At 59.2% G+C, this 57671-nt stretch carries 51 protein-coding genes and 1 other RNA gene (2 of these 52 cut by a window edge); 29 read left to right on the top strand and 23 right to left on the bottom strand.

What is annotated here, in order from left to right; all coding sequences use genetic code 11:
- Positions 1-728: the 5' portion of a GlxA family transcriptional regulator gene (locus ACA043_RS09825; protein WP_489878683.1), read on the bottom strand. The gene continues 244 nt to the left of window position 1, outside the view; only the first 728 of its 972 coding nucleotides appear in the window; the start codon lies at positions 726-728; its stop codon lies beyond the left edge, outside the window.
- Positions 729-817: 89 nt separating this feature from the next.
- Between ACA043_RS09825 and inhA the strand changes: the two genes are divergently transcribed.
- From inhA to ACA043_RS09805, 4 genes are all read left to right on the top strand, one after another.
- The gene (inhA, locus tag ACA043_RS09820; RefSeq protein WP_497659075.1) at positions 818-1504 is read left to right on the top strand and encodes an isonitrile hydratase; all 687 of its coding nucleotides are present in this window, start codon (positions 818-820) and stop codon (positions 1502-1504) included.
- A 217-nt stretch (positions 1505-1721) separates the two neighbouring features.
- The gene (locus ACA043_RS09815; protein WP_497659074.1) at positions 1722-2513 is read left to right on the top strand and encodes a CPBP family glutamic-type intramembrane protease; all 792 of its coding nucleotides are present in this window, start codon (positions 1722-1724) and stop codon (positions 2511-2513) included.
- A gap of 102 nt (positions 2514-2615) precedes the next feature.
- Entirely contained in the window at positions 2616-4181 is a 1566-nt protein-coding gene (locus ACA043_RS09810) for a methyl-accepting chemotaxis protein (protein WP_497659073.1), read from the top strand.
- Positions 4182-4420: 239 nt separating this feature from the next.
- Positions 4421-4894 carry a hypothetical protein gene (locus tag ACA043_RS09805; RefSeq protein ID WP_497659072.1) on the top strand — a complete coding sequence of 158 codons (474 nt, stop codon included), beginning with the start codon at positions 4421-4423 and terminating at the stop codon, positions 4892-4894.
- 67 nt (positions 4895-4961) lie between these two features.
- On the opposite strand, the gene ACA043_RS09800 is transcribed toward ACA043_RS09805, so the two are convergent.
- The 3 genes from ACA043_RS09800 to ACA043_RS09790 all read right to left on the bottom strand — a co-directional run bounded on the left by ACA043_RS09800 (position 4962) and on the right by ACA043_RS09790 (position 7902).
- Entirely contained in the window at positions 4962-5327 is a 366-nt protein-coding gene (locus tag ACA043_RS09800; RefSeq protein ID WP_497659071.1) for a DUF6124 family protein, read from the bottom strand.
- Between the two features lie 538 nt (positions 5328-5865).
- Positions 5866-6231 carry a DUF6124 family protein gene (locus ACA043_RS09795; RefSeq protein WP_497659070.1) on the bottom strand — a complete coding sequence of 122 codons (366 nt, stop codon included), beginning with the start codon at positions 6229-6231 and terminating at the stop codon, positions 5866-5868.
- A gap of 990 nt (positions 6232-7221) precedes the next feature.
- Positions 7222-7902, bottom strand: a complete 681-nt coding sequence (locus tag ACA043_RS09790; protein WP_401265543.1) for an alpha/beta family hydrolase — start codon at positions 7900-7902, stop codon at positions 7222-7224.
- 95 nt (positions 7903-7997) lie between these two features.
- Here ACA043_RS09790 and ccoN (ACA043_RS09785) point away from each other — a divergent pair, with 95 nt between their 5' ends.
- The 10 genes from ccoN (ACA043_RS09785) (at position 7998) to ACA043_RS09740 (ending at position 16092) form a co-directional block, all read left to right on the top strand.
- The gene (ccoN, locus tag ACA043_RS09785; protein WP_489878679.1) at positions 7998-9422 is read left to right on the top strand and encodes a cytochrome-c oxidase, cbb3-type subunit I; all 1425 of its coding nucleotides are present in this window, start codon (positions 7998-8000) and stop codon (positions 9420-9422) included.
- Positions 9423-9432: 10 nt separating this feature from the next.
- Positions 9433-10041 (top strand): cytochrome-c oxidase, cbb3-type subunit II, encoded by a 609-nt coding sequence (ccoO, locus tag ACA043_RS09780; protein WP_497659069.1) that lies wholly within the window; start codon positions 9433-9435, stop codon positions 10039-10041.
- A gap of 3 nt (positions 10042-10044) precedes the next feature.
- The gene (locus tag ACA043_RS09775; protein WP_187681079.1) at positions 10045-10242 is read left to right on the top strand and encodes a cbb3-type cytochrome oxidase subunit 3; all 198 of its coding nucleotides are present in this window, start codon (positions 10045-10047) and stop codon (positions 10240-10242) included.
- On the top strand, positions 10239-11192 hold the full coding sequence (gene ccoP, locus ACA043_RS09770) for a cytochrome-c oxidase, cbb3-type subunit III (RefSeq protein ID WP_497659068.1): 954 nt from the start codon (positions 10239-10241) through the stop codon (positions 11190-11192). Before ACA043_RS09775 ends, ccoP (ACA043_RS09770) begins: the two co-directional genes overlap by 4 nt.
- A 482-nt stretch (positions 11193-11674) precedes the next feature.
- Positions 11675-13117, top strand: a complete 1443-nt coding sequence (ccoN, locus tag ACA043_RS09765; protein ID WP_497659067.1) for a cytochrome-c oxidase, cbb3-type subunit I — start codon at positions 11675-11677, stop codon at positions 13115-13117.
- Complete coding sequence (ccoO, locus tag ACA043_RS09760; RefSeq protein WP_095047713.1) at positions 13117-13725, top strand: cytochrome-c oxidase, cbb3-type subunit II; 609 nt, start codon at positions 13117-13119, stop codon at positions 13723-13725. Before ccoN (ACA043_RS09765) ends, ccoO (ACA043_RS09760) begins: the two co-directional genes overlap by 1 nt.
- Before the next feature lie 5 nt (positions 13726-13730).
- Positions 13731-13916, top strand: a complete 186-nt coding sequence (locus ACA043_RS09755) for a CcoQ/FixQ family Cbb3-type cytochrome c oxidase assembly chaperone (protein WP_003175465.1) — start codon at positions 13731-13733, stop codon at positions 13914-13916.
- Positions 13913-14896, top strand: coding sequence for a cytochrome-c oxidase, cbb3-type subunit III (gene ccoP / locus ACA043_RS09750; protein WP_187681076.1), 984 nt, complete (start codon positions 13913-13915; stop codon positions 14894-14896). The genes ACA043_RS09755 and ccoP (ACA043_RS09750) overlap by 4 nt, the downstream gene beginning before the upstream one ends.
- Positions 14897-15418: 522 nt before the next feature.
- Positions 15419-15673, top strand: a complete 255-nt coding sequence (locus ACA043_RS09745; protein WP_187681087.1) for a type II toxin-antitoxin system Phd/YefM family antitoxin — start codon at positions 15419-15421, stop codon at positions 15671-15673.
- Positions 15673-16092: a type II toxin-antitoxin system VapC family toxin gene (locus ACA043_RS09740; RefSeq protein WP_497659066.1), complete on the top strand. Its 420-nt coding sequence runs from the start codon at positions 15673-15675 to the stop codon at positions 16090-16092. The genes ACA043_RS09745 and ACA043_RS09740 overlap by 1 nt, the downstream gene beginning before the upstream one ends.
- A 44-nt stretch (positions 16093-16136) precedes the next feature.
- Here the strand turns inward: ACA043_RS09740 and ACA043_RS09735 are convergent, their stop codons facing one another.
- Complete coding sequence (locus tag ACA043_RS09735) at positions 16137-17141, bottom strand: metallophosphoesterase family protein (RefSeq protein ID WP_489878676.1); 1005 nt, start codon at positions 17139-17141, stop codon at positions 16137-16139.
- 447 nt (positions 17142-17588) lie between these two features.
- Here ACA043_RS09735 and ccoG point away from each other — a divergent pair, with 447 nt between their 5' ends.
- The 6 genes from ccoG (at position 17589) to hemN (ending at position 24769) form a co-directional block, all read left to right on the top strand.
- A complete protein-coding gene (ccoG, locus tag ACA043_RS09730) occupies positions 17589-19004 on the top strand; it encodes a cytochrome c oxidase accessory protein CcoG (RefSeq protein ID WP_187681073.1) in 1416 nt (471 codons plus the stop codon).
- Between the two features lie 11 nt (positions 19005-19015).
- Positions 19016-19555, top strand: a complete 540-nt coding sequence (locus ACA043_RS09725; RefSeq protein WP_401269614.1) for a FixH family protein — start codon at positions 19016-19018, stop codon at positions 19553-19555.
- Positions 19556-19768: 213 nt separating this feature from the next.
- Positions 19769-22219 (top strand): heavy metal translocating P-type ATPase, encoded by a 2451-nt coding sequence (locus ACA043_RS09720; RefSeq protein WP_497659065.1) that lies wholly within the window; start codon positions 19769-19771, stop codon positions 22217-22219.
- A 22-nt stretch (positions 22220-22241) separates the two neighbouring features.
- The gene (gene ccoS / locus ACA043_RS09715; protein ID WP_187681070.1) at positions 22242-22454 is read left to right on the top strand and encodes a cbb3-type cytochrome oxidase assembly protein CcoS; all 213 of its coding nucleotides are present in this window, start codon (positions 22242-22244) and stop codon (positions 22452-22454) included.
- Entirely contained in the window at positions 22447-23130 is a 684-nt protein-coding gene (locus ACA043_RS09710) for a sulfite exporter TauE/SafE family protein (protein ID WP_187681069.1), read from the top strand. The genes ccoS and ACA043_RS09710 overlap by 8 nt, the downstream gene beginning before the upstream one ends.
- Before the next feature lie 256 nt (positions 23131-23386).
- Positions 23387-24769 (top strand): oxygen-independent coproporphyrinogen III oxidase, encoded by a 1383-nt coding sequence (gene hemN / locus ACA043_RS09705; RefSeq protein ID WP_497659064.1) that lies wholly within the window; start codon positions 23387-23389, stop codon positions 24767-24769.
- On the opposite strand, the gene ACA043_RS09700 is transcribed toward hemN, so the two are convergent.
- Positions 24766-25248 carry a hypothetical protein gene (locus tag ACA043_RS09700; protein WP_497659063.1) on the bottom strand — a complete coding sequence of 161 codons (483 nt, stop codon included), beginning with the start codon at positions 25246-25248 and terminating at the stop codon, positions 24766-24768. The two genes, hemN and ACA043_RS09700, sit on opposite strands and share 4 nt — an antisense overlap.
- A gap of 155 nt (positions 25249-25403) precedes the next feature.
- Between ACA043_RS09700 and fnr the strand changes: the two genes are divergently transcribed.
- Positions 25404-26138, top strand: coding sequence for a fumarate/nitrate reduction transcriptional regulator Fnr (fnr, locus tag ACA043_RS09695; RefSeq protein ID WP_187681067.1), 735 nt, complete (start codon positions 25404-25406; stop codon positions 26136-26138).
- Positions 26139-26216: 78 nt separating this feature from the next.
- Entirely contained in the window at positions 26217-26765 is a 549-nt protein-coding gene (locus tag ACA043_RS09690; protein ID WP_187681066.1) for an adenine phosphoribosyltransferase, read from the top strand.
- A gap of 119 nt (positions 26766-26884) precedes the next feature.
- Here ACA043_RS09690 and ACA043_RS09685 read toward each other — a convergent pair whose 3' ends face one another.
- The 5 genes from ACA043_RS09685 to dnaX all read right to left on the bottom strand — a co-directional run bounded on the left by ACA043_RS09685 (position 26885) and on the right by dnaX (position 32588).
- A complete protein-coding gene (locus ACA043_RS09685) occupies positions 26885-28033 on the bottom strand; it encodes an acyl-CoA dehydrogenase family protein (RefSeq protein ID WP_497659062.1) in 1149 nt (382 codons plus the stop codon).
- Between the two features lie 193 nt (positions 28034-28226).
- Positions 28227-28829: a recombination mediator RecR gene (gene recR, locus ACA043_RS09680; protein WP_187681064.1), complete on the bottom strand. Its 603-nt coding sequence runs from the start codon at positions 28827-28829 to the stop codon at positions 28227-28229.
- A gap of 66 nt (positions 28830-28895) precedes the next feature.
- Positions 28896-29930: an NADPH-dependent curcumin/dihydrocurcumin reductase gene (gene curA, locus ACA043_RS09675; RefSeq protein ID WP_497659061.1), complete on the bottom strand. Its 1035-nt coding sequence runs from the start codon at positions 29928-29930 to the stop codon at positions 28896-28898.
- 170 nt (positions 29931-30100) lie between these two features.
- Entirely contained in the window at positions 30101-30439 is a 339-nt protein-coding gene (locus ACA043_RS09670; RefSeq protein WP_042558527.1) for a YbaB/EbfC family nucleoid-associated protein, read from the bottom strand.
- Between the two features lie 67 nt (positions 30440-30506).
- Positions 30507-32588 (bottom strand): DNA polymerase III subunit gamma/tau, encoded by a 2082-nt coding sequence (dnaX, locus tag ACA043_RS09665; RefSeq protein ID WP_497659060.1) that lies wholly within the window; start codon positions 32586-32588, stop codon positions 30507-30509.
- A 145-nt stretch (positions 32589-32733) separates the two neighbouring features.
- On the opposite strand from dnaX, the gene ACA043_RS09660 reads away from it, so the two are divergent.
- On the top strand, positions 32734-33483 hold the full coding sequence (locus tag ACA043_RS09660) for a substrate-binding periplasmic protein (RefSeq protein WP_497659059.1): 750 nt from the start codon (positions 32734-32736) through the stop codon (positions 33481-33483).
- 58 nt (positions 33484-33541) lie between these two features.
- Here the strand turns inward: ACA043_RS09660 and ACA043_RS09655 are convergent, their stop codons facing one another.
- The 9 genes from ACA043_RS09655 to ACA043_RS09615 all read right to left on the bottom strand — a co-directional run bounded on the left by ACA043_RS09655 (position 33542) and on the right by ACA043_RS09615 (position 45550).
- Positions 33542-34030, bottom strand: a complete 489-nt coding sequence (locus ACA043_RS09655) for an OB-fold protein (protein ID WP_497659058.1) — start codon at positions 34028-34030, stop codon at positions 33542-33544.
- Positions 34031-34182: 152 nt separating this feature from the next.
- A complete protein-coding gene (locus tag ACA043_RS09650) occupies positions 34183-34566 on the bottom strand; it encodes a hypothetical protein (RefSeq protein WP_497659057.1) in 384 nt (127 codons plus the stop codon).
- 16 nt (positions 34567-34582) lie between these two features.
- Entirely contained in the window at positions 34583-35725 is a 1143-nt protein-coding gene (locus ACA043_RS09645) for a polymorphic toxin type 44 domain-containing protein (RefSeq protein WP_497659056.1), read from the bottom strand.
- 438 nt (positions 35726-36163) lie between these two features.
- Positions 36164-36260, bottom strand: an RNA gene (gene ffs / locus ACA043_RS09640) — signal recognition particle sRNA small type.
- Between the two features lie 146 nt (positions 36261-36406).
- Complete coding sequence (locus ACA043_RS09635; RefSeq protein ID WP_497659055.1) at positions 36407-37570, bottom strand: zinc-binding metallopeptidase family protein; 1164 nt, start codon at positions 37568-37570, stop codon at positions 36407-36409.
- Between the two features lie 261 nt (positions 37571-37831).
- On the bottom strand, positions 37832-40189 hold the full coding sequence (ligA, locus tag ACA043_RS09630; protein ID WP_489878666.1) for an NAD-dependent DNA ligase LigA: 2358 nt from the start codon (positions 40187-40189) through the stop codon (positions 37832-37834).
- An 87-nt stretch (positions 40190-40276) separates the two neighbouring features.
- Positions 40277-41140 (bottom strand): cell division protein ZipA, encoded by an 864-nt coding sequence (gene zipA / locus ACA043_RS09625; protein WP_489878665.1) that lies wholly within the window; start codon positions 41138-41140, stop codon positions 40277-40279.
- 259 nt (positions 41141-41399) lie between these two features.
- Entirely contained in the window at positions 41400-44888 is a 3489-nt protein-coding gene (smc, locus tag ACA043_RS09620) for a chromosome segregation protein SMC (RefSeq protein ID WP_497659054.1), read from the bottom strand.
- Positions 44889-44890: 2 nt separating this feature from the next.
- Complete coding sequence (locus ACA043_RS09615; protein WP_187680666.1) at positions 44891-45550, bottom strand: GntR family transcriptional regulator; 660 nt, start codon at positions 45548-45550, stop codon at positions 44891-44893.
- 290 nt (positions 45551-45840) lie between these two features.
- Here ACA043_RS09615 and xdhA point away from each other — a divergent pair, with 290 nt between their 5' ends.
- The 4 genes from xdhA to guaD all read left to right on the top strand — a co-directional run bounded on the left by xdhA (position 45841) and on the right by guaD (position 51984).
- Positions 45841-47295, top strand: a complete 1455-nt coding sequence (gene xdhA, locus ACA043_RS09610; RefSeq protein WP_187680665.1) for a xanthine dehydrogenase small subunit — start codon at positions 45841-45843, stop codon at positions 47293-47295.
- Positions 47288-49684: a xanthine dehydrogenase molybdopterin binding subunit gene (xdhB, locus tag ACA043_RS09605; protein WP_497659053.1), complete on the top strand. Its 2397-nt coding sequence runs from the start codon at positions 47288-47290 to the stop codon at positions 49682-49684. Before xdhA ends, xdhB begins: the two co-directional genes overlap by 8 nt.
- Before the next feature lie 124 nt (positions 49685-49808).
- Positions 49809-50666 (top strand): xanthine dehydrogenase accessory protein XdhC, encoded by an 858-nt coding sequence (gene xdhC / locus ACA043_RS09600; protein WP_497659052.1) that lies wholly within the window; start codon positions 49809-49811, stop codon positions 50664-50666.
- 13 nt (positions 50667-50679) lie between these two features.
- Positions 50680-51984 (top strand): guanine deaminase, encoded by a 1305-nt coding sequence (gene guaD, locus ACA043_RS09595; protein ID WP_401269675.1) that lies wholly within the window; start codon positions 50680-50682, stop codon positions 51982-51984.
- Between the two features lie 156 nt (positions 51985-52140).
- On the opposite strand, the gene ACA043_RS09590 is transcribed toward guaD, so the two are convergent.
- Entirely contained in the window at positions 52141-52905 is a 765-nt protein-coding gene (locus ACA043_RS09590; RefSeq protein WP_007961054.1) for a GntR family transcriptional regulator, read from the bottom strand.
- A gap of 354 nt (positions 52906-53259) precedes the next feature.
- Here ACA043_RS09590 and ACA043_RS09585 point away from each other — a divergent pair, with 354 nt between their 5' ends.
- Entirely contained in the window at positions 53260-54450 is a 1191-nt protein-coding gene (locus ACA043_RS09585; protein WP_401269678.1) for a benzoate/H(+) symporter BenE family transporter, read from the top strand.
- A gap of 51 nt (positions 54451-54501) precedes the next feature.
- On the opposite strand, the gene ACA043_RS09580 is transcribed toward ACA043_RS09585, so the two are convergent.
- On the bottom strand, positions 54502-54846 hold the full coding sequence (locus ACA043_RS09580; protein ID WP_187680660.1) for a YggL family protein: 345 nt from the start codon (positions 54844-54846) through the stop codon (positions 54502-54504).
- A gap of 234 nt (positions 54847-55080) precedes the next feature.
- On the opposite strand from ACA043_RS09580, the gene dacB reads away from it, so the two are divergent.
- On the top strand, positions 55081-56541 hold the full coding sequence (gene dacB / locus ACA043_RS09575) for a D-alanyl-D-alanine carboxypeptidase/D-alanyl-D-alanine endopeptidase (RefSeq protein WP_497659051.1): 1461 nt from the start codon (positions 55081-55083) through the stop codon (positions 56539-56541).
- 136 nt (positions 56542-56677) lie between these two features.
- Here the strand turns inward: dacB and ACA043_RS09570 are convergent, their stop codons facing one another.
- Positions 56678-57671, bottom strand: partial view of a sensor domain-containing diguanylate cyclase gene (locus ACA043_RS09570; RefSeq protein WP_187680658.1) — the end only. Its footprint extends 1388 nt past the window's final position; the window shows 994 of its 2382 coding nt (coding positions 1389-2382); the start codon falls outside the window, past its right edge; the stop codon is at positions 56678-56680.

The following is a 57671-nucleotide window of genomic DNA, read 5'->3' as shown; positions in this document are numbered from 1 at the left end:
CTCATTCCGGCCTGTTCGGCGAGGGTGGGAACACCGAGATCGCAGGTCAGGTTTTCGGCGATCCAGGCATGCAAGTCATCGAAACGATTGCCCTGATTCTGCAGCGACAACGTCACGCTGAACTGTGACTGCCCGCCCGGGCGTTTGAGGAACACCACCAGATGTCGGGCAACATCCAGCGCGATGTCGCGGCCGAGGTCTTCCTCGACCATGGCCAGCGCCAGATCGATGCCGGCGGTGACGCCTGCCGAGGTCCAGACCGGGCCGTCGTTGATGAAGATCGGATTGGCCTCGACTTGCAAGTTAGGGTGCTGCTGCGCCAGTTGCTCGCAACGGGTCCAGTGGGTGACGACGCGACGACCGTCGAGCCAGCCACTGGCCGCGAGCAAAAATGCCCCGGTGCACACCGAGGCCACGCGCCGGCATTTCGCCGCGTGTTCCCGCACCCAGTCCACGAGTGACACATCTTCAGCGGCGGAATAAATCCCCCAGCCGCCCGCGATGATCAGCGTATCGCTCGGCTCCACCGGTAACGGTTCGGCCAGCACCGCCAACCCCGCCGACGACATCACCGCCCCGCCCTCGCTGGCAATCACTGACGGCGCATAAGGAACCGGCAAGCCGCGCTGACGGGCGAGATCATTGGCCGAGGCGAATACCTGCAAGGGACCTGTGACATCGAGGATCTGCATGTTGGCAAACGCGAGTACGTGGATGGCTTTGGGCATTTGGCGTAATTCGTGGGGTAATTGGCGTATGCGCCAAAACCTACGCGCCTACAGTGAAGCCGTCCACCCCTTTTAATGGAGCAAGAACGATGACGCTGCAGATCGGTTTTCTGTTGTTTCCGCAGGTTCAGCAATTGGATCTGACCGGGCCATACGACGTGCTCGCTTCGCTGCCGGGCGTGCAGGTGCATCTGATCTGGAAGGATCTGATGCCGGTCACCGCCAGCACCGGGCTGCTGCTCAAGCCGACCACCACATTCGAGGACTGTCCGGATCTGGATGTGATCTGTGTGCCCGGTGGCGGTGGCGTCGGGCCGCTGATGGAAGATGAGCAGACGCTGAGCTTCATCAAACGTCAGGCGGCGCAGGCGCGTTACGTGACGTCGGTGTGTACGGGTTCGCTGGTGCTTGGCGCGGCGGGCCTGCTGCAAGGCAAACGCGCAACCACGCACTGGGCGTATCACGATCTGCTGCCGACACTGGGCGCGATTGCGGTGAAGGATCGGGTGGTGCGTGACGGCAATCTGTTTACCGGTGGCGGGATTACTGCCGGGATCGATTTTGCGCTGGTGCTGGCGGCTGAACTGGTTGATGCCGATACGGCGCAACTGGTGCAGTTGCAACTTGAGTACGCGCCGGCACCGCCGTTTAATGCCGGCAGCCCCGATACAGCGCCGAGCGCAATCGTCGATGAAGCCCGGCTGCGTGCGGCGCAATCGTTGAAACTGCGCACGGAAATCACCGGGCGCGCGGCGGCGAAACTCAACTTGCGCTGATCCTCAGCCATCCACAAAACCCTGTGGGAGCTGCCGAAGGCTGCGATCTTTTGACTTTGGCTTTTTCAAGATCAAGATCAAAAGATCGCAGCCTTCGGCAGCTCCTACAGGTCGGCTGTCACTGGCTTCAGCCCCTGCTTTGCTCTTCACCTTCACTTGTCCCCCGCCGCCCGTCCGTGTAGAAAGCCCTTCCACAAAATCTGCACAAGGACCCTCCATGAAGTCTCTGCCATGGCTTTATCTGGCACTTCTCGGTATCGGCTACGGATTGGCGCTGAGTTACGGCCAACTCGGCTGGCTCGCGCTGATTTCTGTCGGGCTTCTGCTCTTCGCCGGTTTTGCCGTACGTCAGCAACACGTGCCGGTCGCGCGCTATCTCGGTCACGGTCTGTTCGTCGTTCTGGCGTTGGCGCTGGCGTTGCATTGGTTGCCCGGTTTCTACAACGGTCGCGCCATCGACCCGCAACGCTTCACCGACAACGCCGTACCGTTCTCGATGTACCTGAATCAGGACAAACCGCTGATCGGCCTCTGGCTGTTGCTGGTCTGCCCATGGATTGTCGCGCGGCGTTCATTGCGCCTGACGGTGTACGCCAGCGCTCTCGCCCTGACCTTGAGCGCGATCCTCGCCCTCGGCGGGGCTGTGTTGCTGGGCGTGATCGCCTGGGCGCCGAAGTGGCCGGATCAGGCGTGGCTGTGGGTGCTGAATAATCTGCTGCTGGTGACGCTGGTCGAGGAAGCGCTGTTTCGCGGCTATATACAGGGCGGCCTGAGCCGACGCTTCAAGCACCTGCCATACGGCGAAAATCTCGCCCTGCTGCTGGCTTCATCATTGTTCGCACTGGCGCATATCGGCGCTGGCTGGACATGGGTGTTGCTGGCGGGTCTGGCAGGTGTCGGCTATGGTCTGGCCTACCGTTTTGGCGGACTCGGCGCGGCGATCGCCACGCATTTCGGGCTGAACCTGCTGCATTTCGGCTTGTTCACCTATCCGATGCTCGCGGGCTGAAGCAAGGCCGGTTTTGCGACGCCGTACATAAATCTGAAAAAAAATTTCAATAAAAAGCTGACACCGCCGACAACCTTTCAAAGCCTTGCGGATTGAAAAACCATGCGTAATAACCAGCCCATCACACAACGCGAACGGACTTTCCCGGCTCAGCAACGGTTGATTTCCACAACCGACGCCAAGGGCATGATCACCTACTGCAACGACGCTTTCGTCGAGATCAGCGGGTTTTCGCGTGAGGAACTGATCCGTGCGCCGCACAACCTGGTTCGTCACCCCGACGTCCCGGCGGCGGTGTTTTCGCACATGTGGGGCACACTGAAACAAGGCTTGCCATGGATGGGCATTGTCAAGAATCGCTGCAAGTCCGGGGACCACTACTGGGTTAACGCCTACGTGACACCGGTGTTTGAAGGCAATCAAGTGGTCGGTTACGAGTCGGTGCGGATCAAACCCACCGCCGAACAGATCCGCCGTGCCGAAGCGCTCTACCAACGCATCAACCAGGGCAAGTCGGCAATCCCTTCCAGCGATAAATGGCTGCCGGTGCTGCAAGACTGGCTGCCGTTCATTCTGGTCAGTCAGCTGGGTTTCGTGATCGGCGCGACACTCAACTCGCACTGGGGCTTTGCTTTGGCGGCCGGTCTGTCGGTGCCGCTGGGCCTGATGGGTTTGCAATGGCAACAACGCGGGCTCAAACGCCTGCTGCGTCTGGCCGGGCAGACCACGTCCGACCCGTTGATCGCGCAGATGTACACCGACAGCCGTGGCGCCCAGGCACGTCTGGAAATGTCGATCCTCAGCCAGGAAGCACGCCTGAAAACCTGCCTGACCCGTCTGCAGGACACCGCCGAACACCTGACCGATCAGGCCAAACAGTCCGACCGACTGGCGCACAGCAGCTCTACCGGCCTGGAACGTCAGCGCGTGGAAACCGAACAGGTCGCCACCGCCGTCAACCAGATGGCCGCCACCACTCAGGAAGTCGCCAGCCACGTGCAGCGCACGGCTGATGCCACTCAAGAGGCCAATCGCCTGACCGGTCGCGGCCGCGACATCGCCGGCGAAACCCGCGAAGCCATTCAGCGCTTGTCGGTGGTTGTGGGTGAAACCGGCCTGACCGTGACCCAACTGGCCAAGGACAGCGACGAAATCGGCGGCGTGGTCGACGTGATCAAAGGCATCGCCGACCAGACCAACCTGCTCGCCCTCAACGCCGCCATCGAAGCGGCCCGTGCCGGCGAGATGGGCCGTGGGTTTGCCGTGGTGGCTGACGAAGTTCGCCAACTGGCGCAACGTACCAGCGAATCGACCGGGCAGATTCACGCCTTGATCGCCAAGTTGCAACAGACTGCTTCGAGTGCGGTACAAACCATGGAAGCCGGGCATCGCCAGGCTGAAGAAGGTGTAGCGCGAGTCCTGGAAGCGGATCAGGCACTGGTCGGCATCAGCGAAGCGGTGGCCAACATCACCGACATGACCACCCAGATCGCCGCCGCGACCGAAGAGCAAAGTGCCGTGGCTGAAGAAATCAGCCGCAACATCAGCAATATTTCGGAACTGGCGGATCAGACCTCGGAACAGGCGCACAACTCGGCATTGCTGAGTGAAGAGCTGACGAAGACGGCCAATACGCAGTATTCGTTGGTGGAGCGGTTTAACCGCTGACTGAACTGGCGATAACAAAAACCCGGACAGCGAAAGCTTCCGGGTTTTTTATTGCAGGTCGGAAATGGATGGCGCCAGAGCCGGAATTCGCTGACTACCTTGGTTTGCCTACGCATCCACACTTGCCCGACGCTGTCTAGCTGTCAGGTTTTACAGTAGACGCGCGTTCATTAAAGAACCTTCAATGGCATCCAGGTGTTCTCACCTGTCTTTGTTCATACACGGAGAAGGATTTCATCATGAGCGCGAAGTGCATTTTCATCACGAAGCAAAACAGTTTCCAGCCCGACACCAATGATTTTCACTGGAGTTTCGGGGCTGAGCCCATCAACGCTCAACACAGCTCGTTCGCCTATAGCGTCTTCGCGCCTACCGGCGAAGAAAGTTGGGTCTTTGCCGGTTCGACCGGATCGTTGGACGAAGAAAACTACTTTAGCTTTCTTCTGAGCGTGCCTTATCTCGATGAAGATTTGATGGAGTACACCTACAAACTGAATGACGGCAAAGGGTTGCATGTTGCCCATATCCATTCGATACCTGCCCCACCGGGTTTCACGGGATTCGCAACTGTCGATGCCGATGACGCGGAACTTACAATCAGACTGGACCGGACAACAGGCACCGTCACCGGTGACTTCACCGCAACGTTCAAATCCGAAGGTTATCGTTTGTGGCCGAACGGAACGTTCAAACTGACAAGAACCGATCAATGAATCAGCATTAGGCGGTACGGCTTCTGTGCGATGAGCGGGGCAAACGCCCCACTCATCGGCTTCGCAACTATTGCGGCAAACGGAGTTTATCCAATAGTCGATTGACCAACAGCTCGTTCAGCATGATCACCTGTTGCAGCGCCAGCAGCGGTTTGCGCTCCGGGCCACCCACCGAGTTGGCGATATTACCGGCCATAGCATGGGCGTATGACAGCGACTCACAGGCTTCGACGAGCAGGGTTTCGTCATCCAGCGTGGGGTCAACGAGAAACACGGGGCGAAACTTGGGCGATTTTGGCGGAGCCGCCAGGTCTTCGGGTTTGAGGTAGTAATCGAGGGCGCGATCGGTTGCCTCTTTTACCTTTTGCGGGTCAAGCGCAGGGTCGTGGGGGATCGGATCGGTGTGCGGTGGGTTTGGCGTGATTTTGAACATGGATGAAGTCTCGTATCGAAATTAATAAGAGCCATCACCCTCGCTACCAAACGATGGGTGGCGGCCATGCGCGGGTTGGTAGACCGGTCGATACGGAAACCCGGCGCTCACGAATGAGCCCCACGCATGTCCACCATAAAAACGCAGCCGCAAAAAGAGGCTGAATAAGGTGGCGCCATACGGCGGTACCGAAGCGGGCTACCAAACCCGATCACTGTTTTTCAGTGACAGGGAAACGATATAGCCCACTGCATAGCCGTGTAAGCCGGCGGATTCTGGCGTACGCGTAGGTAACGGCGCAAGGTGTTGTAGCCCTTATGGCGTAACGCTTTGTGTGGTTTAAACGTGTTCATGGGATTACGTTTACTCGCTGAAATTGCCGGTAATCAGCCTCTTCTTTTGATGTTGTCTGGCAGACCGCTTTCGCGAGCGGGCTCGCTCCCACAAGGGATCGTCGTCGGGCACAAAATATGTGTGCCACCGCAAATCCAGTGTGGGAGCGAGCCTGCTCGCGAAGAGTCCATAACAGCCAGCGAAATTATTGAGGCAACTTCAACTTATCCAGCAACCGATTGACCAACAGCTCGTTCAGCATGATCACCTGTTGCAGCGCCAGCAGCGGTTTGCGCTCCGGGCCGCCCACCGAGTTGGCGATATTACCGGCCATGGCATGGGCGTACGACAGCGACTCACAGGCTTCGACGAGCAGGGTTTCGTCATCCAGCGTGGGGTCAACGAGAAACACGGGGCGAAACTTGGGCGATTTTGGCGGAGCCGCCAGGTCTTCGGGTTTGAGGTAGTAATCGAGGGCGCGATCGGTTGCCTCTTTTATCTTTTGCGGGTCGAGCGCAGGGTCGTGGGGGATCGGATCGGTGTGCGGTGGGTTTGGCGTGATTTTGAACATGGATGACACTCCTATTGCAGTTTAGGAGCCATCACTCTCGCTACCAAACGAGGGTGGCGGCCATACGCGGGTTGGTAGACCGGCTGCAATAGGAACCCGGCGCTCACGAGTGAGCCCCACGCATGACCACCATAAAACCGAGCCCCAAGAAGAGGGACTGCCTACGGTGTTGCCATACAGCTATTACAGACGGGCTACCAAACCCGATCACTGATTTTCAGTGACAGGGAAACGATACCGCCCGCCTCATAGCCAAGTAAGCCGGCGGATTCTGGCGTACGCGTAGGTAACGGCGCAAGGTGTTGTAGGCCCGATGGCGTAACGGGTTGTGTAGCTTAAACGTGCTCGCGGGATTGCGTTTATGGGCAGAAAAAGCGGGAAGTTGGCCTGTTGTTTTGATGTTGTTTGTCAGGCCGCTTTCGCGAGCAGGCTCGCTCCTACAGTTGGGCCGGGTACATCAGCAAGGGATTGGTCGGCTGGTAGGCCGCCATCGCTGGCAAGCCAGCTCCCACAAGAATGAGTACACCCCGCACGCGGCGCATGCCGCCCCACTCAAAGGATGAGCGTTAGCTCGGCTGCCGCTTTTGATCTTGATCCACGGGCGACGTCGGAAGGCTGAGTGGAGGGATCGATCTGGGCGTGGGAGCGCAGCGACCGTTTGGCGAAGCCAAACACAGCGAGAGGAGGTGCAGCGCAGCAAACCGGAGACGCTGCGCCCGGATCGATCCCGGAGCGAAGGAACCCCGAGCCCCAGCGAGCGGGCCGCACGTAGGAGCAAGCGTTTTTTTGCTTACTTTTTTTAGGCGTTTGTAAAAAAAGTGAGTCGCCGTCAGGGCGAAACCCTAAGTGGCCGTTACCGCAGCAATGGATATGTACCCAAAAAATATGTCGTGACTGAAATCGATCCCCCTCACCCCAGCCCTCTCCCCCATGGGGGCGAGGGGAAAGGGAGCAGATCTTCATGCAGTTCAAAATCTCAGACCAGCTCGGTCAGCTGCTGAGAAACTCGGCTACTTTCTGCGCGGCACTGGCCAAATGCTGCTCATGCGTAAACCCGGAAACCTTGAGCGGCTTCAGGTCATGATCCCCCGCCACAAGCCAAAACACCTCAATACTCGGCGATAACGAATAAGCCTCAACCGCCTCACGATTACCCAGCGCATCCCGCTCCCCCTGCACAATCAACGTCCGCGTCTGCAAACCAGCCAAATGCTCAACCCGCGGCTTCTCCGGTTTGCCCACCGCATAAAACGGATAACCCAGGCAAACCAAGGCATCAGCGCCCAACTCATCGGCCAAGAGACTCGCCATCCGCCCGCCCATGGACTTACCACCGATGGCCAAAGTCCCAGCGACATGGCGTCGCACTTCGGCAAATACTTCGCGCCAGCACTCAAGCAGTTTCGCCGCAGGATTCGGCGGCCGCTTGCCCCCATCCACCCGCCGCTGCGCCATATACGGAAACTCGAACCGCAACACGTTCACCCCAAGCCCAGCAAGGCGCCCAGCCATATCCGTCATCCACTCGCTATCCATCGGCGCACCCGCCCCATGCGCAAGGATCAACGTCGCCGAAGCCTCACCCACAGCCGCATCCCATAACCACCCATGATCACGTACGCACTGCGCCCATTGATCCCCGTCAATACTGGCCTTGTGCTGTTTGTCCATGCTTGCCTCGCTTTTAGTCTGCCTATAACTCCAGACGAAGGATTCGCAGCGTTTTCTGCGTGCGCTCACTTCGGCTGAACCGTGGATGGGGAACCATGAACACTTCTATCAGTACCGCCTACAACTACAAGGTGGTCCGCCAATTCGCCATTATGACGGTGGTGTGGGGCATCGTCGGCATGGGCCTCGGGGTTTTTCTCGCGGCTCAATTGGTCTGGCCCGAACTCAACTTCAATTTGCCCTGGACCAGTTTCGGCCGCTTGCGCCCGCTGCACACCAACGCGGTGATCTTCGCCTTCGGTGGCTGCGCGCTGTTCGCCAGTTCGTTCTACTCGGTGCAGCGCACCTGCCAGACTCAGCTATTTGCGCCGAAAATCGCCGCGTTCTGCTTCTGGGGCTGGCAGCTTGTAATCCTGTTGGCGGCAATCAGCCTGCCGCTGGGTTACACCAGTTCCAAGGAATACGCCGAGCTGGAATGGCCGATCGACATCCTGATCACCATCGTCTGGGTCGCCTACGCGGTTGTGTTTTTCGGCACGATCATGCAGCGCAAGACCAAGCACATTTATGTCGGCAATTGGTTCTTCGGTGCGTTCATCATCACCGTGGCGATTCTGCACATCGTCAACAATCTGGAATTGCCGGTGAGTTTCACCAAGTCCTACTCGGTGTATGCCGGTGCGACCGACGCGATGGTGCAATGGTGGTACGGCCACAACGCCGTAGGCTTTTTCCTCACCGCCGGTTTCCTCGGGATGATGTACTACTTCGTGCCGAAACAGGCCGAGCGTCCGGTGTATTCCTATCGTTTGTCGATCGTGCACTTCTGGGCGCTGATCACTCTGTACATCTGGGCCGGCCCGCACCACCTGCACTACACCGCGCTGCCGGACTGGGCGCAGTCGCTGGGCATGGTGATGTCGCTGGTGCTGCTGGCACCGAGTTGGGGCGGCATGATCAACGGCATGATGACCCTCTCGGGCGCGTGGCATAAGTTGCGCAGCGACCCGATCCTGCGCTTCCTCGTGGTGTCGCTGGCGTTCTACGGCATGTCGACCTTCGAAGGCCCCATGATGGCGATCAAGACCGTCAACGCCCTCTCCCACTACACCGACTGGACCATCGGCCACGTACACGCCGGCGCCCTCGGCTGGGTGGCAATGATCTCGATCGGCGCGCTGTACCACATGATCCCGAAAATCTTCGGCAAAGAGCAGATGCACAGCATCGGTTTGATCAACGCGCACTTCTGGCTCGCGACCATCGGCACCGTGCTCTACATCGCTTCGATGTGGGTCAACGGCATCGCCCAGGGCCTGATGTGGCGTGCGGTGAACGAGGACGGCACGCTGACCTACTCCTTCGTCGAAACCCTGGTGGCCAGCCACCCAGGTTTTGTCGTGCGGCTGATTGGTGGGGCGATCTTCCTCAGCGGCATGTTCCTGATGGCTTACAACACCTGGCGCACCGTGCGGGCCTCGCAGCCTGCTGACGTCGTTGCCGCCGCGCAGATGGCCTGAGGAGTCCGCCATGAAACACGAAACGATTGAAAAGAACGTCGGCCTGCTGATGTTGCTGATGGTGTTCGCCGTGAGCATCGGCGGCCTGACCCAGATCGTCCCGCTGTTCTTCCAGGACGTCACCAACAAACCGGTGGAAGGCATGAAGCCCTACACCGCGCTGCAACTGGAAGGCCGCGACATCTACATCCGCGAAGGCTGCGTCGGTTGCCACTCGCAGATGATCCGGCCGTTCCGCGCCGAAACCGAACGCTACGGGCACTACTCGGTGGCCGGTGAAAGCGTGTGGGATCACCCGTTCCTGTGGGGTTCGAAACGTACCGGTCCGGACCTTGCCCGGGTTGGCGCGCGTTACTCGGATGACTGGCACCGTGCGCACTTGTACAACCCGCGCAACGTTGTGCCCGAATCGAAAATGCCGGCCTATCCATGGCTGGTCACGCAAGCGGTCGACAGCAGCCATACCGAAACCAAGCTCAAAACCATGCGCACCCTCGGCGTGCCGTACACCGACGACGACATCAGCAGTGCGGTGGCCAGCCTCAAGGGCAAGACCGAAATGGATGCCCTCGTCTCCTACCTGCAAGTGCTCGGCACTGCGATCAAGAGCAAGAGGTGAGCCATGGTCATTGAGATGAGCGCAGGACTGATTCGTGGTTTAGGCACCGTCGTGGTGTTCGTCGCCTTCGTTGGCTTGACCCTCTGGGTGTTCAACCGCAAGCGCAATCCGGAATTTGCCGAAGCACGCCTGCTGCCGTTCGCCGACGAGCCGCAACCCGACACCCCCCCAGCATCTGAACCAAGGAGTACCCGGCCATGACCACCTTCTGGAGTACGTGGATCTGCGTACTGACCATCGGCAGCCTGATCGGCCTGACGTGGCTGCTGATCGGCACACGCCGGGGCGAGACCAAGGGCAGCGTCGACCAGACCATGGGCCACAGCTTCGACGGCATCGAGGAATACGACAACCCGCTGCCGCAGTGGTGGTTCATGCTGTTCGCCGGCACGCTGGTGTTTTCCGTGGGCTATCTGATTCTGTATCCGGGCTTGGGTAACTGGAAAGGCATCCTGCCCGGCTACGAGGATGGCTGGACCGGCGTGCATGAGTGGGAAAAGGAGATGAACAAGGCTGACGCCAAATTCGGCCCGATCTTCGCCAAATTTGCCGCCATGCCAGTGGAAGAAGTAGCGAAGGACCCACAGGCGCTGAAAATGGGTGGCCGCTTGTTCGCCTCAAACTGCTCGGTGTGCCACGGCTCGGACGCCAAGGGTGCATTCGGTTTCCCTAACCTGGCCGACAGCGACTGGCGCTGGGGCGGCGATGCCGACACCATCAAGACCACCATCATGGGTGGCCGGATGGCGGCCATGCCCGCCTGGGGCGAAGTGCTCGGCGAGGCTGGGGTAAAGAACGTCGCCGCTTACGTGCGTCACGAACTGGCCGGTTTGCCATTGCCAGCCGACAACAAGGCTGATCTGCAAGCCGGGCAGCAGGCGTTCAGCACCACGTGCGTCGCCTGCCACGGGGCAACCGGCCACGGCACTGAAGCCATGGGCGCACCGAACCTGACGCACCCGGCCGGATTCATCTACGGCACCAGCCTGACTCAGCTTGAGCAGACCATTCGCCATGGTCGTCAGGGGCACATGCCGGCGCAGAACGAACTGCTGGGCAACGATAAAGTGCAATTGCTGGCAGCTTATGTGTACAGCCTTAGCCATGGATTGAATACAGATAACCTGATTACTGAAGACAATAAAAAGTAATCATTGCACACACCTCTGCCGCATCATTCTCGGTGCGGCAGATCCCCACCCCTTTGCGACGCATTGTCGCACCCCTTTACACCCTCTCCTTTCGGTTCCCCGGATTCGGGTCTACGCTTGGTCGATGCGGACTGGCTCGTGCCGGTTCCAGGTCAACGCTAACCGCTGTGTTCTTCGAACCGGCTGACTGACGTGGCCGCAAAGGCCGGCAGATACCGGCTGTCGTGCCATTTGCCGTCCGTCACCCGAACAGGCCGTTTGAACACACCCCGTTACGCGCGATCTGAACCCCTCGCTTTTTTCGTCCGCTGCGACATTTTGTCCGAGGCCAATTTTGACCTTACGCGGCGCATGGAAAGGCCGCAGAATCAGCGCTGGAAAGCATTGACCCAGGTCATGGCGCGTTGCAATGACCCCCTGCTCTCTGCATACTTGCGGCCGATTCTAATCCTAATAAAACACCCAAACCGTGGAACCTTAGAATGAGCACAGCAATCAGTCCGACTGCTTATAACTATAAGGTAGTCCGCCAGTTCGCCATCATGACGGTGGTCTGGGGGATCCTTGGCATGGGGCTCGGTGTCTTCATCGCCTCGCAACTGGTCTGGCCGGAATTGAACTTCGGTCTGCCGTGGACGAGCTTTGGACGCCTGCGCCCGTTGCACACAAACCTGGTGATTTTTGCCTTCGGTGGCTGTGCACTGTTTGCCACTTCCTACTATGTCGTGCAGCGAACCTGCCAGACGCGACTGATTTCCGACAGCCTCGCCGCCTTCACCTTCTGGGGCTGGCAAGCGGTGATTGTCGGCGCGGTCATTACCTTGCCGCTGGGTTACACCACCACCAAGGAATACGCGGAACTGGAATGGCCGCTCGCCATTCTGCTGGCCATTGTCTGGGTCACCTACGGTCTGGTGTTCTTCGGCACCATCACCAAGCGCAACACCAAGCACATCTACGTCGGCAACTGGTTCTACGGCGCCTTCATCGTCGTGACCGCGATGCTGCACATCGTCAACCACATGTCGCTGCCGGTCAGCCTGTTCAAGTCCTACTCGGCTTACTCGGGTGCCACCGACGCGATGATTCAGTGGTGGTACGGCCACAACGCCGTAGGCTTTTTCCTGACCACCGGTTTCCTCGGGATGATGTACTACTTCGTGCCGAAACAGGCCGAACGTCCGATCTACTCCTATCGCCTGTCGATCGTGCACTTCTGGGCACTGATCACCCTGTACATCTGGGCTGGCCCGCACCACCTGCACTACACCGCGCTGCCGGATTGGGCTCAATCGCTGGGCATGGCGATGTCGATCATTCTGCTGGCGCCAAGCTGGGGCGGCATGATCAACGGCATGATGACCCTGTCGGGCGCGTGGCATAAATTGCGCACCGACCCGATCCTGCGTTTCCTCGTGGTTTCCCTGGCGTTCTACGGCATGTCGACCTTCGAAGGTCCGATGATGGCGATCAAGACCGTCAACTCGCTCTCGCACTACACCGACTGGACCATCGGCCACGTACACGCCGGCGCTCTGGGCTGGGTGGCGATGATCTCGATCGGCGCGATCTACCACATGATCCCGCGCCTGTTCGGTCGCGCGCAGATGCACAGCACCGGCCTGATCAACGCGCACTTCTGGCTCGCGACCATCGGCACCGTGCTGTACATCGCTTCGATGTGGGTCAACGGCATCACCCAAGGCCTGATGTGGCGTGCAATCAACGACGACGGCACCCTCACCTACTCGTTCGTTGAAGCGCTGCAAGCCAGCCACCCGGGCTATATCGTCCGTGCACTGGGCGGTGCGTTCTTCGCCAGCGGCATGTTCCTGATGGCGTACAACGTCTGGCGCACCGTGCGCGCCTCGAACCCGGCTGAAGCCGAAGCCGCTGCCCAGATCGCTGTCGTTGGAGCTCACTGATGAAGCATGAAGCTGTCGAGAAGAATATTGGCCTGCTGGCCTTCTTCATGGTCATCGCTGTCAGCGTTGGCGGCCTGACCCAAATCGTTCCGCTGTTTTTCCAGGACGTCACCAACAAGCCGGTCGAAGGCATGAAGCCGCGTTCGGCGCTGGAACTGGAAGGCCGCGACGTTTACATCGCCAACGGCTGTGTCGGCTGCCACTCGCAGATGATCCGACCGTTCCGCGCTGAAACCGAACGCTATGGCCACTACTCCGTCGCCGGTGAAAGCGTCTGGGATCACCCATTCCTGTGGGGTTCCAAACGTACCGGTCCGGACCTGGCCCGTGTGGGCGGTCGTTACTCCGATGACTGGCAACGTGCGCACTTGTACAACCCGCGCAACGTCGTCCCAGAGTCGAAAATGCCGGCTTACCCGTTCCTCGTGGAAAACAAGCTCGACGGCAAAGACACGGCCAAGAAAATGGAAGTGTTGCGCACGCTCGGCGTCCCTTACACCGACGAAGACATCGCCGGTGCCAAAGATGCCGTGAAGGGCAAAACCGAAATGGACGCGCTGGTGGCCTATCTGCAAGGCCTGGGCACCATCATCAAAAGCAAACGGTGAATTAGATGGATATCGGGATGATTCGTGGCCTGGGCACCGTTGTCGTGATGGTGGCCTTCATCGGTCTGGCGCTGTGGGTGTTCAGCCCCAAGCGCAAGTCGGAGTTTGAAGACGCGACCTTGCTGCCTTTTGCGGATGATCCCGAAGCCATCAAGCACGTCGAGCAAGCTTCTAGGAGTAACAAAGAATGACTACATTCTGGAGTCTGTACGTCACAGTCCTCAGTCTCGGTACGATCTTCGCCCTGACCTGGCTGCTGCTGTCGACCCGCAAGGGCCAGCGCAGCGAACAGACGGACGAGACGGTCGGCCACTCCTTCGACGGGATCGAGGAGTACGACAACCCACTGCCGAAATGGTGGTTCATGCTGTTCGTGGGCACCATCGTGTTTGCACTGGGTTATCTGGTGCTGTACCCGGGCCTGGGTAACTGGAAAGGCCTGCTGCCGGGCTACAACTACCTTGATACCGACAAGCAGACCGCGTTCGCCAACGGCCAGACTGGCTGGACCGGCGTTCACGAGTGGGAAAAGGAAATGGCTCGTTCGGACGCCAAGTTCGGTCCGATTTTCGCCAAATTCGCTGCCATGCCGATCGAGGAAGTCGCCAAGGACCCACAAGCGCTGAAGATGGGCGGCCGTCTGTTCGCCTCCAACTGCTCGGTCTGCCACGGCTCCGACGCCAAGGGTGCCTATGGTTTCCCTAACCTGACCGACGCCGACTGGCGCTGGGGCGGCGAGCCGGAAACCATCAAGACCACCATCATGGGCGGTCGTCACGCCGTGATGCCGGCCTGGGCCGAAGTGATTGGTGAACAAGGCGTTGCCGACGTCGCCGCTTACGTGATCACTAACCTTGATGGCCGCAAACTGCCGGAAGGCACCAAGGCTGATCCAGCCAACGGCGGCAAACTGTTCGCCGCCAACTGCGTGGCCTGCCACGGCCCGGCGGGTAAAGGCACTCCAGCCATGGGCGCGCCTGACCTGACTCACCCGGGCGCGTTCATCTACGGTTCGAGCTTCGCGCAACTGCAGCAGACCATCCGTTACGGCCGTCAGGGCCAGATGCCTGCGCAGGAACAGCTGCAAGGCAACGACAAGGTGCACCTGCTGGCGGCGTATGTTTACAGCCTGTCCCATGGTGAGAAACCAGCGGAAGCCGAGGCGCAGTAAGGCCCACGCTTCACGCATGAAAAGGCCCCGCCAATGAGAATTGGCGGGGCCTTTTTTATTGCATAGTCATCACTTGAGACATTTACCCAATAGACCCGGATACCGAGGCCCTGTAGCGTTTTGCCGATCCCGATGATCGACATCGGGTTAACTTCAAGGATGAAGTCGCATGTTTAAGAATGACAAAATCACACTGCCAGCCAAGCCATTACCGCACCATCTCGACGACTTTCTCCGTCCTGCACCAGAACCCGCCAAATCCGCAGATTCAGCTCTCCGAGCCCTGGCCAGTCCAGGCAACGGCGGTGGCCTGGACGGCCTCGGAGGCGGCCGATTGCTCTGATCAGTGCAGTACATCAAACGCCAACCGAAACACCCAGCACGCCCGCCAGCTTGCGGGCGTGCTTTCGCTCAGTCGAAGTGACGGTGACAAGCCGATCGTCCCCCACCCAGTTTTCCGATTGCAGGGACACTCTCATGGTAGTAACGTTTCTACATCAGAACTTCTGGAGGCCGAACATGATGGCCATCACGACCATTTCCAGCCGCGAATTCAATCAAGACACAAGTGGTGCCAAAAAAGCCGCGCACCAAGGCCCGGTCATCATTACTGATCGTGGCAAGCCTGCACATGTGCTGCTAAGCATTGAGGAGTACCAAAAACTGACGGGCAATCAGACCAGCATCGTTGATCTGCTGGTCATGCCTGGCGCTTCGGAAATCGAATTCGAACCAGAGCGCGCCATCATTATTCCTCGTAGTGTGGATCTGTCCTGATGTTTCTAATCGATACCAATGTGATTTCTGAATTGCGAAAACCCCAAGCCGATAAACAAGTGGTGGCCTGGGCTAACAGCATCCCTGCGGCAAACCTGTATTTGTCGGCAATGACTGTGCTCGAACTGGAAACCGGCATTCTGCGCATCGAGCGCCGAGACCCTCCCCAAGGTGGCCTGCTGCGTAACTGGCTGGAGCGTCACGTCAAACCTGCGTTCTCGGGAAGAATCCTGTCGGTTGATAGCGCAGTTGCCACACGATGCGCACAACTGCATGTCCCTGATCGCTCCAATGAATGCGACGCGCTGATCGCCGCCACCGCGCTTGTACACGGATTGACGGTCGTCACCCGTAATGTCGCAGACTTTGAAATGAGCGGTGTTCATTTGATAAACCCCTGGCTCGCTGCCAACGCTTGAAACAACTGAAAAGCCCCCGCCAACGAGAATTGGCGGGGCCTTTTTCATGGACGCCTGGCCCAGATTGATTTCACCGGGATCGTATCGATCAACTTCCGGTTCTGCCATTTATTGTTCTCCACCAGATAGATCTGCAGTTGCTTGCGATCCTCGGTGAAACTGGTGATCAGGTAGGTTTGTTGCGAGGTGGCCCCACTCAGGTACATCGGCACATTGCCCAGCCAGTAAGAACTACCGCCATCCTGATGCAAATGACCGGCAAATACAGCAGTGACCTGATATTTATCGAGCATTTCACGGAAGCGTCTCAGTTGCGCCTCGTTACCCTGCATATCGAACGGCTTATGCATGTTGATGATGATGGCGTAACCTTGAGTCTTGGCGGTACTGAGATCTTTTTCCAGCCAATCCAAGGCGCTGTTGATATTGAAAGTAGTGGGGTTTAGTGCATGCGCAATTCGGGCCGTATACGTCGGCTCATTATTGAGTTGAACCAGATGAACTTCACCGATATTCGTTGAGTAAGCGAGACTGCCCGAATAAGTACTGCTCAAGAAACCACTGGTGATCTTCAAGTCAAAGTTATCTACCTTGTTTTCATGATGTTCTTTAAACTCAACGATACTGCCCGCCGCGCAGCTATTGCTAAAACAATCGTCGACATTGTTTTCATAATCGTGATTACCCAGACCGTACAGATACTCGCCCTTGAAGTGCTGATCCAATGCAGCCTTCATGTAAGAACGCTGCCAACCATGACCAAACGCTGTGATATCGCCATTGATCATGAGTGGCACCTGTGCCTGCCCACCCTGGCTGTTGCGAAAAGCAGCAATACTGGCAAGTTGCGTTTCAACCAGCCATTTCGAGCGGACTTTGAAGTCCGCATCGGACTCCGGTTGCTGGCTATCCGTTTTGTCTGTCCAGGGATATTGGGTATCAGAGGCAAACACCATATGTCGAGGAGTTCCCTCTAACGCCTGAACCCAAGTAGCCGAAGATAACAAAAAAATGCCGAGCAAAAATCGTAGAACTCCATGAGAAGCCATCGTAGTCATTTCCATATAAAGTTAGAAAGTTAAAAGCAAATCAATATTGCTGAAAACAACATATTGGAAAAAACAGAAAACATCAAAGGCCAAACCCGAGGTAATTAAATTAATATATTTCAGCAGTACAAACAAATAGCCAACCAACTTCCATTTAACTGACCTGAAACTTTTTCAAGCATCCATTACAGCGAATGCTGAACTCGACGCGCCAGCAAGAAGGTCATGAATCACCTAGACTCTCCCATCTGCATGCGCAAAACCGTTGAGGCGCAGAAGTCAATTGACCCAGATCACTACACCATCAATTGATTTTCCCCAACGCGACCAAAGGTCGCACCCGTTCGTCGGGGTGACAGGCGTATCATTGGGCCACTGCAACGCCCTTTCTGACCGCGGTCGGCACGTATCGACCGAGGCATTTTTCCACTGCCGTGGGATGCAATGATGAGTAACCAGATTCCGGTACACGACGTCACGCCACCGAGCAAAAACGCGAACAACAGCGTCGATCTTTACGCCTCTCGAGAAAAAATCTACACCCGGGCTTTCACCGGACTGTTCCGCAATCTGCGGATGATGGGCGGCGCCGCGCTGTTTCTGCTGTATTTCGGTACGGTCTGGCTGAACTGGGGCGGCCATCAAGCCGTGTGGTGGAACTTGCCGGAACGCAAGTTCTTCATCTTTGGCGCCACCTTCTGGCCACAAGATTTCATTCTGCTCTCGGGCCTGCTGATCATTGCGGCATTCGGCCTGTTCTTCATCACCGTTTATGCCGGCCGCGTCTGGTGCGGCTATACCTGCCCGCAAAGTGTGTGGACGTGGATTTTCATGTGGTGCGAGAAGGTCACCGAGGGCGACCGCAACCAGCGGATCAAGCTCGACAAGGCGCCGATGAGCGGCAACAAGTTACTGCGCAAACTCGCCAAGCACTCGCTGTGGCTGTTGATCGGCTTCGTCACCGGCATGACCTTCGTCGGCTATTTCTCGCCTATCCGCGAACTGGTCTTCGAATTCTTCACCGGGCAAGCCGATGGCTGGTCGTATTTCTGGGTCGGTTTCTTCACCCTCGCCACGTACGGCAACGCCGGCTGGTTGCGTGAGCAAGTGTGCATTTACATGTGCCCGTACGCGCGCTTCCAGAGCGTGATGTTCGACAAGGACACGCTGATCGTTTCCTACGACCCGCGTCGTGGCGAAAGCCGTGGCCCGCGCAAGAAAGGCATCGACTACAAGGCTCAGGGCCTGGGCGATTGCATCGACTGCACCATGTGCGTCCAGGTCTGCCCGACCGGCATCGACATCCGCGACGGCCTGCAGATCGAGTGCATCGGCTGCGCGGCATGCATCGACGCCTGCGACAGCATCATGGACAAGATGGATTACCCGCGCGGCCTGATCAGCTACACCACCGAACACAACCTGTCCGGCCAGAAAACCCATAAACTGCGGCCACGCCTGATCGGCTATGCGGTGGTGTTGCTGGCGATGATCAGCCTGTTGGTGACGGCGTTCGTCATGCGTTCGCTGGTCGGTTTCGACGTCAGCAAGGATCGCGTGCTGTACCGCGAAAACGCCGAAGGCCGGATCGAAAACGTCTACAGCCTGAAAATCATGAACAAGGATCAGCGCGATCACACCTACGTGCTGGAAGCCGCCGGCCTGCCGGACTTGCGCCTGCAAGGCAAACGCGAGATCAAGGTTCAGGCGGGGGAGATTTTCAGTATGCCGGTCGAGTTGTCGAGCGCACCGGAACAATTGCCATCGAGCACCAACGAGGTGAAATTCATCCTCAAGGATGCCGATGACGACAGCGTCCACGTTGAAGCCAAGAGCCGATTCATCGGCCCACAAATCCGTTGAGAGAACTGAACATGCCCGCAGCAAACGCCGCAAGCCCTTGGTACAAGCACCTTTGGCCCTGGATCATCATCGCGATTCTGGCCTGTTCGGTGACGCTGACTCTGTCCATGGTGACCATTGCGGTGAATAACCCGGACAACCTGGTCAACGACAACTACTACGAGGCCGGCAAAGGCATCAACCGTTCGCTGGATCGCGAACTGCTGGCGCAGACGCTGAAGATGCACGCTGCCGTGCATCTGGATGACGTGACCGGCGAAGTCGACCTGCGCTTGAGCGGCGACAGTCAGCCAAAAACGCTGGAGCTGAACCTGATCTCACCGACCCAGCCGGAGAAGGATCGCAAGATCGTCCTGACCCGCAGCGAAACAGAACAGGGCCGTTACATTGGCCAGTTGAGCGACAAGATCGACGGCCGCCGGTTTGTCGAGTTGCTGGGGTCGCAGGATGATCACGTGTGGCGGATGTTCGAAGAAGAACTGGTCAATCATGACAAGGAGCTCCTGCTCGGTGATGAACCGCTGCAAGGCGCCGAAGACCTGAAAAAATAAGTCACCTTCAGAATCCCCCTCACCCTAACCCTCTCCCCCAGGAGAGGGGACTGATCTCGAGCGTTTGCATGTTGTGTGTACGACAGTGACGATGTCAGCGAATGAAGCTGCTTCTGCGGCCAACATCAATCGGCTCCCTCTCCCTCCGGGAGAGGGCTGGGGTGAGGGCAAGCGGACAACTCAAATACAAGGGCTTGCCCCCTCAAAAATGCCATGACCACCCCACTCCCCTGCTACCACTGCGCCCTGCCCGTGCCGTCCGGCAGCCGCTTCACCGCCGTCGTACTCGGGGAGTCCCGCGAGTTCTGCTGCCCCGGCTGCCAGGCTGTGGCCGAAGCCATCGTGGCCGGTGGTCTGGAAAGCTATTACCGGCACCGCAGCGAAGCCTCGGCCAATCCCGACGCGCTGCCGGTGCAACTGGTCGACGAACTGGCGCTGTACGACCGCGCCGATGTGCAGAAACCCTTCGTGCGTCATGAAGGCGATCTCGCCGAAACCACCCTGTTGATGGAAGGCATCAGTTGCGCTGCCTGCGGCTGGCTGATCGAGAAACACCTGCGCACGCTGCCGGCAGTCGCCGAAGCCCGTTTGAACCTTTCCAACCATCGCTTGCATGTGCGTTGGGCCGACGGGCAATTGCCGCTGAGCCAGATCCTCGCCGAACTGCGGCACATCGGTTACGCCGCCCACCCGTATCAGGCCGACCGCGCCAGCGAACAACTGGCCAGTGAAAACCGCCTCGCCCTGCGTCAGCTTGGCGTCGCGGGCCTGCTGTGGTTCCAGGCGATGATGGCGACCATGGCGACCTGGCCGGAATTCAACATCGATCTCAGTCCCGAACTGCACACGATTCTGCGCTGGGTTGCGCTGTTTCTGACCACGCCAATCGTGTTCTACAGCTGCGCACCGTTTTTCAAAGGCGCCATGCGTGACCTGCGCACCCGCCACCTGACCATGGACGTCTCGGTGTCGCTGGCGATTGGCAGCGCCTACATCGCCGGGATCTGGACGTCGATCACTGGCGTCGGCGAACTGTATTTCGATGCAGTGGGCATGTTCGCCCTGTTCCTGCTCGCCGGGCGCTATCTGGAGCGCCGTGCCCGGGAACGCACGGCCGCAGCCACTGCACAGCTTGTCAATCTGTTGCCCGCCTCGTGCCTGCGTCTTGATGATGCCGGCCAGAGCGAGCGCATCCTGCTCAGCGAATTGCGCCTTGGCGATCAGATTCTGGTGCAACCGGGTTCGATTCTGCCGGCGGACGGCAAGATTCTCGACGGCCAATCGAGCATCGATGAGTCGCTGCTCACTGGCGAATACCTGCCGCAGCCGCGTATGCCGGGCGATGCCGTGACAGCCGGCACGCTCAACGTCGAAGGTGCGCTGACCGTGCAAGTGCAGGCCTTGGGTCACGACACGCGCCTGTCGGCCATCGTCCGTTTGCTCGATCGCGCTCAGGCCGAGAAACCACGACTGGCAGAAATCGCCGACCGCGCCGCGCAATGGTTCTTGCTGTTGTCACTGATCGCCGCCGCCGCCATCGGCCTGTTGTGGTGGCAGCTGGATTCATCGCGCGCCTTCTGGATCGTCCTCGCCATGCTGGTTGCGACTTGCCCTTGCGCACTGTCGCTGGCGACGCCGACTGCGCTTACCGCTGCTACTGGCACCCTGCACAAACTCGGTCTGCTGCTGACCCGCGGTCATGTGCTGGAAGGTTTGAATCAGATCGACACGGTGATCTTCGACAAGACCGGGACGCTGACCGAAGGCCGACTGGTGCTGCGTTCGATCCGTCCGCTGGGCTCTCTGAACAGCGATCAATGCCTGAGCCTTGCCGCCGCGCTGGAGAACCGTTCGGAACATCCGATTGCCCGCGCCTTCGGCCGTGCACCTTTGGCGGCTGAAGAAGTCCAGAGCACGCCTGGGCTTGGTCTCGAAGGATTGGTCGGCGAACAGCGTTTGCGCATCGGCCAGGCGGAATTTGTCTGCGCCCTTAGCGGCGCCCTGATGCCAACGATGCCGGATGAGCCAGGCCAGTGGCTGCTGCTCGGTGATAGCTCGGGACCACTGGCCTGGTTTGTCCTCGACGATCGTCTACGCGACGATGCGCCCGCCCTGCTTGCCGCTTGCAAGACGCGCGGCTGGCGCACCTTGCTGCTGTCCGGCGACAGTTCACCGATGGTCGCCAGCGTCGCTGCCGAGCTGGGTATCGACGAGGCCCGTGGCGGCCTGCGCCCGGACGACAAGCTGCAAGTGCTGCAACAGTTGCACAAGGAAGGTCGCAAAGTGCTGATGCTCGGCGACGGGGTCAACGATGTGCCGGTTTTGGCCGCCGCCGATATCAGCGTAGCCATGGGCTCGGCCACCGATCTGGCGAAAACCAGCGCCGATGCCGTGCTGCTGTCCAACCGTCTCGACGCCTTGGTGCAAGCGTTCACACTGGCGCGACGCACCCGCCGGGTAATCATCGAGAACCTGCTGTGGGCCGCGCTGTACAATGGCCTCATGTTGCCGTTCGCCGCCCTCGGCTGGATCACTCCGGTGTGGGCGGCGGTCGGCATGTCGATCAGTTCGTTGACCGTGGTGCTCAACGCCCTGCGCCTGACTCGCCTGCCGAGCGCGCCGGTTTTAAACACCCGATCAGAAACTCGCCCGTTGCCGACCTGAGCCGCGCGGGCCTGGAGTACAGATGCCAGCTCTCTACGTGATGATTCCGGCCGCGCTGCTGATCGTGGCCATCGCCGTGTACATCTTCTTCTGGGCGGTGGACAGCGGTCAGTACGACGACCTCGACAGCCCGGCCCACAGCATCCTGTTCGACGATCAGGACCCGAACCACACCGCCGCCGTGGACGAAGCCAACGCCAGCAAACCGGACGACAAGGCACCACCCCATGCTTGAACTGGCACCACTGCTGGTTTCGGCACTGATCCTCGGCCTGCTGGGTGGCGGCCATTGCTTGGGGATGTGCGGCGGTTTGATGGGCGCGCTGACGCTGGCGATTCCCAAGGAGCAGCGCAGTCGGCGCTTTCGCTTGCTGCTGGCTTATAACCTTGGGCGAATCCTCAGTTATGCGACAGCCGGATTGCTGATCGGCCTCGCCGGTTGGGCGGTGGCCAACAGCCCCGCTGCGCTGTTTATGCGCGTGCTGGCCGGGCTGTTGCTGATTGCCATGGGCTTGTATCTGGCCGGTTGGTGGAGCGGACTGACCCGCATCGAAAGCCTTGGGCGCGGTTTGTGGCGTTACATCCAGCCGGTAGCCAACCGCCTGCTGCCAGTGTCGAGCCTGCCCCGCGCCTTGCTGCTCGGCGCCTTGTGGGGCTGGCTGCCGTGCGGGCTGGTTTACAGCACATTGCTGTGGTCGGCGAGCCAGGGCAATGCGCTGGACAGTGCGTTGTTGATGCTCGCGTTCGGGCTGGGGACTTGGCCGGTTTTGCTCGCCACCGGGCTGGCGGCGGAACGGGTGACTGCGCTGCTGCGCAAACGCAGCGTGCGCATGGCCGGCGGGGTTTTAGTGATTCTGTTCGGTATCTGGACCTTACCCGGCCCCCATCAGCATTGGTTGATGGGCCACTGACCTTAAGCAAGGCTTTGATCCAGTGATATCTACTGTGGTGAGGGGATTTATCCCCGACCGGCTGCGAAGCAGTCGTAAACCTGTCGGCACGTTATGACTGTTGGAATGTGACGCCCGCTTCGCGGGCCATCGGGGATAAATCCCCTCACCACAAAAACCGGGCCAAGCCTTCAACCACCGTTGATGCAAATCAAGATGCCACCGCACGCCCTCCCCTAGACTCGCCACACTGCCAGCCTATCCGGGGAATGCCCGCATGCTCGACGCCATTCGTTGGGACACTGATCTGATCCGCCGCTACGACCTGGCGGGGCCGCGTTACACCTCGTATCCGACGGCCGTGCAATTCAACAGTCAGGTCGACACATTCGACCTGTTCCATGCCCTGCGCGACAGCCGCAAGGCCCTGCGCCCGTTGTCGCTTTATGTGCATGTGCCGTTCTGCGCGAACATTTGTTACTACTGCGCCTGCAACAAGGTCATCACCAAGGATCGCGGTCGCGCCCAGCCCTATCTGCAACGGCTCGAACAGGAAATCCAGCTGATCGCCTGCCATCTCGACCCGGCGCAGAAAGTCGAACAACTGCACTTCGGCGGCGGCACTCCGACCTTTCTCAGTCACGATGAGCTGCGCCAATTGATGGCGCACCTGCGCAAGCACTTCAATCTGCTCGATGACGACTCCGGCGATTACGGCATCGAAATCGATCCGCGTGAAGCCGACTGGTCAACCATGGGCCTGCTACGCGAACTGGGTTTCAACCGGGTCAGCATCGGCCTGCAAGATCTTGATCCGGCGGTGCAACGGGCGGTCAATCGCCTGCAAAGCCTGGAAGAAACCCGCGCCGTGATCGACGCCGCGCGCACCCTGCAATTTCGCTCGATCAACATCGATCTGATCTACGGCCTGCCCAAGCAGACCCCGGACAACTTCGCGCGCACCGTCGAGGAAGTCATCAGCCTGCAACCGGACCGGCTCTCGGTGTTCAACTACGCGCACCTGCCGGAACGCTTCATGCCGCAGCGGCGGATCAACGCCAACGAACTGCCGAGCCCGGCGCAGAAACTGGAAATGCTCCAGCGCACCATTGAGCAACTGACCGCCGCCGGTTACCGCTACATCGGCATGGATCACTTCGCGCTGCCCGACGATGAACTGGCGATAGCTCAGGAAGAAGAAACCCTGCAGCGCAACTTCCAGGGCTACACCACCCATGGTCATTGCGATCTGATTGGTCTGGGCGTGTCGGCGATCAGCCAGATAGGCGACCTTTACTGCCAGAACAGCAGCGATCTCAACGAATACCAGAGCACCCTCGCTTCCGCGCAATTGGCGACCAGCCGTGGGCTGGTGTGTAACGCCGATGACCGCTTGCGTCGGGCAGTGATTCAGCAGTTGATCTGCAACTTCAGCCTGGAATTCATCAAGATCGAGCAGCAATTCAACATCGACTTCCAGGGCTATTTCGGTGCTCTGTGGCCACAACTGCAAGGCATGGCAGAGGATGGTCTGATTACGCTGGACAGTCAGCGGATCGAAGTACTGCCGGCAGGACGACTGTTGGTGCGTTCGGTGTGCATGGTGTTCGATGCGTACCTCGAACAGCAGAACCGCCAGCGTTTCTCGCGGGTGATTTAGTTTTTCATCAGCAACGAGGCGGTTTTCATGGTTTGTTCCGGCGTCAGGTCGGACTGGTTCATGACTTTGGACAGGGACAGATTGGCGGTAATCAGACCGTTGTTCAGCGCGGCAATGGCACCTCTGAGGGCGGCGAGTTTGGCGATCTTCACTTCCGTGGAGAGCGTCTTGTCGGCCATGACGGCTTTGATGCGCGCGTTCTTTTCGGCGATCTGCTGCTGCAAATTGCGGATCATCTTCAGCAATTGCTGGATATTCTCGGGCAAGCCGCTTTCTTCGATGTCGCGATTGTCACCGCCGGCACTGGCCGACTTCTCGATCGAGGCACCGGACAGCGACACTTTGACGCCCTCGACCAAGGTCGGGGTTGTCCCTGTTGTCGATTCAGCGTCGTGGTGCTTGTCGGACGTGTTTTTAAACGCTTCCGACAGCGCTTCAACACCGCTGTTACCAAGGCCCAGCGTACCAATGGCCGTCATCGATTCGATTCCTTGCATGCGTTCTGATACCACCTTATCGGCCACTTGCCCTGCGGCTTTACGCCGTTATGGCAATCTCGCCACAGACTGGCCTGAATGTCCTCCCGTGGGTTACCCTTACGGCTTATGTGTGTTTTCCCACAAGGATTAAAGAAATGTCCGAGCCAGTTAAACTGCGCGCTCACAGCCAGGCCCATTGCAAGGATTGCAGCCTGGCCCCTCTCTGCCTGCCACTTTCTCTGAATCTGGAAGACATGGATGCGCTGGACGAAATCGTTAAACGGGGCCGCCCGTTGAAAAAGGGTGAGTTCCTGTTCCGCCAGGGCGACACGTTCGATTCCGTTTATGCAGTACGCTCCGGCGCCCTGAAGACGTTCAGCCTGAGTGATGCTGGCGAAGAGCAACTCACTGGTTTCCACCTGCCGAGTGAACTGGTCGGCCTGTCCGGCATGGACACCGAGAAACACCCGGTTTCCGCCCAGGCACTGGAAACCACTTCGGTCTGCGAAATTCCTTTCGAACGCCTCGATGAACTGGCCCTGCAACTGCCGCAACTGCGCCGCCAGTTGATGCGCGTGATGAGCCGGGAAATTCGCGACGATCAGCAAATGATGTTGCTGCTGTCGAAAAAAACTGCCGACGAGCGTATCGCCACCTTCCTGGTCAACCTGTCGGCGCGCTTCCGTGCTCGCGGATTTTCGGCCAACCAGTTCCGCCTGAGCATGTCGCGCAATGAAATCGGCAACTACCTCGGTCTGGCGGTGGAAACCGTGTCGCGGGTGTTCACGCGTTTCCAGCAAAACGAGCTGATCGCTGCCGAGGGCAAAGAGATTCACATCCTCGACCCGATCCAGCTCTGCGCCCTGGCCGGCGGCTCGCTCGACGGTTGATCTCGACCCGCGGCCGAGCGAATCGATTCAGCCGCGGGTATACTGCGCCGTTTGCAGCCCTGCCAGGACACCTCGACGATGGTCTTCGACTCCTTCGACATCAAATCCCTGATCCGCCCTGTGATCGACTTCCCGAAACCGGGCGTGATCTTTCGCGACATCACCCCGCTGTTCCAGTCGCCAACGGCCCTGCGCCTGGTGATGGACAGCTTCGCCCACCGCTATGTGGAAGCCGACTTCACCCACATCGGCGCGATGGACGCCCGCGGTTTCCTGATCGGTTCGGTGCTGGCTTATCAACTGAACAAGCCGCTGGTGCTGTTTCGCAAACAAGGCAAATTGCCGGCGGACGTGTTGGCCGAGGGTTACGCCACCGAGTACGGCGAAGCCTTTCTGGAAGTCCACGCCGACAGCCTGTGTGAAGGTGATTCGGTGGTGATGTTTGACGATTTGATCGCCACCGGCGGGACGCTGATTGCCGCGGCCAACCTGATCCGCCGCATGGGTGCGCGGGTGCACGAGGCGGCGGCGATCATTGATCTGCCGGAGCTGGGTGGTTCACAGCGTCTGGGGGATATGGGGATTCCTACGTTCTGCCTGACGCAGTTTGCGTTGACTGATAAGTAAGTAGCGTCTGTAAGTCAGCCTTCGCGAGCAGGCTCGCTCCCACATTGGATCTGTGCCGCTCACAAATCCCCTGTGGGAGCGAGCTTGCTCGCGAAGGCGTCAGTCGCCTCACCAACGATTCAAAGCCCCATCTGCTTGCTGATGATCTCGTTCATCACTTCCCGCGTCCCGCCGCCAATCGAAAGAATGCGGTTATCCCGATACAGCCGCTCGACCAGACTCTCGCGCATATATCCCATCCCGCCCAGAATCTGCACCGCCTCGGTGGTGATACGGTCGGAGGTGTCCGTGGCAAAGTTCTTCGCCATGGAAATTTCCTTGATCACACTTTTGCCCGCGGCCATTTTGGCTGCCTGCCGATACGTGAACTCGCGCGACACTTCCAGCGCCGTGGCCATTTCGGCGAGACGATGCTTGATTACCTGAAACTTGCCGATCGGCTTGCCGAACGCTTCACGCTCGCGTGCCCACTTCAGGCTCTCCTCAAGTGCAAGCTGCGAGGTCATGTTGGCCATCAGCGCCAACGCCAGCCGCTCGCTCTGAAAGTTGCCCATGATGCAGGCGAAGCCCATGTTCTCGGCACCGATCAAATTTCCCACAGGCACCCGGCAATCGTCGAAGAACAATTCAGCCGTGTCCGACGCCCACCAGCCCATTTTCTTCAGTTGGCGGCCAACGGTGAAACCCGGCGTGCCCTTTTCGATCAGCAGCAGACTGATGCCGCCGAAACCGGGCGCCCCCGTGCGTACCGCGACGGTATAAAAGTCGGCGCGCACGCCACTGGTGATAAAGGTTTTGCTGCCGCTGACCCGGTAGAACTCGCCGTCAAGCACGGCGCGGGTTTGCAGGTTGGCGACGTCGGAACCGCCGCCGGGCTCGGTGATGGCCAGTGCACTGATCTTCTCGCCACTGAGCACTTGTGGGACCACGCGGTCGCGCACCTCGGGCCGCGCCCATTTGACGATCGGTGGCAGGCCGATATCCAGCGACCCCAGCCCCGCCACCAGGCCGCCCGAGCCGCAACGCATCAACTCTTCACTGGCGGCCACCTTGGCGAACACATCGCCTTCATGGCTGCCACCCAGCGCTTCGGGGTAGCCGATACCGAGGATCCCTGCGGCACCCGCCTTCAGGTACAGCTCACGGGGGAAGCTTTCTGATTCTTCCCACAGATCAATGTCCGGCAGGATCTCACGCTCGACGAAACGTCTGACGCTGTCGCGGACCAATTGGTGGCTGGGGTCGAAGTATTCCTGAAAGGCAGGCATGGGCGAGCTCCACGGAAGGGTTCGCCGACGTTAACCGAGCGCTTGCTTGGTTTTCAACAATATTGTGTGAATCAGTCAAACCGAGGTATGCCATTCGCGAGCAGGCTCGCTCCCACAGGGGATTTGTAAACGACACAAATTCATTGTGGGAGCGAGCCTGCTCGCGAAGGCGTCAAATCAGACACCATAAATATCAGAGGGCGATCGGTTTACGCCCGGCGAACGAATGCGCCAAGGTGCCGCCATCCACCAGCTCCAGCTCACCACCCAACGGCACACCGTGAGCAATTCGCGAAGCGATCAAACCTTTGTTGTTGAGGAGTTGGGCGATGTAATGCGCCGTCGCCTCACCTTCCACGGTCGGGTTGGTGGCGAGGATCACTTCGGTAAACGTGCCGGCTTCTTCAATCCGCGCAATCAACTGCGGAATGCCGATAGCCTCAGGCCCGAGCCCGTCGAGCGGCGACAAGTGCCCCTTGAGCACAAAGTATCGCCCACGGAATCCGGTCTGCTCGACCGCATAAACATCCATCGGCCCTTCCACCACGCACAGCAACGTATCGTCGCGACGGGTATCGGCGCATTGCGGGCACAGATCGTCTTCGGTCAGCGTACGGCACTGGCGGCAGTGACCGACGCCTTCCATGGCCTGGCTCAAGGACTGGGCCAGACGCAGACCGCCACTGCGATCACGTTCGAGCAACTGCAACGCCATGCGCTGGGCAGTTTTCTGACCCACACCCGGCAGAATTCGCAGGGAGTCGATCAGTTGGCGAATCAAAGGGCTGAAGCTCATGGGTAAAAAGTCCGACAAAACAACGAGACGCGGTTTATACCCGCGCCTCTGGCCAGCGTCAAATACTCAGTCCTGGGCGACCTTCACCACCAGTTTGCCGAAGTTGCGTCCTTCCAGCAGACCAATAAACGCGTCAGGCGCCTGCTCCAGGCCCTCGACCACGTCCTCGCGAAACTTCACCTTGCCCTCACGCACCCACGGCACCATGTGGCTGATGAATTCCGGCTGACGATCACCGTAGTCATCAAACACGATGAAGCCCTGAATCCGCACACGCTTGGTCAACAGCGTGCGTTGCAGCATCGGCAAGCGATCCGGGCCTTTCGGTGCTTCGGTGGCGTTGTAACCGGCGATCAGACCGCACAACGGAATGCGCGCTTTGGGGTTGAGCAACGGCACCACCGCATCGAACACATGACCACCAACGTTCTCGTAATAGACGTCGATGCCATCGGGGCAGGCCTTGGCCAACTGCTCGGCAAAGTCCGCAGACTTATGATCGATGCAGGCGTCAAAGCCCAGCTCCTCGACCACGTATTTGCACTTCTCGGCACCGCCGGCCACGCCAACCGTGCGCAGCCCTTTGATCTTCGCCACCTGGCCGACCACCGAGCCGACCGCGCCCGACGCCGCCGCCACCACGAGGGTCTCGCCCTCTTTCGGTTGGCCGATGTCCATCAGCCCCATGTACGCAGTCATGCCCGGCATACCCAGCACGCCGAGCGCCATCGACGGGCTCGGCAGCCCGGACGGAATCGGAATGATATTGCGCCCGTCGCTGATGCTGTGGCTCTGCCAACCGGTCGCGCCGACCACCAGATCACCTTCGTGAAATTTTGGATGACGCGAACGCTCGATTCGGCTGACAGCGCCACCGGTCATCACCTCGCCGATTTCTACCGGCGCGGCGTAGGACGGTGCGTCGCTCATGCGTCCGCGCATGTAGGGATCGAGTGACAGGTACAGGGTTTTCAGCAGAACCTGGCCTTCTTCGAGATCCGGCAGGGCTTCACGTTCGAGGCGGAAGTTTTCCGGGGTCGGCGCACCGACCGGTCGGGATGCCAGAACGATACGTTGGTTTAGGGTCAGAGGGTCGGACATGTCAGCGTCTCCTGTGAATGATGAATTCAGGGGTATAGGGAGCAGACCTTTGTGGCGGTGGCGCGTTCCACTTGATCGTTCCCACGCTCCGCGTGGGAGCGATCAGCCAAAAAAAATGCCAGGCGCAATGCCTGGCATTTTGTGTAGCTCATCTGCCGCCGGATGGCGAATCAGAATGGCAGTTTCATACCCGCTGGCAGGTTCATGCCGGCGGTCATGCCGCCCATTTTTTCCTGGCTGTTGGCTTCGATCTTGCGCACGGCGTCGTTGACGGCGGCGGCAACCACGGCTTCCAGCATTTCTTTATCGTCTTCACTCAGGCCTTCGACAAGGCTTGGGTCGATGCTCACGCTTTTCACGTCGTGACGACCGGTCATCACCACGGTGACCATATCGCCACCGGCCTTACCGGTGACTTCAGCGTTGGCCAGTTCTTCCTGCATCTTGGCCATTTTTTCCTGCATCTGCTGCGCCTGCTTCATCAGGCCGGCCATGCCACCTTTCATCATGGTAATCACCTCAAAAGTACTTGGATCAAAACAGCGCCCGGTGGTTAAGACCGAGCGCCTTCAGTTATTAGCCTTGGGCGACCAAGGCGTCGACAGGTTCAATAGTATCGTGTCGCACGACCGCGCCGAACTGCTGGACCATCTGCTGGATGAACGGATCGCCGTGGATCGACTCCTCCGCTTCGCGCTGACGGTTGGCTCGGCGACGGGACGCGGCCTGGGCCGGGGTTTCCTGCTCGGGCTTGATCAGTTCGATGGTCAGGCTCAGTGTGCGGCCGTGGAACTGGTTCAACGCATCGTTGAGACGTCGCTGTTGCGTGGCGTTGAACAGTGCGCTGTGGGCCGGGTCCAGGTTCATCAACCAATGGTCGCCATCGACCGCGATCAGCGTGCAGTTGGCGGCGATGCTGCCGGTCATGCCGGAGATCGGCAGTTTCGGGAACAGCTCCAGCCATTGCAACGCCAGACCGGTGGCGGGTGCCGCGGCAGGTTCCGGCTCGGGTTCCGGCGCCGGTTCAGCGGCGTGTTCACTGGCCAGTTCGTCGAGGTAGCTGTAGGCCGAATCCATGTCCGGCTCGATGTAGTCCTCGTCCAGCGGCGGCTCGTCGTCCATCTCCATGCCCGGGGTGGCGGCGTCGACGTCAGCGACCGACGGCTCGGGGATCGGCGCAGCGGCCCACTCGGGTGCGTCCGGCACGACGCTGTCCGGGGTCGGCAGCGGCATCGGCGGCAGCTCGGGCTGCTCGGCGGCGGTTTCCAGCACCGGCTCGACAGCGGGTTGCTGCGCAGGCTCGGGCTCTGGTTCTACCGGATCGTTCCATGGCAAGTCGACAACGGCTTCGACGGCGACTGGCTCTGGCTCTGGCTCGGGTTCCGGTTCAGCGGCAACCACTGGCTCGGGAGCCGGTGCAGGCTCGACCACTGGCGCAGGCGTCGGCGCTGGCGCAACAGCCGCAGCGACCACCGGCGCAGCTTTAGGCGCGGCAGCCACGGAGTTTGCGGAATCAACTGTGGCCTGGCTGATCCCCACTGGCTTTAGCGGTTGCCTCGGGGCGTCCGCGGTGTCGGCAGGCCTGAAGGCCAGCATCCGCAACAGCACCATTTCGAAACCGCCACGCGGGTCCGGCGCCAGCGGCAAGTCACGACGACCGATCAAGCCCATCTGGTAATAGAACTGCACGTCTTCGGCCGGCAAGGCCTGAGCCAGGGCCAGGACGCGGTCACGATCGCCATGGCCGTTGTCGACACCTTCCGGCAGTGCCTGAGCGATGGCCACGCGGTGCAGCACGTTGAGAATTTCCGAGAGTACGCCATTCCAGTCCGGGCCTTGCTCGGCCAGATGACGCACGGCTTCGAGCAAAGCCTTGGCGTCGCCTTCAATCAACGAATGCAGCACGTCATAGACCTGGCCGTGATCCAGCGTGCCGAGCATCGCCCGCACGTCGGTGGCCAGAACCTTGCCTTCACCGAAGGCAATCGCCTGATCGGTCAGGCTCATGGCGTCACGCATCGAGCCGTCAGCGGCGCGACCCAGCAACCACAGCGCATCGTCTTCGAACGGCACGTTTTCGGCGCTGAGGACGTGGGTCAAATGCTCGACCACACGCTCAGGCGTCATGTTCTTCAGTGAGAACTGCAGGCAGCGCGACAAAATCGTTGCCGGAAGTTTCTGCGGGTCAGTGGTCGCCAGAATAAATTTGACGTAGGGCGGCGGCTCTTCGAGGGTTTTCAACAGCGCATTGAAGGAATGGCTGGAGAGCATGTGCACTTCGTCGATCAGGTAGACCTTGAAGCGCCCACGACTCGGCGCGTACTGCACGTTGTCGAGCAGCTCGCGAGTGTCTTCGACCTTGGTGCGGCTCGCGGCGTCGATCTCGATCAGGTCGACAAAACGGCCTTCATCGATCTCGCGGCACACCGAACATTCGCCGCATGGGCTGGAAGTGATACCTGTCTCACAGTTCAGGCATTTGGCAATGATCCGCGCAATCGTGGTCTTACCCACCCCGCGCGTACCGGTGAACAGGTACGCGTGGTGCAGCCGCTGGCTGTCCAAGGCATTGATCAGAGCCTTGAGCACATGGGTCTGGCCGACCATTTCGCGGAACGAGCGCGGACGCCATTTACGTGCAAGAACCTGATAACTCATCGAAAACCGTCGCAACGAAGGAAGCTGAAGCGGCTAATGCTAGCGGAGCAAGGGCAAAATTGCATCCGGTGTCCTTCGCTAATCTGGCTAAGCTGCATCAGCAGAGGCTTTTATCGGCTCGGGATCGTGAATTACCGGAGCGTTTATGCGTTGGGCCGTGGGGGCTTTGCTGGGGATCAGCCTGAGCGTGACGGCAGCGGAACCCCCGTTGCGCTTCGCCGTGGCCGACAGTTGGGCGATGCCGGTGGTGCAACTGGAACGCGGCCGCCCGACCCAGGGCATTCTCTATGACATCATGCTCAGCCTCGCGACCCAGGTCGGCGTGCCGGCACAATTCAACGTCCTGCCCCGCACGCGCATACAGAGTGCCATGGAACACGGCGAGATCGATGTGCGCTGCTACGCCGCACAGTCGTGGCTGCCGAATCAGTCCGGGGATTACATCTGGAGCATTCCGTTGTTTTTTCAGCGCGACTTGCTGATCACTCGCCAGGATCAACCCGCCAGCGCCGATCCTGCCACCCTGCCCCTCCAGTCGATCGGCACAGTGCTCGGCTACAGCTATCCCACCCTGCAACCCCTGTTCGACGCCAATCGCCTGCAACGCGAAGATGCGCGCAATCAGGAACAAGTGCTGAACAAACTGCGGGCCGGGCGTTATCGCTATGCCGTGAGCAATCAGTGGACGCTGGACTGGTTCAACCAGCGCCTGGCACCCGAACAGCAACTGCAAGGCGTCGCGGTGCTACAGGAGCAGAAAGTCGGTTGCTATGTGAGGAATGATCCGAAGGTGCCGGTGCAGCGGATTTTGCGCACGTTGCTGCGGATGAAAATGTCGGGGGAGATTGATGAGATTATTCGGTTGTATACCGGCAACTCCGAAGCCAGCCCTTAACCCAACTAAATGAAAAAAGGGACTCATGCATGAGTCCCTTTTTCATATCAATAGGCAATTAAAGCAGAGCGCAAGAACCAGACATCGGGATCTTCGCTACATCACCCTTGCCTACGCACAATAGTGTGACTTTCGCTCCCTTCTTCAGCGAAGCCAGTGAATCGGCATCACTCTTTTCGAAAGCAAACTGCGGCTCCATGAACTGATTCACACCACCACGCAATGTGAGGTATGGATTACCCATGAAGTCAGTGTTGATGTCTGTGACAGTGCCCGACACCTTGAATTTTTTTCCTTTAAACTTCTGATCGGCAGCGACCGTGTTCTCGTTGTAAGCAACAGCAATATCACTTGCAGTCACAGTCGGTGTGGAAGCCAATTCCTGCTTTGCCTTCTCAAGCTCTGCTTCTGCACGTGCTTTTTTCGCGTCGGCGAGCGCCACTGCTTCCGCTTGCTTCTGCTCCGGAGACTTCATCGCATTGCTGATGAATCCAATAACAAAGAGGACAACTATGATAATGCCGAGCCATTTGAACAGTTTTTTCACGCCTTTCTTCCTCTGATAGTCGAGTTTTCCGTTACCGCACTACACAAGCTCGCCGATGCTGCCTGACGATTTCAAGCGAAGCGATTCTCTAGAATAGGTACGGGCGATGCAAGGCCAGTTGCCATCATTTATGTCAGGAGTACTGAGACAGGTTAGGGCTTGGCCATATCCCACTGGCACTTCTTCAGCCGATCTACGTCAGTACCACTCTCTTTCCGCGCATCAATGTTGCCGTCTGCGTCAAGATAGATGTCTGTATTAGGCCATCTGGGTGTGATGCTGATGCAATGATTACGTCCTCCCTTTTGACTCCACCACGAAAACTCCATGAAGAATTCGTCGTCTGGAAAGAGGAAACCATTGTCCATTGCCCCACCACCGGGACGCATGCCGCCTTTGTAAATACGATCTTGCACGTTCCAGATGTACCGGAATTCATCTTGCCCTGCTTTAGAGTAGTGAACATTCACTGTCGGCAAAGCGATGTCCCAGTGAGCGATCACCAAATACACCGCAGGTATCCACAGCACCCGCATGAACCATGTCCGACGCTTACTGACAGTTGTGGGCACGGATTCCATCTCCCCAGCTCTCTGGTGATACTGCAACAACTTCATCCATGATCATCTTCGCGGTCACTCCGCCTGCGGGATACTGTTCGGCGAGCTTAATCCCGATTTGAATCGATACCCTATCGGCAACGTCATCCCATGATCGCGGCGCATACCATGGGCTTGCCGTAGTGTGTGGGCCGGGATGTACTCTCTGCGCTTCAGGCTTGCTCAACTCGCCAGCTTTGGTGGCTGCGTCGGACAAAAGCTGCGCAACGCCAGCTCCGTCCAATAGCTCGCTTTCGGACATGCCGGCTATGACTCCGACATACCCGTAATGGATATTCGACCAGATATCGTAGAAGTAATCGTAGGCCCCCTGCTTGTGGTAAACGCCAACAAAAAGTTTGCGAAGCTTCGGCTTATGATCCCAGTCCATTCTCGGACCTACTTTACTTGCCCAGATTGTCCAAGCGGCGGCTATGTCCATGTAATTACCAAGGAGCCGGGCAGCTGGCGGACCCACGCCTTTTAGCGACGAAGGCTTCCTGTCTGGCGAAGCAGGATCATAGTTGTAGAGTTTTTGCATCGATGAGACTTCCGGGCTCAGGATATTTCGATTCATCTCACCTGCAATGTAGTCAGCCAGAGGCTCCATTTGGTCAGGATGGTTGCACGCGGCAGGTTGTACTTTATCCACATTCTGTTCTGGCTTCGGAGTGCCAGGATCTACGAGCGCGTTGGCGGCAACAGCCTTTTCTTTCAGTTGCGGATCAGCGAGAAGCGTGGCCATCTTCTCTTCGTCAACCGTCCCGTTGGGGCGAATCGCTCCAAGCGCCATGAAGTTGATGATGGTTGCCCCTCCAGCTCCCCCCATGACAAAACCACCACCGACATCACACGATCCGGTGATGATCGTTCCACCGTGACTTGTAGGGCTTCCTAAATGTGCCATGGGGCGGCCATTTACCAAAATCGAGGGAAATCCCGTGATGATGACAGCGCCGCATCCACAGGCATCGCCCACACGAGCGGATCCCATGAAATTGATATTTGTATCAGCAGACGCAGATGCGATTGGGGTTGTACCGTGTCCCGGTAATGGGCAGACATGCTTGTCACCCAATCGAGCAGAGGAAATCATTCGTCGTCCTTGTATCGAACATAAAACCTCCGTCATTGGAGGCGACAGCGTTATTTGCAGGGCCGCGAGACTACCGTACGGGTAGAGGGGCAGTCTTTAGGAAAATTCTGAAATTGATTCACGAATTTTCTGAGGGCGAGATGTAAGTTGCTGCCAGCCCTACCTTTGACTGTATTGAACGGAATGCCCAGTAGGCCGAGCAATGCCTTGCAGATAAGTTGGCAAGCAGGTTACATATTGATATGTCATACGCCTCCCCCTGATTGCTATACACCGCTAAAGCATCGCGATATTTACCAAAGATGAACCGACTCCCACAGGATCAATTTTCAACAAGGGTATTTGTGCTGATTCTTTAAATCGCAGACACAAAAAAACCGCAGTGGGCGAAACCCATGCAGTTCTGATTGAAGCGTTTGATGTTCGTTAAGGTGGTGCCCCCACCAGCCACACCCCGGCACACAATGTTCCCGCTGTGGCTGCTGCCTTCCGGCTCTGACCAGGTTCACGGGTAATCGTTGCGGGGGGACCGATGGGGTCACCATAACGACGCTCACCTGTCGGCGAGCCGCGCCATTGTACCTATCTGAGGTGAAGTTACAACCGTTGGTTGTAGATAAAAAATATGAATGGCTTCAAGGACATGCGTTGACGTTAAAAGATCGCAGCCTGCGACAGTTCCTACAGGGTCAGAACCTCATCCGCCTTGCCGCCCGCGCGCTGGATCACCAGGTGAATGAAATGCAGCTTGGCAATCGCCGCTGCCGGCAGCACGAACGGATAGAAATCCGGCTGGCCCATGCTGCGTGACAGTTCGTTGAGCATCCCGGCCAGTTCGATCCACGCGTTGACGAACGACAGGAAGGCTTCGCCACCGGGATGCTCCGGATCGTAGAGCGTACTGGGCGGGAACGGCTGGTAGTCGAAGTCCATCTCCCGCGCGCTCATGCCAAAGCCCAGGGCGGTGTCCACCGCGTCCATCATGTGCAGGTAATGCGCCCAGGTTTCCGCCCAGTCTTCCCATGGGTGCATGGTCGCGTAAGCGCTGACGTACTGCTGTGGCCAGTCCAGCGGCGCGCCCTGCTGATAGTGACGATCCAGCGACTCGGCATAACTGGCGCGTTCATCGCCGAACAGGTTGCGGAATGATCCGAGCCACGGGCCGTTGGCAATCAGCCGATCCCAGTAATAGTGCCCGACCTCATGACGAAAATGCCCGAGCAGCGTGCGATACGGCTCGTGCATCTGCGCCCTCACCTGCTCGCGATGGGCATCGTCGGCTTCTTTGATATCGAGGGTGATCAGGCCGTTGGCGTGGCCGGTCATCGGCGCTTTGCCTTCGAGGTCGACGCCGATGAAGTCGAAGGCCAGTCCGGTTTCTTCATCCACGGTTTTCGGGATGACCTGCAAGCCGAGGGTGATCAGTTGCGCGACCAGACGACGTTTGGCGATCTCGACCTTGCGCCAGCGTTCAGGGTTGTCCGGATCGGACAGGTCGGGGATGGTGCGATTGAGGCTACAGGCGATGCACAGGCTGTCATGGCCGTTGAACGGCAGCAGCCAGTTGCAGGCGGCAGGTGTGTCGAGGTTGGCGCAGCGGCGGAACAGCCCGGCGTCGGGGTCGGCGTCGAGCGTCCAGGTGCCGTCCTGCGGGCCGGGTTGCAACGAGGTCAGGCGACTTTGTTCGGGTTGGTAGCCCAGCAATGCGCTGCAGGCCAGACACTGGCTGTTGCGAAAAAACAGCGACTGGCCGCAGCGGCACGGCCAGACTTTGCTGTTGCGTGAAGATTCGCCCATGAACGGCGCGACGATGCGAGAACTGAGCTGCTCGAAAAAGCGGTACATGGCGATCTCTCCCTGGGGCTTGCCAAGACTAGATCATTCTCGCCTAGAGATCGTTCCCACTCATAACGGCGCTCCAGGGTGACAACACCATTGTGGCGAGGGGATTTAGCGAAACGTCGCACCGCCCCGACGGGTTGCGAAGCAGCCCCAAAACCTTACAATTCGGTCGAATCAGACAAACCGTGTGCTCAGATTTACGACTGCTGCGCAGCCGGTCGGGGATAAATCCCCTCACCACAAGTTTTGGGTTTACCCAATGACTCAGACGGAGATGCCGTGGGTTTTGAGGAAGGCGATAAAGGCTTCTTCATCCATCACTTTCACACCCAGCTCGTTGGCCTTGGTCAACTTCGACCCGGCGCCCGGACCGGCGACCACGCAATGAGTCTTGGCCGACACCGAACCCGCCACCTTGGCACCGAGGCTTTCCAGGTGCTCCTTGGCGACGTCACGGCTCATTAGCTCGACCTTGCCGGTCAGCACCCAGGTCTCGCCGGACAGCGGCAAACCTTCGACAACTTTTTTCTCGCTCTGCCAGTGCATGCCGAAATCACGCAGTTGTTTCTCGGCGCCCTCGGCAAGCTGACGATGCTCCGGCAGCGCAAAGAATTCACGCACCGAATTCGCCTGTTTCTCCGGCAACGCCTGACGCATGTCGAGCCAGTCGGCGTTCATCACCGCTTCCAGCGAGCCAAACTTGTCCGCCAGTTTCTGTGCGCCACCGGGGCCGACCGATGGAATGTGCAGCTTGTCGAGGAAGCCACCCAGCGTGGTGCTGGCAGCGAATTCGGCGCCTAACTCACCCTGATCCTGAATCTGCAAACCATGACCGAGCAATTCGCTGATCACCTGCTGGTTATGCGCATCTTCAAAGAAGCTGTGAATCTCGTGCGCCACTTCCAGGCCAACATCCGGCAGGTAGGTCAGCACTTGCGGCAGAGCTTGCTGCACACGCTCCAGCGAACCCAATGAGCGCGCCAGCACCTTGGCTGTTTCTTCGCCGACATCAGGAATACCGAGGGCATAGATGAAACGTGCCAGGCCCGGCTTCTTGCTGTCGGCAATGGCTGCCAGCAGTTTGTTGCTGGAGACTTCGGCAAAGCCTTCCAGATCGACGATGTCGTCGAACTTCAGCGCGTACAGATCGGCCGGCGAACTGACCAGACCTTCGTCGACCAGTTGCTCGACGCTCTTGTCGCCGAGGCCTTCGATGTCCATCGCACGGCGCGACACGAAGTGGATGATCGCCTGCTTCAACTGCGCGCCGCAGGCCAGACGACCGACGCAGCGATACACCGCACCTTCGCTGACCGTTTCCTTGCCCTTGCTGCGCTTGATCAATTGCGTGCGCTCGACGTGCGAGCCGCACACCGGGCAATTCTCAGGGATCGCTACCGGGCGTGCATCTTCAGGACGCCGTTCAGTGACCACTTGCACCACTTGCGGGATCACATCACCAGCGCGGCGGATGATCACGGTGTCGCCGATCATCAAGCCCAGCCGTGCGACTTCGTCCATGTTGTGCAGCGTGGCGTTGGCCACGGTGACGCCAGCCACCTTGACCGGTTTCAGACGCGCCACCGGGGTGACAGCGCCAGTGCGGCCGACCTGGAACTCCACATCGAGCAGCTCGGTGAGCTCTTCCATGGCCGGGAATTTATGCGCGATGGCCCAGCGCGGCTCGCGGGCGCGGAAGCCCAGCTCACGCTGATCGGCAATGCTGTTGACCTTGAACACCACACCGTCGATTTCGTAGGCCAGCGAGTTGCGACGTTCGCCGATGTCGCGGTAGTAATCCAGGCATTCGCCAATGCCTTTGGCCAGTTTCAGTTCGTGACTGATCGGCATGCCCCACTTCTGCAACTGCTTGAGGTTGCCGATGTGGGTGTCGGAAATATCGTGAGAGACCTGACCGATGCCGTAGCAGCAGAATTCCAGCGGACGGTTGGCCGTAATCTTCGAATCCAGCTGACGCAGACTGCCCGCCGCCGCATTACGCGGGTTGGCGAAGGTCTTGCCGCCGACTTCCAGTTGCGACGCGTTCAAACGCTCGAAACCGGCCTTGGACATGAACACTTCGCCACGCACTTCCAGCGTCGCCGGCCAGCCTTCACCGTGCAGCTTCAGCGGAATGTTACGCACGGTGCGCACGTTGACGCTGATGTCTTCACCCGTGGTGCCATCGCCGCGGGTAGCGCCACGCACCAGCACACCGTCCTGATACAGCAGGCTGACCGCCAGGCCATCAAGCTTCGGCTCACAGCTGTATTCCACCGCCGCGCCGCCACCGAACAGATCGCCGGCCGGCAGATCCAGACCTTCGGTCACGCGGCGATCGAACTCGCGCATGTCGGTTTCTTCGAAGGCGTTGCCGAGGCTGAGCATCGGCACTTCGTGACGCACCTGGGTGAAGGCGGTCAGCGCCACGCTGCCGACACGCTGAGTCGGCGAGTCGCTGGTGATCAGTTCCGGGTTGGCCGCTTCCAGCGCCTTGAGCTCGTGGAACAACCGGTCGTACTCGGCATCCGGAATGCTCGGCTCATCGAGAACGTGGTAACGGTAGTTGTGCTGATCCAGCTCAGCGCGCAGCTCTAGAATGCGGTTTTTGGCGGCGGTCATGGGTGTTCTCTCATAAAGCAAAAGAGCAGCCGAGGCTGCTCAATCTATTTTGCCGATTGCCTGTTTATAGCGAGGCAATCTTTTCAATCAACGCTTCTGGGTCAGGGCGCGGCGTTCGAATTCGACGATGCGCTGACGGTAGTGCTCGATGGTCTGCGCGGTCAGGACGCTGCGCTGGTCATCTTTCAGTTCGCCGTTCAATTCCTGAGACAGCTTACGGGCCGCGGCCACCATCACGTCGAAGGCCTGCTTCGGATGACGCGGGCCTGGCAGGCCGAGGAAGAAGCTCACCGCCGGGGTGCTGAAATGGTCGATGTCATCCAGATCAAAGATGCCCGGCTTGACCGCATTGGCCATGGAGAACAGCACTTCACCGTTGCCAGCCATGCTTTCGTGGCGGTGGAAAATGTCCATTTCGCCGAAACGCAGACCGCTTTCCAGAATGTTCTGCAACAGCGCCGGGCCTTTGAAGCCAGCGGCGTCGCGGCAGATCACGCTGATCACCAAGACTTCTTCAGCTTGTGGCTGATCCTTGTCGACCACGGCAGGCGAAGGCTTGCTGTCTTCGACGAAGTCATCGTCACGGCTGCTGAAGTTCGGGCCACCGTCCAGATCAAGATCCAGATTCAAGTCACCCTGGGCCGGACCGTTGCTGCCGCGCTTGCCACGCTTGGAGCCGGATTCGCGAGGCTCGCGTGCTTCACGGGCCGGCATGCTCACCGACGGCAGATCGTGTTCGTCCAGTTGTGGCTCTTTATGTGTGTCCAGGACGCGGGCCGGGCCCAACAGCTCAGCGCTGGTGTCCTCGTCCGGCAGGTTGGACAGACTTCGGTCAAGACGGAACTTCAGTTTTCCCTTGCCGCCGCGCATACGGCGCCAGCCATCGAAAAGAATACCGGCAATCACAATGATGCCGATGACGATCAGCCACTCGCGCAGACCGATTTCCATGTAATCCCGTGCCTCTATAAAAAATGCTGAAAAATAAGGGGTTTACACTGTGCAAACCGCTTTAAAACGTGGCGCCAACTCTATGTTCTGACAGGCGTTTTGCCCACGTATACGAAAAATTGACATTAAACTAGCACGACCAAAGACAACTTTACACCGTCTGTCTCATTGGCTTGCGCGAATATGTCGATTGGCCAGCAAGTCGAAGCCAGTAAAAAAGTCCTACAAACCCCTAATACCTTTCCGACACGACGCTGACTCAGGCGTCCACCATCGCCATCGCCTCCTCGACATCCACGGCTACCAGTCGCGAACAACCCGGTTCATGCATCGTTACCCCCATCAACTGCTCGGCCATTTCCATGGCGATCTTGTTGTGGGTGATATAGATGAACTGCACGGTCTGCGACATCTCTTTAACCAATCGTGCGTAGCGTCCAACGTTAGCGTCATCCAGTGGTGCGTCAACTTCATCGAGCATGCAGAACGGCGCCGGATTCAATTTGAAGATGGCAAAAACCAGTGCCAGTGCGGTCAGGGCTTTTTCCCCGCCGGAGAGCAAATGGATGGTGCTGTTCTTCTTTCCTGGCGGCTGCGCCATGATCGTTACCCCTGTATCGAGTAGATCTTCGCCCGTCAGTTCCAAATACGCCCGTCCACCACCGAAAACTTTTGGAAAAAGTGCCTGTAAACCGCCATTGATCTGATCAAAGGTATCTTTGAAACGGTTTCGGGTTTCCTTGTCGATCTTGCGGATGACGTTTTCCAGCGTCTCCAGTGCTTCCACCAGATCGGCGTTCTGAGCATCCAGATAACGCTTACGCTCGGATTGTTGCGTGTATTCGTCGATGGCCGCGAGGTTGATCGCACCCAGGCGTTGAATCCGCGCATTGATTCGTTCGAGTTCTTCTTCGGCTTCACGTTCACTGGCCTGCGCCGTCAATGTCGCGAGCACGCCGTTGAGATCGTAGCCGTCTTCCAGCAGTTGATCCTGCAAAGCCTTGCGGCGCACGGTCAGGGCTTGCCATTCCATGCGTTGCTGTTCGAGCTGACCACGGATCAGTTGCGATTGCTGCTCGGCCTGAGTCCGGCGTTTTTCCGCGTCGCGCAGTTCGCGATCGGCATCTTCAAGGGCGATCTGCGCGGTCTTGAGTTCTTCGTCGACGGTCATGCGCTTGTCGAGCAGCTCTTCGAGTTTCAGGCGCAGCTCTTCCAGCGGTGCCTCGCCCTCCTCCAGATTGAGACTCAACTGTTCGCGCTTTTCAGTCAGACGTTCGGACTGCATTTCCAGACGCTCCAGCGCCTGGCGCGTGGAGTCGTGCTGCGCGCGCAACGAGCCGAGACGCACGGCCAACTGATGCGCGTGATCCTTGTGCTGCCGCGCTTCCTGACGCACGCGATCGAGGCGCTCGCGCAGGCTATCGCGCTGGGCCAGCAGCAACTCGCGCTGCTCGGTGTCCAGCGCCATGGCGTCGAGGGCTTCCTGCAATTGCATGCGCGCTTCGCCGATGTGTTCGTGCTCAAGTGCGCGCTGCTCGCCGAGCTCGACCAGCTCCTCATCGAGGCGAGTACGACGCAGCGTCAGTTGTTCGGCCTTGGCCTTGCCGGCGGACAACTGCGCTTTCAACTCGCCTTGCTGGCGGGCTTCGTCTTGCAGCAAACGACGCAAATGTTCGCGACCGTTTTCCTGCTGACGCTGTTGCGCACGCAGGGTTTGCAAACGGGTTTCCATGGCCTCGACCGTGGCTTCACGCTCTTCACGTTCGAGATGCAGCGCTTCGATTTCCTGGCCACGAGCGAGCATGCCGCTCTCCGCTTCACTGGCGCGACGCACGCGCAGGAAATGCCGGCCGACCCAGTAACCATCACGACTGATCAAGCTCTGGCCGGCACTCAACTGACCGCGCAAGGCCAGCGCCTGCTCCAGACTGTCGACCGGTTTGACCTGACCGAGCCATGGCGACAGATCGATCTGCGCCTCGACCTTGTCCAGCAAGCTGCCCGCGACTCGCACGCCGTCGGTACCGGGGCTGAGCAGGCGCAAATCGCCCTGGGTGAAACCGGACAAATCGAAACCGCTGAAATCATCCACCAGCACCGCTTGCAGATCGGCGCCGAGCACAGTTTCCACCGCCAGCTCCCAACCCGACTCCACCTTCAGGCCTTCGGCCAGACGCGGACGTTCAGCAAGGTTGTGTTCCTTCAGCCATTCGGCGGTGCCGGTGCCCGGATCGAGCGCGGCCTGCTGCAAGGCTTCAAGCGATGCGAGGCGACCGTTGAGGCGCTGCAAATCGCCCTGCGCCTGTTGCTGCGCGGTCAACGCTTGCTGCAACTCCTGACGCAGTTGTTCGAGCTTTTCGACCTGCGCTTCTTCGCTGGTCTGCAAATCTTCAAGGGTCGCTTCGGACTCGGCGAGCTGCTCGTTGAGCTCCATGATCGCCGCGTCTTCGGGATCGGCCGAGAGCAGCGCGCGCTCTTCGCCGAGACGTTTCTGCCGATCGGCCAGGCGCTCCATGCTGGTTTCCAGCTGCTGGATGCGCGACTGCTGCACTTCGGCCTGACGACGCGGTTCGGCGGCGGTCAGGTTGAATGTGTCCCACTGCTCCTGCCAGCCATGCATGACGGATTCGGAATCTTCCAGCGCAGCGGCAGCTTCTTCGGCGGCGGCGCTGGTGATTTCCTGCTCGGGGGTGAGCATGTCCAGCTCTTCGCCAAGGGTCAGCAGCAAGGTGCGGTCGTGACCGAGGTGCGATTCGGTTTCCAGGCGCGCGCGCTCGGCTTCTTTCAGATCGTCCTGCAACTGACGCAAGCGTTGCTGGCCGTGCTGAATGCTCTGCTCGACCCGGGCGATGTCGCCGCCGACCGAATAGAAGCGCCCTTGCACCAGATTAAAGCGCTCCGACAGATCGTGGTGCCCGTCGCGCAGGCGCTCGATGGCCGCGTCGGCGTTACGTTGCTCGGCGACCAGCGCTTCGAAACTGACTTCCTGAGTGCCGATGATCGACTCGCGCTGGCCGACCTGATCGTTCAGATCCTGCCAGCGCAGCGCCGACAATTGCGCCTTGAGCTGACGCTCTTCGGCTTTGAATTCCTGATACTTCTTCGCCGCCTCGGCCTGACGGTGCAAGCGTTCGAGTTGACGCTCAAGCTCGTCGCGCAGGTCGGTCAGACGGGCGAGGTTTTCGTGGGTGCGGCGGATACGGTTTTCGGTCTCGCGCCGGCGTTCCTTGTACTTGGAGATGCCCGCCGCTTCTTCGATGAAGTTACGCAGGTCTTCGGGCTTGGACTCGATCAGCTTGGAGATCATCCCCTGCTCGATGATCGAGTAGCTGCGCGGGCCGAGGCCGGTGCCGAGGAAGATGTCGGTGATGTCACGACGACGGCATTTGGTGCCGTTGAGGTAATAAGTGGTCTGGCTGTCGCGGGTGACTTTGCGGCGAATGGAAATCTCCGCGTAGGCCGCGTATTCGCCCAGCAGCGTGCCGTCGGAGTTGTCGAACACAAGTTCGATGCTCGCCTGACTCACCGGTTTGCGGCTTGTCGAGCCGTTGAAGATGACGTCGGTCATCGACTCGCCACGCAGGTTTTTCGCCGAACTTTCGCCCATCACCCAGCGCACGGCGTCGATGATGTTCGACTTGCCGCAACCGTTCGGCCCGACGACCGCCGCCATGTTACTGGGGAAGTTCACCGTGGTCGGGTCGACGAAGGATTTGAATCCCGCCAGCTTGATGCACTTGAGCCGCACGCTTAGGCAACCGTCAGGGCAGACACCACCAGATCGCAACTGCGCTGGGCGTAAGCCGTCAGCACGATGCGGATCTGCGGCAAATCGCGGGCAAGCACAGCGGCCAACAAGCGCTCGAACAATTCAAGGAACTCGCTCATCTCGGCCTTGCGCTGTTCGAGGGCGAGGAAGTACGCGCGGCTCATGGCCGGTTGCAGGTTCTCGACGGTCTCTTGCAGGTACGGATTGTTGGCGAATGGATAGGCGGCGCGCATCACGGCGAAGCTGTCGTCGACAAACGCGCGGATGTCCTGACGCTCGTAGCTGGCGGTGAGGCGCTGCTGGATCTGCACGAACGGCGCCATGTCGGACTGGACTTGCCAGCCGTTGGCCACCGAGTTGCCGAGCAGGATGTACAGCTCGCTCATCAGCGTGCACAGGCTCTGCACCTTGTGCGCCGTCAGCTCAGTGACGTGCGCGCCACGGCGCGGCAGGATCGCGATCAGGTGGCGGCGTTCGAGGATCAGCAAAGCTTCGCGGACCGATCCGCGGCTGACATTCAATGCCAGCGTCACCTTCTGTTCCTGGATGCGCTCTCCCGGCTTCATTTCGCCACGAATGATGCGTTCGGCGAGGTGGTGAGCAATTTGCTCGGCGAGGCTGTCCGGCGCCTTGAACGTCATGGTTGTCCTTCAAACTCTATCGATCTGCACAAGCGGCGCAGTGTAGCGCAAATGCACGGTCATGGCGGAGTGCCCACTCAGCGGTTTTTGGCACGATTCCCGCAACTTTCTATAGAAAAACAAACAAAAAACCAGGTGACTCAATGAGGGTCAATACTGAATAGACACGTTGTTGATCGACGAAATGCATTTTCTTGACCTTTAAGTCAGAAAACCATTGACCGAAAAGTCAGAGCTGCTAAATTCGGCTCAAGTCGGTTAACAACAATAATGAGTCTGCGAGGCCTTCCGTGATCCAGTTTTTACTTAACCAGGAACTCCGTAGCGAGCACGCCCTGGACCCGAATCTGACTGTGCTCAATTACCTGCGCGAACACGTGGGCAAATCCGGTACCAAAGAAGGTTGCGCCAGCGGTGACTGCGGCGCCTGCACCGTGGTGGTCGGCGAGTTACAAACGGATGACGATGGTCGCGAACACATTCGCTATCGCAGCCTCAACTCGTGCCTGACGTTCGTTTCGTCGCTGCACGGCAAACAACTGATCAGCGTCGAAGATCTCAAGCACAAAGGCGAACTGCACAGCGTGCAGAAAGCCATGGTCGAGTGCCACGGCTCACAGTGCGGGTTCTGCACCCCCGGTTTCGTCATGTCGCTGTTCGCCCTGCAAAAGAACAGCGATGCACCGGATCAGGCCAAAGCCCACGAAGCGCTGGCCGGCAACCTCTGCCGCTGCACCGGCTACCGGCCGATTCTGGCCGCTGCCGAACAATCGTGTTGCGGCAAACAGCCGGATCAGTTCGACGCCCGCGAAGCCGACACCATCGCCCGCCTCAAAGCCATTGCCCCGACCGATATAGGCGAACTCAACAGCGGTGACAAACGCTGCCTGGTGCCGCTGACCGTGGCCGATCTGGCTGACCTCTACGACGCTTACCCGCAAGCCCGGCTGCTGGCCGGCGGCACCGATCTGGCGCTGGAAGTCACGCAGTTCCACCGCACCCTGCCGGTGATGATTTACGTCGGCAACGTCGCGGAAATGAAGCGCATCGACAGCTTCGACGACCGTATCGAAATTGGTGCCGCCACCGCCCTCTCCGACTGCTACGAAGCGCTGAACGCCGAGTACCCGGACTTCGGCGAACTGCTGCACCGTTTCGCCTCTCTGCAAATCCGCAACCAGGGCACCCTCGGCGGCAACATCGGCAACGCTTCGCCGATCGGTGACTCGCCACCGCTGCTGATCGCCCTCGGCGCACAAATCGTGCTGTGCAAGGGTGAAACCCGGCGCACGTTGAACCTTGAGGACTACTTCATCGATTACCGCGTCACCGCGCGTCAGGAAAGCGAGTTCATCGAGAAAATCATCGTCCCGCGTGCCAGCGCCGAGCAGCTGTTCCGCGCCTATAAAGTCTCGAAACGCCTGGATGACGACATCTCCGCCGTCTGCGCCGCGTTCAACCTGCGCATCGAAAACGGTGTGATCAGCGATGCCCGTGTCGCCTTCGGCGGCATGGCCGCGATTCCGAAACGCGCCGCCCATTGCGAAGCCGTTTTGCTCGGCCAGCCGTTCAACAACGCTGTGGTCGAACGCGCCTGCGCCGCACTGGCCGAAGACTTCACGCCGCTCTCGGACTTCCGCGCCAGCAAGGAATATCGCCTGCTCAGCGCGCAGAACCTGCTGCGCAAATACTTCATCGAACTGCAAACACCGCACATCGAGACTCGGGTGACCGCTTATGTCTAACCATCACGCCGTAGAGAAGACTCAAGCTGAACTGGCCGAGCTGTTCGCCCAGGACCTGACCACCGGTGTCGGCCGCAGCGTCAAGCACGACAGCGCCGCCAAGCACGTGTCCGGTGAAGCGCAGTACATCGATGACCGGCTCGAATTCCCGAATCAGTTGCACCTGTACGCACGCATGTCGGACCGTGCCCACGCGAAAATCATTAGCATCGACACCAAGCCCTGCTACGCCTTCGAAGGCGTGCGCATCGCCATCACCCACGAAGACTTGCCGGGCCTGAAAGACATCGGCCCGCTGATGCCCGGCGACCCGTTGCTGGCGATCGACGACGTGCAGTTCGTCGGTCAACCGGTGCTGGCCGTGGCGGCGAAAGATCTGGAAACCGCACGCAAAGCGGCGATGGCCGCGATCATCGAATACGAAGATCTCGAGCCAGTGCTCGACGTGGTCGAAGCCCTGCGCAAACGCCACTTCGTGCTCGACAGTCACACCCATCAACGTGGTGATTCGGCCGGTGCTTTGGCCACTGCCGAACACCGTATTCAAGGCACGCTGCACATCGGCGGTCAGGAACACTTTTACCTGGAGACGCAGATCTCCTCGGTGATGCCGACCGAAGACGGCGGCATGATCGTCTACTGCTCGACGCAGAACCCGACCGAAGTGCAGAAACTGGTCGCCGAAGTGCTCGACGTTTCGATGAACAAGATCGTTGTCGACATGCGCCGCATGGGCGGCGGTTTTGGTGGCAAGGAAACTCAGGCCGCCAGCCCGGCATGCCTGTGCGCGGTGGTTGCGCACCTCACCGGCCAGCCAACCAAGATGCGCCTTCCGCGCGTTGAAGACATGCTGATGACCGGCAAGCGTCACCCGTTCTACGTCGAGTACGACGTCGGTTTCGACAGCACCGGGCGCCTGCACGGGATCAACATGGACCTGGCCGGCAACTGCGGCTGCTCGCCGGACTTGTCCGCATCGATCGTTGACCGGGCGATGTTCCACTCGGACAACTCGTACTACCTCGGCGACGCGACCATCAACGGTCATCGCTGCAAGACCAACACCGCCTCGAACACCGCTTACCGTGGTTTCGGTGGCCCGCAAGGCATGGTCGCCATCGAAGAAGTGATGGACGCAATTGCCCGTCATCTCAACCTTGATCCGCTGGCCGTGCGCAAGGCCAACTACTACGGCAAGACCGAGCGCAACGTCACGCACTATTACCAAACCGTCGAGCACAACATGCTCGAAGAGATGACCGCCGAACTGGAAGAAAGCAGCCAGTACGCCGAGCGCCGCGAAGCGATCCGCCGCTACAACGCCAATAGCCCGATCCTGAAAAAAGGCCTGGCGCTGACACCGGTGAAATTCGGCATTTCCTTCACCGCCAGCTTCTTGAACCAGGCCGGTGCACTGATCCACATCTACACCGACGGCAGCATCCACCTGAACCACGGCGGCACGGAGATGGGCCAGGGCCTCAACACCAAGGTCGCGCAGGTTGTGGCCGAAGTGTTCCAGGTCGAAATCGACCGCGTGCAGATCACCGCGACCAACACCGACAAGGTGCCGAACACCTCGCCGACGGCGGCGTCCAGCGGTGCTGACTTGAACGGTAAAGCGGCGCAGAACGCGGCGGAAATCATCAAGAAGCGTCTGGTCGAATTCGCTGCACGCCACTTCAAAGTCACTGAAGAAGACGTTGAATTCCACAACGGCCACGTGCGCGTTCGCGACCACATTCTGACCTTCGAAGCGCTGATCCAGCAGGCGTATTTCAATCAGGTCTCACTGTCGAGCACCGGGTTCTACAAGACCCCGAAAATCTATTACGACCGTAGCCAGGCCCGTGGCCGCCCGTTCTACTACTTCGCGTTTGGCGCGGCGTGCTGCGAAGTGATCGTCGACACACTGACCGGCGAGTACAAGATGCTGCGCACCGACATCCTTCACGACGTCGGCGCCTCGCTGAACCCGTCCATCGATATCGGTCAGGTGGAAGGGGGGTTCGTCCAGGGCATGGGCTGGCTGACCATGGAAGAGCTGGTCTGGAACAACAAAGGCAAGCTGATGACCAACGGCCCGGCCAGCTACAAGATCCCGGCCGTGGCGGACATGCCGCTGGACCTGCGGGTGAAGCTGGTGGAAAACCGCAAGAACCCGGAAGACACGGTGTTCCATTCCAAGGCTGTCGGTGAGCCACCGTTCATGCTCGGGATTGCCGCGTGGTGTGCGATCAAGGACGCCGTGGCGAGCCTCGGCGACTACAAACATCAACCGAAAATCGACGCGCCAGCGACGCCGGAGCGGGTGTTGTGGGGGTGTGAGCAGATGCGCCAGTTGAAAGCGGTGAAAGCCGTCGAAGTCGAGTCAGAAGTAGTGGTTTGATCGTTCCCACGCTCTGCGTGGGAATGCAGCCCGCGACGCTCTGCGTCGCATCCTGAAAAGCGGACGCGGAGCGTTCAGAGATGCATTCCCACGCAGAGCGTGGGAATGATCTTGGGAGGTGAATATGTACAACTGGATCGACGCCCTCGCCGACCTGCAGAACCAGGGCGAACCCTGTGTTCTGGTGACGATCATCGAAGAACTCGGCTCGACGCCACGCAACGCTGGCTCGAAAATGGTCGTCAGTGCCAGACAGATCTTCGACACCATCGGTGGCGGGCATCTGGAATACAAAGCCATGCAGATCGCCCGCGACATGCTCGCCAGCGGCAAGCAAGACACCTATCTGGAGCGCTTCAGCCTCGGCGCCAGCCTCGGCCAGTGCTGCGGCGGCGCCACCGTGTTGCTGTTCGAACCGATGGGCCAGGTGCAGGCGCAGATTGCCGTGTTCGGCGCCGGCCACGTCGGCCGCGCGCTGGTGCCGCTGCTCGCCAGCCTGCCCTGCCGCGTGCGCTGGATCGATTCGCGGGAGGAGGAATTCCCCGAACAGATTCCCAAAGGCGTGCGTAAAATCGTCGCCGAAGAGCCTGTGGATGAAATCGATGACCTGCCCGCCGGCAGCTACTGCATCGTCATGACCCACAACCATCAGCTCGATCTGGAGCTGACCGCCGCGATCCTCAAGCGCAACGACTTCACCTGGTTCGGCCTGATCGGCTCGAAGACCAAACGCGCCAAGTTCGAACACCGTTTGCGTGACCGTGGTTTCGACGCCAGCGTCGTGCAACGCATGCGTTGCCCGATGGGCATCGGCGAAGTCAAAGGCAAACTGCCTGTGGAAATCGCCATTTCCATCGCCGGCGAAATCATCGCCACCTATAACGCCAATTTCGGCCAGCACACCGCCAGCGCCGAACCGATTGCCAAACTGCTGCCTGTTTCGCGCCGCAGTGAAGCCACCAAACTCAAAGCCTCAAATTGATTAGAGAACCCTCATGCCTCTGACTCGCAAAGCCTACCGCGCCGCCATCCTGCACAGCATCGCCGATCCCGCCGAAGTCGGGATCGAAGCCTCCTACGAGTATTTCGAGGACGGCCTGCTGGTGGTCGATGACGGCAAGATCAGCGCCCTCGGCCACGCCAGCGAACTGCTGCCGACGCTGCCGGCGGACATCGAGATCAACCACTATCAAGATGCTCTGATCACCCCGGGCTTCATCGACACCCACATCCACCTGCCGCAAACCGGCATGGTCGGCGCGTATGGCGAGCAACTGCTCGATTGGCTGAACACCTACACCTTCCCGTGCGAAAGCCAGTTCGGCGACAAGGCGCATGCTGACGATGTCGCCGACATCTTCATCAAGGAATTGCTGCGCAACGGCACCACCACGGCGTTGGTGTTCGGCAGCGTGCACCCGCAGTCGGTGAACTCGTTCTTCGAGGCGGCCGAAAAACTTGATCTGCGGATGATCGCCGGCAAGGTCATGATGGATCGCAACGCCCCGGACTACCTGACCGACACCGCCGAATCCAGCTACGTCGAGAGCAAGGCGCTGATCGAGCGCTGGCACGGCAAGGGCCGCCTGCACTATGCGGTGACCCCGCGTTTCGCCCCGACCAGTACCCCGGAACAATTGACCCTCGCCGGGCAATTGCTGACCGAATACCCGGATCTGTACATGCAGACCCACATCAGCGAGAACCTCAAGGAAATCGAGTGGGTCAAGGAACTGTTCCCGGAGCGCAAGGGTTACCTCGACGTTTACGATCACTACAAACTGCTCGGCGAGCGCTCGGTGTTCGCCCATGGCGTGCACCTGTGCGACGACGAATGCGCGCGTCTGGCGGAAACGGGCTCGGCAATCTCGTTCTGCCCGACTTCGAACCTCTTCCTCGGCAGCGGCTTGTTCAACCTGCCGATGGCCGAGAAGCATAAATTGAACGTCGGCCTCGGCACTGACGTCGGCGGCGGCACCAGTTTCTCGCTGCTGCAAACCTTGAACGAAGCTTACAAAGTGATGCAGTTGCAAGGTGCGCGCTTGAGTCCGTTCAAGTCGTTGTATCTGGCGACGCTGGGTGGAGCGCGGGCGCTGCGTCTGGAAGACAAGATCGGCAACCTGCAACCGGGTTCCGACGCTGACTTCCTGGTGCTGGATTACAACGCCACGCCGTTGCTGAGCTATCGCTTGAAGCAGGCGAACAATATTGCCGAGACGTTGTTTGTGTTGATGACGCTGGGGGATGACCGCACGGTGCAGCAGACTTATGCGGCGGGTGCGCTGGTGCATCAGCGCTGAGTTTTCCCGAGACATAAAAAATCCCCCGGTGGTGTTCAGCCCCGGGGGATTTTTATTGCCTGTCAGTACGCCTTCGCGAGCAGGCTCGCTCCCACATTTGAAATGCATTCCCCTGTGGGAGCGAGCCTGCTCGCGAAGGGAGCGACTCGGTCTACTTTAGAGCTTGGCCGCAGGCCGCCCCGGCTTCTTGGTCTGCAACAAATGCGAGAACACCGCATGCAGATCATCCGAAGCGCTTTCCTCGTCGAGGTTGAGCTTGCTGTCGATGTGATCCATGTGATGCATCATCAGGTCCACCGCCAGCTCACCGTTGCGCGCTTCGATCGCGTCGATCAACTGGGTGTGTTCGTCGTAGGAGCAATGCGAACGGTTGCCGCTTTCATACTGGGCGATGATCAGCGACGTCTGCGAGACCAGGCTGCGCTGGAAGCTGATCAGCGGGGCGTTCTTCGCCGCTTCGGCGAGTTTCAGGTGGAACTCACCCGACAAACGAATACCGGCACCACGATCACCGCGCGAGAAGCTGTCGCGCTCGTCGTTGACCATCTGGCGCAGCTCGGCGATCTGTTCGGCGGTGGCATGTTGCACAGCCAGTTCAGTGATCGCACGCTCGACCAGACGACGGGCCATGAACACCTGGCGCGCTTCTTCAACGCTCGGGCTGGCAACCACAGCGCCACGGTTCGGCCGCAACAACACGACGCCTTCATGGGCCAGACGCGACAGCGCGCGGCGAATGATGGTGCGGCTGACCCCGAAGATTTCCCCCAACGCTTCTTCGCTCAATTTTGTGCCGGGCGCCAGACGCTGTTCGAGGATGGCCTCGAAAATATGCGCGTAGACAATATCGTCCTGGGTTCCGCTGCGGCCGGCTTTGCCTGCTCGCGGTTGTTTCTTGAGGGGTTGCAACTGTTCGTTCATGGGCACTCGAGTCGGGAGAACTGCGGCGAATAGACCGTGACTGTAATACGGCACAGTAGGTCGCTGGCAAGTATCGCGTAAAAAACAGCGCGATTGTACACAATGGATGGTGGCAACACGACTGTATGGCTGTTTGTGACCACGGCTGTATTGCAACGATCCGTTACGATTGAGTTTAGGCTTGATCGCAGAATCCGCCTTTTGAACACAACTGCTCTTATGTAGGAGCTGCCGAAGGCTGCGATCTTTTGACTTTGACTTTAGAAGCAAGATCAAGAGATCGCAGCCTTCGGCAGCTCCTACAGGGTTTATGTTGTGGCAGACGTCTTTATCAGAACAAGGAACACCGCCGTCATGAACGACGCCACGCATACCCAACTGCGTCCCTTTTCCGACACCTCGCCCTCGGCCATCGTCGCCGGTTTTATTGCGATGATGACCGGCTACACCAGTTCGCTGGTGCTGATGTTCCAGGCCGGGCAAGCAGCGGGCCTGACCAGCGGGCAGATTTCCTCGTGGATCTGGGCGATCTCGATTGGCATGGCGGTGTGTTCGATCGGCCTGTCGCTGCGTTATCGCACGCCAATCACCATCGCCTGGTCCACTCCCGGCGCGGCGTTGTTGATCACCAGCCTGGGCGGCGTCAGTTACGGCGAGGCCATCGGCGCCTACATCACCTGCGCGGTGTTGGTGACGATTTGCGGGCTGACCGGCAGTTTCGAACGTCTGGTGAAAAAGATTCCGGCCTCACTGGCGGCCGCGCTGCTGGCGGGGATACTGTTCAAGATCGGCAGCGAAATCTTCGTCGCCGCACAACACCGCACCGGCCTGGTTCTGGGGATGTTCTTCACGTATCTGCTGATCAAGCGTCTGTCGCCGCGCTATGCCGTGCTCGCCGCCCTGCTGATCGGCACCGCGCTGTCGGGCTTCATGGGCCTGCTGGATTTCAGCGGTTTTCATCTGGAAGTGGCGACACCGGTATGGACCACGCCGCACTTCTCGCTGGCGGCGACCATCAGCATCGGCATCCCGCTGTTCGTGGTGGCGATGACTTCGCAGAACATGCCCGGCATCGCCGTCTTGCGCGCAGACGGCTATAACGTCCCGGCCTCGCCGCTGATCACCACCACGGGCATCGCCTCGTTGTTGCTGGCGCCGTTCGGCTCCCACGGCATCAACCTCGCCGCCATCAGCGCGGCGATCTGCACCGGCCCTCACGCCCATGAAGATCGCAACAAACGCTACACCGCAGCGGTGTGGTGCGGGATTTTCTACGGGATTGCCGGGGTGTTCGGCGCCACATTGGCGGCGCTGTTTGCCGCGCTGCCGAAAGAACTGGTGCTGTCGATTGCTGCACTGGCGCTGTTTGGCTCGATCATCAACGGATTGAGCATTGCCATGACTGAGGTGAAGGAACGTGAAGCGGCGCTGATCACCTTCATGGTCACGGCGTCGGGGCTGACGCTGTTTTCCATCGGTTCGGCGTTTTGGGGGATTGTTGCGGGGGTGTTGACGCTGGTGATTCTGAACTGGCGTAAAGCATAAAACGCCAGGCATAAAAAAACGGCGACCCTTAGGTCGCCGTTTTTTTCAGTATCACTTAGCCGCGTTGATCGGCTTTTCCGGATACCAAACGTCCAGCAGTGGGCTGACGGTCATACCGGTCAGCTCAGTGCGGTTTTTCAGCCAGGCTTCAACAGCAGCGCGCTGCTCTTCGTTGACCGAGCCACGCTTCTGCAGGCAAACCAGACCGAAGTCATCGCCGCCAACATAACCCAGACCGTTGGCTTCCATGGCTTCTTTGATGAATGCTTCGAGGAAAGCGTCAATGGCTTCTTCGGACAAGTCTTCTTTGAAGTCCAGGTTCAGTTCGAAACCCAGCTCTTGAAATTCATCAACGCACAGTTTTTTGCGCAGACGCTGGGAACGGTTAGTCGCCATTGGAACAATCCTCTTAAGTAATAACGGCCGGCACTTTACCAGTTTAAGACGTCAATTGCCCGCCTCTGTGGACGCTGAGGCCGACCGCCTGTAAAAAAATCACCGATTAGCCCACCCGCCGACGGCACAAGTGGTTACACCTTGGGGCATAATGCCGACACTTTCATGACCACTGAGGGCTTTTTCATCCATGTCCTCGTCTTTTTCCCCCTCTTCTGCAGGGTTTTATTTCATATGATCAAATCGTTGCGTCCTCTTTTGCTGGCCGGCCTTCTTCTTCCTTTGGCCCTGCCTGTTTCTGCTGCCACCCTCAATACCTCCCTCACCCCCAACGTCGAAAAAGCCCTCAAGGCCAGCAAGCTCCAGCCTTCTGCGCTGTCGCTGGTGATGGTGCCGCTCGACGGCCCGGGCACGGCGACCGTGTACAACGCTGACGTGTCGGTCAACCCGGCCTCGACCATGAAACTGGTCACGACTTACGCGGCGCTGGAAATGCTTGGTCCCAACCATCAGTGGAAAACCGAGTTCTACACCGACGGCGACCTGAACGGCGGCATCCTCAACGGCAACCTCTACCTCAAGGGTGGCGGCGATCCGAAACTGAACATGGAAAAACTCTGGCTGTTGATGCGTGACCTGCGCGCCAACGGCGTGACGCAGATCACCGGTGATCTGGTGCTGGACCGCAACTTCTTCGTGCAGCCGCAACTGCCGGAATTCAACGATGACGGCAATGACGAGAACAAGCCGTTCCTGGTCAAGCCTGACTCACTGCTGGTCAACCTCAAGGCCCTGCGCTTTGTGGCGCGCAATGACGGTGGCCGCGTGCTGATTTCGGTGGAGCCACCGATCGCCAGCATCCGCATCGAAAACACCGTCAAGGCCCTCAATTCCAAGCAATGCACCGGCGGCGTGCGCTACAACCCGGTGCCACAGGCTGATGGCAGCGTGACTGTCACCGTCGCCGGCCAGTTGGGCGAAGGCTGCAGCTCGCAGACGTACCTGTCGCTGCTTGACCACGCGACCTACACCGCTGGCGCCGTTCGCGCGATCTGGAAAGAACTGGGTGGCAGCATTCAGGGCAAGGATCGTCTGGCGTCGACCCCGAACAACGCCAAACTGCTGGCCCGCGCCTACTCGCCGGATCTGGCGGAAATCATCCGCGACATCAACAAATACAGTAACAACACCATGGCCCAGCAGCTGTTCCTGAGCCTGGGACAGAAATTTCGCAACGACGCCGACGGTGACGACGCCAAAGCAGCGCAACGCGTAGTGCGTCAGTGGCTGGCGAAGAAAGGCATTACCGCGCCGCACCTGGTGATGGAGAACGGCTCCGGCCTGTCCCGCGCTGAACGTGTCAGCGCCCGCGAAATGGCCGGCATGTTGCAAGCCGCTTGGCACAGCCCGTACTCCGCCGAATTTATCAGCTCGCTGCCGATTGCCGGCACCGACGGCACCATGCGCAAACGCCTGAAGACCACCGCGATGCGCGGTGAAGCTCACGTCAAGACCGGCACCCTGAACACCGTGCGAGCGATTGCCGGTTTCAGCCGTGACGTCAATGGCAATACCTGGGCGGTGGTGGCGATCCTCAACGACAAGGCACCGTTTGGTGCATCGTCAGTGCTGGATCAGGTGCTGCTGGATCTGTATCGCCAGCCGAAGACGGCGCAGACGGCTTCGGTCCTGTAATCCAAGTTCAAGCAACACCACAAAAACCTGTGGGAGCGAGCCTGCTCGCGAAGGCGTCAGGTCAGTCAATAAATGTGCTGACTGATACACCGCCTTCGCGAGCAGGCTCGCTCCCACATTGGTTTGGTGGCAGGGCTTAACCCATCTGCTCAACCCGATCCCGCCCGCCCTGCTTCGCCGCGTACACGCCCGAATCCGCCCGCAACAGCAGTGAATCCGCGCCTTCCCCCGGTCGCCAACTGGCGATGCCAAAACTCGCGGTGACCACGCCGACCACATCCACCGGCGCACTGCGTAGCCCTTGCCACAATTCCTGCGCCAGCATGTGCGCGTGTTCGCCGTCGATGTCCGGGCACAATACCATGAACTCTTCGCCACCCAATCGGCAGAACACATCGGTGCGCCGCAGCCGATGGCCAATACGCTCGCACACCGCCTGCAACACCCGGTCACCGACGGCATGGCCGTAATGATCGTTGATCCTTTTGAAATGATCGATGTCGAGCATGATCACCGACAGTTCACCACCGCCGCGCTCGACCCGGGCCATTTCGGTGGTCAAGCGCTCCTGGAAATAGCGACGGTTATGAATGCCGGTCAGCGAGTCGGTTATCGACAGCGCGCGAAGCTCTTCCTCGACCCGCTTCAAGTCGGAAATGTCCGAGATGTAGCCGTGCCACAGCACACCGCCACCGGGCAGCTCTTCCGGCGTCGCCTCGCCGCGCACCCAGCGCAGACCGCGCTCGGGCAACTGCACGCGATATTCCTCGCGCCACGGGCTGAGGTTATCGGCCGATTCACGGATCGAAGTACGCACGCGGGTAATGTCCTGCGGGTGGATGCGAGAAAAGATCGCCTCGGCGTCGAGCAACAGTACGTCCGGTGCCAACTCGTAAATGTCGCGAATACCATCGCTGGCGTAAATCACGCTGAAACGCCCGCCGAACTCCATTTTGCATTGATAGATGCCGCCCGGAACGTGGGCGCTGAGCTTCTTTAGCAACAAGTCCCGCGCTGCCAGCGCCTCGTGCACACGCTTGCGTTCGGTGATGTCGATACAGATTGCCAGATGCCCGACCCACAGCCCCTGCTCGTCAATGACCGGGGTGGCGAGCATGTTCACCGGCAGA

This window comes from Pseudomonas sp. LBUM1648, assembly GCF_059716145.1.
This window is presented reverse-complemented; position numbering and strand designations above follow the sequence as displayed.

What these genes read in the sequence shown, in the direction of transcription:
- hemN (WP_497659064.1), top strand. Translation starts at nt 23,387, where the DNA reads ATGCTCGACGCCATTCGTTGGGACACTGATCTGATCCGCCGCTACGAC.
- xdhB (WP_497659053.1), top strand. Translation starts at nt 47,288, where the DNA reads ATGTCTAACCATCACGCCGTAGAGAAGACTCAAGCTGAACTGGCCGAG.
- ACA043_RS09645 (WP_497659056.1), bottom strand. Translation starts at nt 35,725, where the DNA reads ATGATTTCCTCTGCTCGATTGGGTGACAAGCATGTCTGCCCATTACCG.
- dacB (WP_497659051.1), top strand. Translation starts at nt 55,081, where the DNA reads ATGATCAAATCGTTGCGTCCTCTTTTGCTGGCCGGCCTTCTTCTTCCT.
- ACA043_RS09615 (WP_187680666.1), bottom strand. Translation starts at nt 45,550, where the DNA reads ATGACGTTCAAGGCGCCGGACAGCCTCGCCGAGCAAATTGCTCACCAC.
- ACA043_RS09805 (WP_497659072.1), top strand. Translation starts at nt 4,421, where the DNA reads ATGAGCGCGAAGTGCATTTTCATCACGAAGCAAAACAGTTTCCAGCCC.
- ACA043_RS09775 (WP_187681079.1), top strand. Translation starts at nt 10,045, where the DNA reads ATGGTCATTGAGATGAGCGCAGGACTGATTCGTGGTTTAGGCACCGTC.
- ACA043_RS09685 (WP_497659062.1), bottom strand. Translation starts at nt 28,033, where the DNA reads ATGCCTGCCTTTCAGGAATACTTCGACCCCAGCCACCAATTGGTCCGC.
- fnr (WP_187681067.1), top strand. Translation starts at nt 25,404, where the DNA reads ATGTCCGAGCCAGTTAAACTGCGCGCTCACAGCCAGGCCCATTGCAAG.
- ACA043_RS09810 (WP_497659073.1), top strand. Translation starts at nt 2,616, where the DNA reads ATGCGTAATAACCAGCCCATCACACAACGCGAACGGACTTTCCCGGCT.
- xdhC (WP_497659052.1), top strand. Translation starts at nt 49,809, where the DNA reads ATGTACAACTGGATCGACGCCCTCGCCGACCTGCAGAACCAGGGCGAA.
- ligA (WP_489878666.1), bottom strand. Translation starts at nt 40,189, where the DNA reads ATGACCGCCGCCAAAAACCGCATTCTAGAGCTGCGCGCTGAGCTGGAT.
- ccoS (WP_187681070.1), top strand. Translation starts at nt 22,242, where the DNA reads ATGCCAGCTCTCTACGTGATGATTCCGGCCGCGCTGCTGATCGTGGCC.
- ACA043_RS09735 (WP_489878676.1), bottom strand. Translation starts at nt 17,141, where the DNA reads ATGGCTTCTCATGGAGTTCTACGATTTTTGCTCGGCATTTTTTTGTTA.
- ACA043_RS09740 (WP_497659066.1), top strand. Translation starts at nt 15,673, where the DNA reads ATGTTTCTAATCGATACCAATGTGATTTCTGAATTGCGAAAACCCCAA.
- ccoP (WP_497659068.1), top strand. Translation starts at nt 10,239, where the DNA reads ATGACCACCTTCTGGAGTACGTGGATCTGCGTACTGACCATCGGCAGC.
- ACA043_RS09725 (WP_401269614.1), top strand. Translation starts at nt 19,016, where the DNA reads ATGCCCGCAGCAAACGCCGCAAGCCCTTGGTACAAGCACCTTTGGCCC.
- ccoO (WP_095047713.1), top strand. Translation starts at nt 13,117, where the DNA reads ATGAAGCATGAAGCTGTCGAGAAGAATATTGGCCTGCTGGCCTTCTTC.
- ACA043_RS09670 (WP_042558527.1), bottom strand. Translation starts at nt 30,439, where the DNA reads ATGATGAAAGGTGGCATGGCCGGCCTGATGAAGCAGGCGCAGCAGATG.
- guaD (WP_401269675.1), top strand. Translation starts at nt 50,680, where the DNA reads ATGCCTCTGACTCGCAAAGCCTACCGCGCCGCCATCCTGCACAGCATC.
- ACA043_RS09745 (WP_187681087.1), top strand. Translation starts at nt 15,419, where the DNA reads ATGGCCATCACGACCATTTCCAGCCGCGAATTCAATCAAGACACAAGT.
- ACA043_RS09700 (WP_497659063.1), bottom strand. Translation starts at nt 25,248, where the DNA reads ATGACGGCCATTGGTACGCTGGGCCTTGGTAACAGCGGTGTTGAAGCG.
- ACA043_RS09795 (WP_497659070.1), bottom strand. Translation starts at nt 6,231, where the DNA reads ATGTTCAAAATCACGCCAAACCCACCGCACACCGATCCGATCCCCCAC.
- inhA (WP_497659075.1), top strand. Translation starts at nt 818, where the DNA reads ATGACGCTGCAGATCGGTTTTCTGTTGTTTCCGCAGGTTCAGCAATTG.
- ACA043_RS09635 (WP_497659055.1), bottom strand. Translation starts at nt 37,570, where the DNA reads ATGTACCGCTTTTTCGAGCAGCTCAGTTCTCGCATCGTCGCGCCGTTC.
- ACA043_RS09710 (WP_187681069.1), top strand. Translation starts at nt 22,447, where the DNA reads ATGCTTGAACTGGCACCACTGCTGGTTTCGGCACTGATCCTCGGCCTG.
- ACA043_RS09650 (WP_497659057.1), bottom strand. Translation starts at nt 34,566, where the DNA reads ATGCGGGTGCTGTGGATACCTGCGGTGTATTTGGTGATCGCTCACTGG.
- ccoN (WP_497659067.1), top strand. Translation starts at nt 11,675, where the DNA reads ATGAGCACAGCAATCAGTCCGACTGCTTATAACTATAAGGTAGTCCGC.
- ACA043_RS09755 (WP_003175465.1), top strand. Translation starts at nt 13,731, where the DNA reads ATGGATATCGGGATGATTCGTGGCCTGGGCACCGTTGTCGTGATGGTG.
- ACA043_RS09585 (WP_401269678.1), top strand. Translation starts at nt 53,260, where the DNA reads ATGAACGACGCCACGCATACCCAACTGCGTCCCTTTTCCGACACCTCG.
- ccoN (WP_489878679.1), top strand. Translation starts at nt 7,998, where the DNA reads ATGAACACTTCTATCAGTACCGCCTACAACTACAAGGTGGTCCGCCAA.
- ACA043_RS09790 (WP_401265543.1), bottom strand. Translation starts at nt 7,902, where the DNA reads ATGGACAAACAGCACAAGGCCAGTATTGACGGGGATCAATGGGCGCAG.
- ACA043_RS09580 (WP_187680660.1), bottom strand. Translation starts at nt 54,846, where the DNA reads ATGGCGACTAACCGTTCCCAGCGTCTGCGCAAAAAACTGTGCGTTGAT.
- ACA043_RS09720 (WP_497659065.1), top strand. Translation starts at nt 19,769, where the DNA reads ATGACCACCCCACTCCCCTGCTACCACTGCGCCCTGCCCGTGCCGTCC.
- zipA (WP_489878665.1), bottom strand. Translation starts at nt 41,140, where the DNA reads ATGGAAATCGGTCTGCGCGAGTGGCTGATCGTCATCGGCATCATTGTG.
- ACA043_RS09815 (WP_497659074.1), top strand. Translation starts at nt 1,722, where the DNA reads ATGAAGTCTCTGCCATGGCTTTATCTGGCACTTCTCGGTATCGGCTAC.
- curA (WP_497659061.1), bottom strand. Translation starts at nt 29,930, where the DNA reads ATGTCCGACCCTCTGACCCTAAACCAACGTATCGTTCTGGCATCCCGA.
- ACA043_RS09660 (WP_497659059.1), top strand. Translation starts at nt 32,734, where the DNA reads ATGCGTTGGGCCGTGGGGGCTTTGCTGGGGATCAGCCTGAGCGTGACG.
- ccoP (WP_187681076.1), top strand. Translation starts at nt 13,913, where the DNA reads ATGACTACATTCTGGAGTCTGTACGTCACAGTCCTCAGTCTCGGTACG.
- dnaX (WP_497659060.1), bottom strand. Translation starts at nt 32,588, where the DNA reads ATGAGTTATCAGGTTCTTGCACGTAAATGGCGTCCGCGCTCGTTCCGC.
- ccoG (WP_187681073.1), top strand. Translation starts at nt 17,589, where the DNA reads ATGAGTAACCAGATTCCGGTACACGACGTCACGCCACCGAGCAAAAAC.
- ACA043_RS09690 (WP_187681066.1), top strand. Translation starts at nt 26,217, where the DNA reads ATGGTCTTCGACTCCTTCGACATCAAATCCCTGATCCGCCCTGTGATC.
- ACA043_RS09800 (WP_497659071.1), bottom strand. Translation starts at nt 5,327, where the DNA reads ATGTTCAAAATCACGCCAAACCCACCGCACACCGATCCGATCCCCCAC.
- ccoO (WP_497659069.1), top strand. Translation starts at nt 9,433, where the DNA reads ATGAAACACGAAACGATTGAAAAGAACGTCGGCCTGCTGATGTTGCTG.
- ACA043_RS09590 (WP_007961054.1), bottom strand. Translation starts at nt 52,905, where the DNA reads ATGAACGAACAGTTGCAACCCCTCAAGAAACAACCGCGAGCAGGCAAA.
- recR (WP_187681064.1), bottom strand. Translation starts at nt 28,829, where the DNA reads ATGAGCTTCAGCCCTTTGATTCGCCAACTGATCGACTCCCTGCGAATT.